Source organism: Epilithonimonas lactis (genome assembly GCF_900110605.1).
Taxonomy (GTDB): Bacteria; Bacteroidota; Bacteroidia; order Flavobacteriales; family Weeksellaceae; genus Epilithonimonas; species Epilithonimonas lactis.
This window is the reverse complement of sequence record NZ_FOFI01000005.1, coordinates 227,097-284,767: the sequence shown is the minus strand read 5'-3', so window position 1 is coordinate 284,767 and position 57,671 is coordinate 227,097. Positions and strand designations below refer to the sequence as shown.

The window sequence follows — 57,671 nt, the reverse complement described above, 5'->3', positions numbered from 1 at the left end:
GGTTTTTGTCCTTGCGGAACGTTTCCAAATAACTAGATCAAAACTCATATGTCAATTAAATTATTATTAATATTTTTTGTCAAGGTCTTATATTTAACGATCGCTCTGAACATAGCAGGTAAGGTTTCAGGGCTTGGCGATGGTGGGGCAATCGAAGCACAAATCTTCAATATTGCACAAAAGCTGAACTGAAGCACAGTTTTGGAACTTTGCAGTTTCAACCCACTATTGCAAAACCCTTGTTATGCGATATTTTTTTTATTTCTGTTGAACTATAACTCTTGTTCTATGGCCCTCATTATCAGAACCTAAAACAAAACTATATATATATTTATTTTTTGATTTTCCCAGTTTTTACTTTTTCTCCAACCATTATTAAATTTTTGGAATTCTTCTTTACTATTTTGTTTCATTTTTTTCGCAATAAATGAATTGTTAAGAGAGTACAAATCATTAATAAATGGTTTTTGATTTTTTATTTCCCAATTCGTATTCCAACTATACTCAATTAAACGAACAATGCTGTCTTTTTTTGTAAAATAATATGAAATTTCAGTATTGAGATTTAGTGTATCTCTTTGATAAATTATAGGTTGTGCGAAATCATATTTATCTATATCAGGGAAGTAATCTTTAGAAAGATAATTGTTTATAGGCTTTGTATACTTAACTCCACTATTTTTTTTCTCAATTTTTGGAATTTCAGACGTTTTGATTTTATTAGTCATAAAATTTGTTTCGTAAATTTTGACATCGATAGAGTTTATTCTATTTGGAACTTTATTCATTTGTTTACAAGCAAATGAATTTAATATTATAAAAATCACCAAAATTTGTTTCATTGACGTTGTTTTCATAAAATATCGCATAACGTTCTGGACTTTGCGATGGTGGGGCAATCGAAGCACAAATCTTCAATTTTGCATAAAAGCTGAACTGAAGCACAGTTTTGGAACTTTGCAGTTTCAACCCACTATTGCAAAACCCTTTTGTGCGATTGTGCTTTCACTTCATTTTAAAAAGCTGATTTTTCTAAAAATTCTATTTTTTGCTTTCTTATAAAATTACCTTTAGTATCGTAAATATACTCCTCATAATTTTTAATGAATTTGATTTCATTGCCTCCAAAATATTCTACATTATCATACTTCTTAAAAGCTAATAATACTTTTCTCTTATAATCTAAAATTCCGTATTGATTGTCTTTTTCTACAATTATCGAAGATGGTGTAACATGTATTATCTTGTTATTACTTAGTGGAATTATTTTTTCTCCTTTATGATTTATTACGCCATATTTTTCTCCTTGTTTTACAATAAAATTATGAACTTTATTTTTTTCAAAAACCCCAATCCAAATTACATCGTAATTGAAAGGTATTATTATTTTATTAAAACTATTAATAACTCCTGTCATTTTATGTTTTGTAGCAATAATTGATGAGGAGTTCAGAGGATTTATATCTTCATACATTATAGGAGTTATAATCTCATTTTTATCATTCACAATTCCAACAAATCCATTTTTGTACACTTCAATAACTCCATTACTTACAATTATTGAACTATAGTCATTGTCAAAATTGATTATAAACTGTCCTTTGCTGTTAAGTAATCCGTATTTTTCAGTTCCTTCAATATGTTCTTCAATTCTTCTTCCATCTGCTGTATATTTATGTTCTGCTTTTGATACAATATAATATCCGTTCGTATTGTAAGAAGCCGAACAAAATTGCGGCTTTACAACGTTAGTCCCGTCCTCAAGATAATATCCAAGTTGACCAACTTTTCTGTCGTTTACAGGAATTAATTCAGGGTCTTTTGTTTGTCCGAAAACAAAAATTTGTGTAGTTAATAATGTAAATAGTAATAATAATTTTTTCATTTGGTTTTTTATCGTTTCAAATTTGGATGAAAGTTTGGTTAGCATATTTCACAACGTTTCGGGGCTTTGCGATGGTGGGGCAATCGAAGCGCAAAACTTCAATTTTGTACAAAAGTTGAACCGAAGAACTACCGCTGAACTTTGCAGTTTCGCCCCACTATTGCAAAGCCCTTGTTAGCGGTTCGGGCTTTTAATCATGTGATTATCTTTTAATTTTGTTCAATTTTATACTGTCACCTTCATTTCTAAATTTATACAAATATCCGTTTTTGATAATAAATTCAGTTGTGTCTGTCTGCAGATAATATTCGTTTCCCTTTTTAATAAATTTTCCGTCTAAAAAACCTGTTGAAGAACCGGGATTATTACTTTCACTCATACTAAAAGTGTTTTCGAGTTTCCAGTGTGTAATATTATAGGTCGTATTTTGCAATCTAAAGTTCCAACTTTCTAGTCTTTCATTTTGATATCTGTCAACGCCTTTACCAAATAAATAGAACATTAATATTCCAGCAATGATTGAATTGACTAAAAAAAGAGAAACAAATTCTTTTTTGATAAAGTATAAAATCAAAGCAATAATCAAATTCAAGATAACAACAAACGGAACAAGTATTAAAATTCCAATTGAAACGCTTGGGTCAGGGTTCATTTGTTTAACCCACAACCAAATTATTGCAAAATCAATGATTGTCAGTAAAATTATTCTAATCCAAAATTTCATTCAATGTCTTGTAAGGTTGTTCTCGTTACGTTCTTTAAGTCTGACCGCTAACGTTTCGGGGATTGGCGATGGCGGGCAAACCGAAGCGGAAACTTTCAACTAAAATATAAATTTCTACCGAAGCACAAAACGTGAACTTTGTACTTTCAGCCCGCTATTGCCAAGCCCTTGTTGGTAGCAGTATTTTTATTCATTTAGTCACAGTCAACGTGAAGTCGGTGTTGGTTACAATTTACACATTGAAACAAATAGCCAACTAAACTTCCGTCTTTTGTTAAACTACTTTTTATAAAATCAGGGTCATAGCCATTATTTTCAATATCGTCATTTAATTCTTCCATTAGAGGCTCTATCGTCTTTGTGTCAGCATACCCAACAAAAGCACAAGGTTCGTTACAATGTGTTAGCCAAACTTCTTGTTGCCAACTTGTATAACTTGGCGTTCTTTCACTTGCTTGTAATAAAAGTTCTTTTTCAATATTCTCTGAATTTTCAATTCCTTCATAATCATTGAACTCTCCCTCGTATTTTTCCGATGCTTTTCCGTCTGCGATGCACCAAGGACAAATATATTCGGGTTCGTCAACGCTATAAAATGAACTTGTATATTTGATTTGTCTTTTTTCATTGCAGACAGAACAGGTTCCTTCTACATTTTCGAAAATGTCAAGTTCGAATGCGTTAGGACTGTATCTAAATTTCGGTAATTCCATTTTTTCTGTTTTTAAGGTCTGTTCGGTTAATATTGCCACCAACGTTTTGGGGCTTTGCGATGGTGGGGCAATCGAAGCACAAATCTTCAATTTTGCACAAATGTTGAACCGAAGCACAACTCTTGAACTTTGCAGTTTTGCCCCACTATCGCAAAACCCTTGTTATATGCCGTTTATTTCTTCACTTAATTGTTTAAATTTCTTTTTATTAACTTTCTTAATGTTGTCAAGAATTTTTGATTGTTTTTCAATTGATAATTCTTTTAGTTTTTGAACAAAAATTGGATAAACTGTAGTTTTGGCAAAAAACCAGAGAGCGTTTGTCATCGTGTCGATTTGTCGCCAATCTTTACCAAGATTTAAAGCTAAAACTTCCATTAAGAAATCTAAATCTTCAAGCCATTCCTTCTTTCCCTTTTTCCAAAATATACCACTTATAGAATATTCTCCACCTTTTTTTCTACCATCTTCAAATCTTCTTTTCCAATTTTCCTCCCAATATTCAGGAATAGCATCTTCTTTAGGTTTTGAGATAGTTTTGCCTAGTTTTTTTAAAACAGTTTCCCACTCTTCATCCTCTACAAACCAATTTTCTATAGCAGATAATGAAGTTCTTTTTTCAGTTGTAGTCCAATTTTTAGCTTCCTCTATAAAACCGTTCAATGTATCTTCATTATTCGGAATTGGAATATAAAATCTAAAAACTTGGTCAGATTTTCCTATTCTTTTTTGAAATTCAGGAAGTCGTTTGGCTAATATCTGCCCGACCAATTCTGGTGGGAACGCCCAAACTGCATTATACAAACTTTCATAAAGTCCAAAATCTTCTTTTAATCTTACAGTGTCAATTAGCTTATTTAGATAAGTCTCATCTTCATCGCCATTTAATGAATACATTAAATCACTAAATTTTACACAATCTTCTTCTGTTTTTAAATTCCAAACTTTTTCAAGTTCTGTATTCCAGTTTTCAAAATTTGTTTTCATTCGTCTATGTTATGGAAGTGTGTCTTTAAATGGCCTATAACGTTTCGGGGCTTTGCGATGGTGGGGTAATCGAAGCGCAAATCTTCAATTTTGCACAAAAGTTGAACCGCGGAACAACTGTTGAACTTTGTAGTTTCGCCCCACTATTGCAAAACCCTTGTTAGCCGTCGTATTTGTCAATCTCGGTATTAATATACTCAATTATTTTGTCTGCTTCTGATTTGAGCTGTCTTTGGAATTTTATTCTTATAGAGCTTTTACTGATATTGTCAAAGTATATCCAACCACCAATTTTTTGAATAATATATTTTGGTTGGCTTTCAAGGTTGTAAACTTTCTCGTAGGAAACAATATTAAGAATATTTTGATAGATTATTTTGAATAGAGCTTTGTTGAGTATTCCGTTTCTAATGAAACTTATGTTTTCTTGTTCATAATTATAATAGGTGTCAAAGTACAAATCGTTCAAGAATTGGTACTGATTGTCATAATGGTCTATAACCTGTTGAAAATTATCAAAATGTAAAGGATTTTTTGAATGTCGTGGCAATAGTTTAATTGGATTTTCTTTACTGTTTACTACAATGATTATATCTCCATCAATTGTTGTTGCAATTGTAAGTCCATTTAATGTTTCTTCCTTTTCGATTTCAGTCAAATTCCATAAGTCCAAATAATCACCAAAGTTCAATTTTATGTATTGCTCATCTGGTTGTGTTATCATTAATATTTCATTTATACTGCCAAAACCATAACTTTTTAGAAATTGTTTATAATCTAAAGGTAATGGTATTGGTGTCAACAGTTCAATATTTTGAATGTCGCTTTCTGTCAAAGGGTTTGTTTGTCCAATAGTGTACATAGTCTGGATAATATGACGGCTAACGTTTCGGGGCTTTGCGATGGTGGGGCAATCGAAGCAAAAAACTTCAATTTTGCACAAAGGTTGAACCGAAGAACAACCGTTGAACTTTGCAGTTTCGCCCCACTATTGCAAAACCCTTGTTATGTGCAGGCTTATCCCATATTTTGTTATTTAAATTATCTTGTCAAACAAATACTTTGGGATTTCCCACTTAATTGGCTTTATTTCTATGTTTGGGTCATAAGCTAAAACGTCTTTATATTCATTGCTTTCAAGTTTTTTAATTATTTGTTCCATAATTGGCTTTATTTCAAACCAATCTTCAGCATACAAACTTAAAGAGGAATATTTTTCAAGTCGCCAATAGATTAATAGAGCAATCGCTTTATCACAGAATTTGTGCTCAATTATTGTTGTATAGACGTTAAATTCTCTGTGCTTCAAAAATAATGCAATATTATATAATTCTATTGTGCTGTCGCAACGGTGAATTTGTGTTTGTAGATACTCTCCAAACCAACTATGCACTTCTTTTTCTTCCAAATAAGTAAATGGTTCTTCTCCATTGCTTGGTTGTAATACAATATTTGGAATTTTTTCTTCTTGTGAAATCTTTTCTGATGGGTCGTAACTGATATCGGTTTTTAGATAAAATCCTTTTTCAAAATTTGTTATTATCGTTTTGATTAGGTCAAAGTTTTCATTTGTTCCTTTTCTTGTTTTCCAACCAATGCGAATATGTTCAAAGGGATTGTTGTTCCAAAACAACATTAGTGCAGTTGCTTCACTACAAATTTTGCTTTCTACAATCCATTCTTGTATGTAGAAGTAGCATTTTATAGCCAATTTATGAAGTTCATACGGTGAATTTATTTTCTGAAATTCTTCAAAATCTAAATCAACATATTCGGTATCTGTTCTCATATCTTAATTTGTCAATGTCTGTTTGCGTGTTTTTTGTAGCTTGCACATAACGTTTCGGGGCTTTGCGATGGTGGGGCAATCGAAGCCACAAAACCTCAATTTTGTACAAAAGTTTAATCGAAGAACTACCGTTGAACTTTGCAGTTTCGCCCCACTATTGCAAAACCCCTGTTATCGGCTGGCAATTTCGGTCATTTTGTTAGCGCTAAGTTCTGTTCGTACGTTTTGTCAGCATCAAGTCCAAAAGCCGAAAATATTTCTCTTTTTGTATCAAGGTTGATTGGGTTTCGCAAATCATATTTGATGTCATATCTATGGTTACTATTCCAATATGGTTTATTAGATTTTTCTGCGATACATTCTTTAAGTTCTTCAATGTCCAAACCAAATCCGATTCCTTCTTTTCTAAATGGATTTTCGTTGTATCCACCATACAAACTCTTATCTTCTATTTTTAAATACTTATCAAACTTTGAAATATTCATTTCTTTGTAAATAAATCCGTACTGTAGATAGATGAGATTTTTTTCATCAGAACTAATGCTTTTGCTGTAAGAAATAAGCATATCATATTCTGACATTTCAAGTGATTTATGTCCAATTACAAATTTCTCTCCATAATAAAATTGATTATCCATAACCGCTTGTGATGGCAAAGCTAATGTCTTTGATAATTCATTCAAATCAACATCGAGATTATTGCTAATCTTGTGATAGAGTTTTACAATTAGCGCTTTTCCCATTAAGTGGGTTAGGCCATAGTTTTTATTTTCTTTTAGATTATCGGTTTTTGTTCGTTTAGAAACATCAATTAAAATTCTACCAAAAGCGTAGTTCCTTCTGTCAATTTTAAAGGCAAAAAAGTCGCCTTCCTGAAATTTACAGTGTTTGCGGTCTGCATTTTTAAAAGCTGTAATTTCCGCTAAATCTCCACTAGTTGTCTCAGAAATCCATTTTTCTAACCAAATTTTTAGGTAGTCAAGTTTTTTATCTTCAAAATTTTCTGAGTAATAAGTTGTTTGTGTTGTATAGTTCGAGATAGTCAGATAATCACTTGAGAATGAAAAATAAACACCTATTCCTTTAAAGGATTGTGTAGCAGTATAGTTGAGCTTTTTTGGTTTTCCTTTTTCTGTTTTTGGTAATAGAATGGTTCTGTGTTCAGCTGTTTTTTCATTAAGGTCACGTTCGGTATAGGCTTGTTCATTAACAGTAATTTCTTTACGGATAATGTCTCCATCAAAATATACATAACTGTCAAATAATTTCACAAGCTCCCAGTTATTTTCAACTGGTGTAAGTCCTAAATATTGTCGTTGTTCGTTTGATAGTTCAAAAATTATTTTCTCCATTTTGTGATTTGTATACTTTTGTAGTGTTGTTTTGTGCTTGCCGCTAACGTTTTGGGGCTTTGCGATGGTGGGGCAATCGAAGCAAAAATCTTCAATTTTGCACAAAAGTTGAACCGAAGAACTGCCGTTGAACTTTGCAGTTTCGCCCCACTATTGCAAAACCCTTGTTAGCTACAGTATTTTTAGAATTCTGTTGTTTGCTCACAAATATCAACGACTTTTGACTTATTTGTTCGCACATAAAAATTAGTTGTTATATAATTTTTAGATTTTTCGGAATAGTTAATTCTTGTTATATATTCAAAATCAGAAACTTTTATTGACTCAAAAACTGTAACGATATATTTTTGATTCTTTTTTAAAAATCTTTTATCGAATTTCAATTTTGGTTTTAATAGACCTTTTTCAGTCTCAGCATTTTCATAAGAAATCGGCAAATCTTCAAAATCAAACTTGAATTTTTGTATGTTTAGAATTTCGTTAGCTTTATTTACATCGCAATAGTAATAATCATATAAAGTAAATGCAATAGATTTTGTTAAGTCTTGTTTTTTGTATACTAAAATCTCAGAATTAATAAATGTGTTGAATGTCGGGATTTTACTCATTTTTATAATTTCAGTAATAGCAATTTGTTCATTTTGTCCAAACAAAAATGAATTGAATAATAAAACAAAAATCTGAAAAATTCTTTTTAACACGGCGTTTAATAATATTGTAGCTAACGTTTCGGGGCTTTGCGATGGTGGGGCAATCGAAGCACAAAACTTCAATTTTGCACAAAAGTTGAATCGAAGAACTACCGTTGAACTTTGCAGTTTCGCCCCACTATTGCAAAACCCTTGTTAGCGGTAGTTTTTAATTATTATGGTCTAATTCTGCAAAATCTCCACTAATTGATAATTCATTAATCTTGTGCAAAAGGTTAGAATATAATTCTGATACATTCACATTTTCTCCATCTTCAATTCTTTTGGAAATCATCGTCAGTGGAAAAATGGTTAATGCTAATGTTTTATATTGCAAACAAATATCTCTTCCATACTCATCTCTAACTACAGCCCAATGAAAGTCATTATTTTTGTGAGAAATATAATCTCCTAGAGCAATTCCTAAAGATTGAAGTTCATATATATTGTCAGCTTGAAATGTATTTTCGTTAATGATTTTTTGTATTAAAGGAATTGTTTTGTCGGTATTGTGATAGTTATCTATTTCGTCCTCACTAATGTTTAATATTTTTTTAATCCTTTCATTTATATCATCAATATCACTATATATTGGTTCAAAAATGTTTTGACTTTCAAGATTTGTTTCTTTTATAGTAGATATAAAACTGTTAATATCACTCAATACATTTTCAACATTCTCTTCATTATTTTGAGCATACTCAGCGTTAGTTGTAACACTAATTATAATAAGGTGGTTAAGATAGCCAACTTCAAAATAGAAAATTGTCAAGCCATCTTTTTGGTTTTGTTCAACATAACTATAATAACTTTTCTCATCGATAATATTTATTTCGATTTCCTTTTCTTTAGCTAATTCAATTACTCTTCTATACATTGCCTGCAAATCCGAGTTATCTTTAGGTTCAACCGTAATTACACTAACTCTGATTTCTGCAAAATCAATTTCAGGGTCGTATAAAATGACTGTTCCATCATTTTCTCTTTCTGCAAAATAGTTGCTCGATACTTTTATAGATTTTAGTCCGTCTCCAATTTCAAATAATTTCATTTTATTTAGGGTGTTTGGTTAAAATTACCGCTAACACTCAAATATACGAAAGTCTAACAATTCCACAAATTATTTTGATATTATCAACAAATAGGTGAAATCATTAGTTTTTTTATTATTTTTATACTTCGCATTATGAATAGATTTTTTCTCCTCCTCGCTTTAGGTCTGTTTATATCTATTGAAAATGCGAATAACAATATTTTAAGTGATGAATTTAGATTTATACAATTTCAGCTTCGGAAATCATAGAGACAAAAACGTCATTTGGATCCGTTTCGAAAAGAAGGATGTCTTGATCCAGGAACTTCGAAAAGCATTCCCATCTTCTAAGTGGAGCAATACCAACAAGGCTTGGCACTTGCCAGATCTCCCAACCTTGAGGGACGCACTCAAGCTGGATCGGGAAGAGTGGGGAAGCCAAATACGATCCGAGATAGAGCAGGTAAACCAAAAAGCATTCTCAGATTATGTGGATTGCTTAAAATTAAAGGCCTACAGCAAGAATACCATCCGGACCTATATCACAGAGTTTGCACATCTGCTACGAATTCTAAAAAAAATTTCAGTTGACGATCTTTCAGAAGATAGGTTGAAAGATTATTTCCTCTATTGTCTCGACAAAGAAAAAATCAAGGAAAACCATTTGAATAGCAGGATCAATGCTGTGAAATTCTATTTTGAGCAAGTGCGCAAAAAATCCAAAATGTTCTTTGACATCCCGCGCCCCAAAACCCCAAAACAGCTTCCGAAAATGCTGTCACAGGCAGAGATTAGAAAAATATTTGAGAACACCGAAAATCAGAAACATCTCCTGATGCTCAAGCTCTCCTATGGGATGGGATTGCGTGTAAGCGAGATTGTGAATCTAAAAGTCGAACATATCAATAGTGGGAATATGCTGGTTCTCATTGCAGGTGCCAAAGGTAAAAAAGACAGATATACCAATTTGCCCGAGTCTATCCTGACACTGCTCCGCAGTTATTACAAAGAATATCGCCCAAAAGATTTTCTCTTCGAAGGGCAATATGGCGGGGCCTACACGGTTAGAAGTGTTCAGAGCGTCTTCAAACAAGCAATGAGGAAGTCAAAGATCAACAAAAGCATTGGTGTGCACGGTTTGCGCCATTCCTATGCGACACATCTGATGGAAAGTGGAGCCGATATCCGTTTCCTGCAGGAACTTCTGGGGCACAATTCTATCAGAACGACACAGATTTATACACACATTACCGATATTTCTAAAACCAAGGTAAAAAGCCCGCTGGATTTTTTATAAGCTGAGAAGAAAAAGAATCCCAAAAATTCATTAACTTTACCTACCGAGACGATCAAATCTCACAATTCCGAATTTCCTACGAAGCTTCTCCAATACAGATCCATCACAACTCCAATAAAAGTCCAATAAAATATTACATCTGTATCGGATTATTGTTACTTTTACATTGCTCTAAAATCGAACGGTGGGTTAACAGTACCACCATAAACCATAACCTAAAAACACAAAAAAATGGCAAGATTGAAAAAGAATGGCAACTTGAGCGGTGCCGTAGGCAATCTGGTTTTCGTCAATGATGGCGATAGAGTTTACGTCCGCGAAAAAGGAAACAAACCAAAACAGACCAAAAATACTAAAGCAGAAGCCGAAAAGTTTGCTTTGGCTGGAGTGAAGGAAAAACTGTATAGAGATCTTCTGAAAGATAAAATAGGTCTGGTTTCCCATCAATACCAAGCAGTAAAGCACAAGACAAGATTGCTCAAAACGATTTCAAGCAAAGTCACCGAAAGCGGAACGATGCTCCTTAGTTTCCAGGATCCCGAAGCGATGATTGGCTTCAACTTCAACCCGAAAGTAGAGTGGCAGCGCTACACCAACTTCTATCCAAAATATAATGAAATTGTAGATCAAACAATGAGCATTAGCCTTCCTGCTTTAGCTTGGGGAGATCAGGTAAGAGCACCGAAAAATGCCACCACCGCAAAACTTAATTTTTACGCCGTGTCAACCAATCTGAATTTTAAAATGGTGGATGTCGAAGTGCTTTCGTCCTTATCGCTATTGCTGAGAGAAAAAGAAAATGTGCCAGCACAAGATTGGTCTTTTAGCGTCCCACAAAATACAAAATGGCTTTTCATCATCGCAACATTGGATTTTGAGTCCACCAAAACACAACTCGAAAAGACGGAAAAAAATGTCGGAACCTACCTGTGGGCACAAACGGTCAATCCCTGATATCTAAAAAATCCTTCTTTTTAAGTTTGAGAAAAGCAATATTATCATTGCAAAAACCTTCCACTTCAAAATATTTCTTACCAATGGAACGATATCTGCTTGAGGATGGACTGGGTTATCATCAAAATGATTTCGGTCACAATGAAGAATTTAACTTCAAAGTAACTAAGACCACCTCCGATCTATCACGTAATATCAAATTAACAAAAAAAATTACTATGTATCGATTAATTTCTTTATCTTGGTAAGGTTGTAATATTTGATTAAAAATCATTTATCAATTATCAATCATCACCAATATTCTATGACCGTTCAGCCTTATTCTCTATTTTCCGATTTCGATATTTATCTTTTCCGCTCAGGAAAACACACCAGACTCTACGAGAAGTTTGGCTCTCACAAAGTTGAAGTGGACGGCGTTTCAGGCGTTTATTTTTCAGTTTGGGCACCAACGGCAACAGAGGTTTCCGTGATCGGGAATTTCAACCAATGGAATTCATTTTCCCATCAATTGGCAGGACGCTGGGACCAATCTGGGATTTGGGAAGGTTTTATTCCAGGTCTCGATTTTGGTGAAGTTTATAAATATGGCATCCGAACCAATACTGGAATTTTGCTAGAAAAAGCAGATCCGTATGCACTTTGTTTTGAAAAAGCTTTGCAAGCCAGCTCTGTCGTTTGCACCACTTGGTATGAATGGCAGGATGAAGATTGGATGAAAGATCGCGCAAAGCATAACAGTTTGGAATCGCCAATGTCTGTGTACGAGGTCCATCTTGGTTCTTGGATGCGCGATCCTGGCAATCCAGAACGCTATCTTAGTTATGGCGAAATCGCGGACAAATTAGTTCCATATCTCAAGGCGATGAATTTCACTCACGTAGAGTTGATGCCCGTGATGGAATATCCTTATGACCCAAGTTGGGGCTATCAGATCACTGGATTTTACGCCGCAACGAACAGATTTGGTTCGCCACAGCAATTGATGTACCTCATTTCCGAACTTCATAAAAATAACATTGGCGTTTTCCTGGATTGGGTGCCTTCGCATTTTCCAGGAGATGCCAATGGTTTACACTTTTTCGACGGCTCATTTTTGTATGAACACGAAGACCCGAGAAAAGGTTTCCACCCGGATTGGAAGTCCTACATTTTCAATTATGGAAGACCGGAAGTCAAATCATTTTTAATTTCAAATGCTATCTTTTGGCTTGATAGATATCACGCGGATGGACTTCGGGTAGATGCGGTGACATCGATGCTTCATCTGGATTACTCCAGAAACGAAGGCGAATGGGAACCGAATATCTACGGAACGAATGTCAATCTGGAAGCGAAACAATTCCTTCAGGATTTTAATGTCGCTGTGTATGGTGAATTTCCCGATGTACAGACAATCGCCGAGGAAAGTTCAGATTTTCCAAGGCTCACAAAACCTGTCCACGAAGACGGTATTGGTTTCGGAATGAAGTGGATGATGGGCTGGATGCACGATACGCTGGATTATTTCAAGGAAGATCCAATCGCAAGAAAATATCATCACAACAAGATTACTTTCACAAGTGTCTATATGTATAATGAAAATTATATGATGCCACTTTCTCACGATGAAGTAGTTCACGGTAAAAGTAGTTTGATCTATAAAATGCCAGGTGATGAGTGGCAAAAGTTTGCTAATCTGCGTGCGATGTATGTTTATATGTTCACAAATCCAGGCGCAAAATTATTGTTCATGGGCAATGAGATTGCCCAAACCAACGAATGGAATTTTACAACCTCCCTCGATTGGCATTTGCTGGAATATCCGGTTCACAAAGACCTTCAGAATTTTGTAAAAGACCTCAATTTGCTTTACAGATCAAATCCTGCATTGTACGAGCAACAATTCTCACCAAACGGATACGAATGGATCAATGCTGATGACAAAGATAACTCGATTTTTATTTTCCTTAGAAAAAGTAAAGAAAATAAAGAAGTTCTAATGACGGTTCTCAATCTTACACCCAACAGTTTTGACTACAGAATTGGCGTAGAAAAAGACACAAAATGGGAAGTGATTCTCAATTCCGATGATACAAAATATAGCGGAAGCGGAGTAGAAGCGGTCATTTCTCAAGAACTGGATGAAGGCTGGGATAATCGGGAAAATTCAATCATTTTGAGATTGCCGCCATTGTCTGGTGTGGTTTTGAAACAGAACAAGGTCATCAAACAAAAATCAAAAGACAAAGGTCTTATTAAAAAGAAAAAATAAATATGAAGATATTTCACCTCTCGATGGAATGTTATCCTGTTGCAAAAGTCGGTGGACTGGCAGATGTGGTAGGAGCTCTACCAAAATATCAAAACCAAATGGGATTGGATGCCAGCGTGATCATGCCTTGGTACAACAAACCATTTTTCTATAACCATGACTTTGAAGTGGTCTTTGATGGCTTTATCCATCAGTCATTCAATATGTACCAGGTCCAAGTTTTCAAAGAGAAAAGCAATGTTCTCGGTTTTGACCTTTATTTGGTCAAGATTCCAGGACTTTTGGACCGTGAAAGTGTTTATGGTTATTGGGACGAGAGTCAGCAGTTCATTGCCTTCCAGCACGGTGTTTTGCATTGGCTGAGTGCGATGCAGATCCGTCCGGATGTCTTCCATTGCCACGATTATCACACAGGTTTGGTTCCTTTTATGATCGACAATTGCTATGAATTTAGCTATTTGAAAGGCGTTAAGACCATCGGAACGATTCATAATGGCGAATATCAGGGAAGTATGGATTGGAAGATGTCCAGCTTCTTACCTCATTTCGACGGTTGGAAATCTGGGATTTTGGACTGGAACGGAAGGATCAATCCAATGGCAGCGATGATCAAGAGTTGTAATGCCTTCAATGCTGTTTCCGGCGGTTATTTGCAGGAGTTGTTCTATAGTTTCCAAGGCCTTGAACCATTGATGGATCAAGAAAGACAAAAAGCATTCGGGATCATTAACGGAATTGATATGGAAGTTTGGGATCCTGAGAAAGATGAAATGCTGAAATTCAATTATAATAAAGATTACGCAGAAGAAGGAAAGTGGGAAAACAAAAGGGTGATCTGTGCAGAGTACGGCCTTAATCCTAATCTTCCACTCTTCGGATTCATCGGCCGTTTTGCAGGTGAAAAAGGAGCAGACCTTTTGCCAGAGATCGTAGAACGAAGCATCCAGGAAACCAATGGTGCTTTGAATATCATAGTCTTAGGTTCCGGAAATCAGGATATTGAAAACAAACTGAAAGAATTGCAATATAAATTCAATGTCAACTTCGCAATCGATTTGGGTTACAAAGAATATTTATCTCATCAGATCTACGCGTCGGCAGATTTTTTGTTGATGCCAAGCAGAGTAGAGCCTTGTGGACTTAACCAAATGTACTCGATGCGATACGGAACTGTTCCTATTGTAAGATATACCGGCGGTCTGCGAGATACAGTTCAGGATATATCCAGTGGCGGAAGTGGGCTTAATTTTACAAATGCCGGTGCAGAAGATGCCGTGCACGCCATCAAACGGGCTTTGCATATCTACAGCCAAAAGAATCTGATGAAGGGATTGATCTATAATAATATGTCATTTGATTTCTCTTGGGAAAAGTCGGCTAAAAATTATGAAAATCTTTATAATTATTAGTGATTTCGATTCACATTGGCTTAATATTGGCAAAGAATGATTAACTTTAATCGATAACAAAATCATAAAATAACCAAAACTCATTTATGAAAGAAAGTGTAATCTCCATTGTCTTAGGAGGCGGAAGAGGAAGCCGATTATTTCCATTGACCAATACAAGATCAAAACCAGCAGTTCCAATTGCAGGAAAGTACCGTTTGGTAGATATCCCAATTTCAAATTGCCTTAATTCTGGACTTAACAGAATTTTAGTTTTGACCCAGTTCAATTCTGCATCACTCAATTCTCACATCAAAAATTCTTATCACTTCGATATCTTCAGCAAAGGTTTTGTAGATATTCTAGCTGCTGAGCAAAATGTTGAGAACGAAAATTGGTATCAGGGAACAGCCGATGCGGTTCGTCAAACAATGAAGCATTTGGAAAAATATGAATATGAATATATCTTGATTCTTTCCGGAGACCAGCTTTATCAGATGGATTTCCAACAAATGATAGATTTTCATAAAGAGCAAGGTGGCGATATCACCATTGCAACCATTCCTGTGAATGCAAAAGATGCTACTGGATTTGGAATTATGAAAGCCGATGAAGAGGGAAATATCACTTCTTTCACAGAAAAACCAGGTTACGAGGTCTTGAATGATTGGAAATCCGAGGTGAGCGACGAAAGCAAATCAAAAGGCAAGGAATATCTTGCATCGATGGGAATCTACGTCTTTACAAAAAATGTGTTGAGAAAACTGTTTGATGAGCACGAAGGTGACGATTTCGGTAAAGATTTCATTCCGGCGGCCATTGGAAACTACAGTGTTTTGAGCTATCAATACGATGGCTATTGGACAGACATTGGTACTATCGAATCTTTTTATGAAGCAAACCTGGATCTTGCTCAGGACCTTCCACAATTCAATCTGTTTAGTTCCAATCCGATCTATACAAGAGCTAGGATGCTTCCGCCGTCGAAGATTAATGGTTCTTACGTGAGTAAGACGATTATTGGAGATGGTTGTATCATTATGGCAGACAAAGTGGAGAATTGCATCATTGGCAATAGAACTAGGATCGATCGCGGTTCTACGATTGTCAATTCTTATGTGATGGGAGCAGATTACTATCAGACTGCTCAGCAAGTGGTACAAAATGAAGCAGATGGCATCACAAGTATGGGCATTGGGAAATATTGTTATATAGACAAAGCAATTTTGGACAAGAACTGCTACATCGGAAACAACGTAAGGATCATTGGTGGAAAACATCATCCAGACGGAGACTACGATACACACTCGATCAAAGAAGGAATCGTAGTGATCAAGAAAAATGCAGTAATCCCAGATGGAACCAATATTATGTAATATTAATATCTTTTTATAAAACCCTTCGCCTAGAAGGGTTTTTGTTTTTTAATTTTGGCAAATAATTTGTCTTACAAGATTTCAAATAAGTTTAATGAAGAATCTATTTTTATTTATCGGTGTTTTCGTGTTCTCTGCACTTTCTGCGCAGTTTGATAATATCAACGCTGGAGAGAGCATCAGTTTTAGGATTCATTATGGATTCATCACTGCCGGTAACGCTACTTTATCTACAACCAAAACTTCATATAAAGGTCAGCCTGCATTCTACGTGAGAGGTGTGGGAAAAACCAGCGGTGCTGCTAAGGCCTTTTTCAAAGTAGAAGATGTTTACGAAAGTTATATCAGTGAAAAGAAGGAGCCTTTGTTCTATGTGAGGAATGTTTCGGAAGGCAGCTACACGCAGCATCTTCAAAGCACGTTCAACACAAACAACAATACTTTGGTCCTGGTCGATAAGAAACACACGGACAGACCGGCGAAAACGGTAAAAGTTCCAAACGATGTTCAGGACATTTTATCTTGTTTCTATTATTTGAGAAGCGTTGACAATTTAAAAGTCGGAAGTGTACTGAAAATGAGTGTCTGGATCGATGACGAATTGTTCCCATTTCAATTGAAAGTGGTCGGAACGGAGAAGATCTCAACAAAATTTGGTAAAGTCAATTGTCTTAAAATTATTCCTTCCGTTGTAAGTGGAAGGGTTTTTAAGGATAAAGAAGGCGTGACGATGTGGGTCACCAATGATCAGAATAAAGTGCCAGTATTGATAAAAGCAGAACTCGCCGTAGGATCGCTCAAGGCAAGTATAGACAGTTATGCCAATGTCAAGTATCCGATAAAATTTGAAAAATAATATATTGAAAATCACTCTTTTAGGAGTGATTTTTTGTTTTGCATAAAAATTTTTTTGTCAATTGAAATTGTGGAATCGAAAAGAAATTTAACTTTGAAATAAACAAATTCAAAACAAATACAAATGCAAAAACTGACAGTAACTTCGGAAATCAATAAACCTTTGAATGAAGTATGGGATTTCTTCAACAATCCAGAACATATCGTGAATTGGAACTTTGCACACGAGAGCTGGGAATGTCCATCCGCAAAAAACGATTTGAAAGTTGGTGGAAAATTGGAAGTGAGAATGCAAGCCAAAGACGGAAGTTTCGGTTTCGATCTGGTTGGGATTTATGATGAGGTTGTAGAAAACGAACGTCTCAAATACCATTTCGAAGACCATAGAAATATCGAAGTTATCTTTGAAAAACTATCTGATAACAAAACCAAAATCACAGAAAACTTCGACCCAGAAAATATGAATCCGCTGGACTTCCAAAAAGATGGCTGGCAAGCGATTTTGGATAATTTCAAAAAATATTCGGAAAGCAGATAATATTTCAGGACATCAATTATCAATTATCATTTATCATTTATCATTCATCAATTATAAATTATGAACAACGATATTTTTCCCTGCATCTGGACCAACCAAAACGGCAGTCAGATTGCAAAGTTCTACACCTCGATTTTTAGAAATTCTAACATCACACAGGAAACGTCTATGGTCATCAACATAGAAATCGAAGGTCAGAAATTGATGTTTCTGGACGCTGGCCCAATGTTCAAACCCAATCTCACAGTATCGTTGATGATGATGTGCGATTCCAAAGATGAGGTGGAAGATTACTATCAAAAATTGTCTGAGAACGGAAAAGTAATGATGGAATTAGATTCTTATCCGTGGAGCGAAAAGTACGCTTGGGTGGAAGACCAGTTCGGAATCTCGTGGCAACTGTATTACGGCGCGGAAAAAGCGAAACAGAAATTCTCGCCCGTGATGATGTTCACAGGAAAGAACAACGGAAAATGCAGAGAAGCTTTGAACTATTACACCTCAATTTTCCCAAATTCCCAAATCGAAGGCATAATGGAATATCCCGCTGGACAAGGCGAACCAGAAGGAAACATCGGGCATTCGCAGTTTATCACTGATGGCTACACGATGATGGCGATGGACAGCTCGCATCAACATCAATTCAATTTTTCGGAAGGAACATCGATGGTGGTGATGACGGACAGTCAAGAAGAAACCGATTTTTATTGGAACAAACTAACGGCAGATGGCGAAGAAAGTATGTGCGGATGGCTGAAGGACAAATATGGCTTCAGTTGGCAAATCACACCGAAAAAATTGATTGAACTCACCAACACAGATAATCCCGAGAAAAACAAAAAAGCTTTTGACGCAATGCTGAAAATGAAAAAAATTAATATCCAAGATATTGAAGACGCTTTTAATTCTTAAAATCAAAAAGTTATGGAAACATTTAAGTATCAAACAGAAATCGATGCTCCAGCGGAGAAAGTCTGGGACATCCTTTGGAACGAAGACACATATTCCAAATGGACCCATTTTTTCAGTCCAGATTCCCAGATGGTGACCGATTGGAAAGTGGGCGGTAGAACTTATTTTACGGATGCCAGCAAGAAGAATGGAATGGTAAGCACGATTGATAAAATTGAAGAAAACAAATATTTGATTTTCAAACATTTGGGAGAAATAACCGATGGCGTGGAAGACACCGAAAGTGAAAAAGTGAAAGTTTGGAGCGGAAGCAAAGAAGCTTATTACCTCGAAGAAAACAATGGCAAAACAACTTTGAAAGTGGAAGTGGATTCCGATGAAAACTACAAAGAAATGTTCGATAACGGATTCACGAAAGGTCTGCAAATCATCAAAGAATTATCGGAAAAATAAAAACGATGGACACACCAAAATCAAAAAGATTAGACATCATCATTCCCGCTTTCCGAGGTCATTCTCAGAATTTCCTGCTCGTTTTGGATGGGATTTCTGACGACGATGCCAAAAAGAGAATCGAAGGCAGGACCAATCACATCATTTGGATGGTTGGGAATTTTCTGGATATGCGTTACGCTTTGGGAAATGTGCTAGGATTAGATTTGAAAAACCCGCACAACGATTTGTTTTTCCAAGGAAAAGCGCTCGATGAAAACCTTGATTATCCCACTTTGAAAGAATTGAAAGAAAACTTTCATCAAATTTCACCATTGATTTACAACAAACTTTTGGAGATTTCTGATGAGGATTTAGAAAAAGCTTTTCCGATGGGAATGAACATCGATTTCTTTCCAGAGAATGTTCTCAATTTCATCGGAATGTGCATTGGAAGAGAAGATTATCTCTGCGGACAGATTGGTTTGATGCGCAGGATTCTCGGTTATGAAGGAATGAAATACGATTTCGATAAAGACTTGAAATATTAATCAACTATCATTTATAATTAATCATTTATTAAAAAACTATGGCAACAGTCAATCCTTATCTCACATTCCACGGACAATGTGAAGAAGCTTTTAAATTCTATGAATCTGCATTCGGCACCAAAGTCCCATTTTGGGGAAGATTTGGCGATATGCCACCAACAGAAGGAATGCCACCGTTGGCGGACGAATTCAAAAACCAGATCATGCACGTCTCGCTCCCGATTTCCAAAGAGACAACTTTGATGGGAAGCGACTCTCTGCCAGGCATGGGCGAATATAAAAACGGAAATGATTTTTCGATTTCCATCAACACAGATTCAAGAGAAGAAGCGCAGAATCTTTTTAGCAAACTCTCCGAAGGTGGAAAAGTGACGATGGAACTTCAGGACACGTTTTGGGGCGCTTATTTCGGAATGTGGCAAGACAAATTCGGAATCCAATGGATGGTGAATTATGACGACCCAGCGATAGTGCAGACGCATTAATTACTAGATTTTCCTTGCATATCTGGCAGATGTAGCAGATTCTACAAAGTAATTTGCAAAAGGCTGATTGCGACAGATTTCAATTCTTAATCAATTATCATTAATAAAAATTAACTTATGCCAAAATTAAATCCTTACCTCAATTTTGATGGAACAGCAGAAGAAGCTTTCAAATTTTACCAATCCGTTTTTGGTGGAGAATTTGTCGGCGGAGTGATGAAAATGGGCAATGCGCCTGGAACTGAGAATCTCTCGGAAGACGAGAAAAACCGAGTGATGCACATCGCATTGCCAATCGGCAAAGACCTTTTGATGGCGTCGGACATCGTTCCATCTATGGAACAAAGCTTAAACCAAGGCAACGGAAATTATATTTCAATTTTCCCGGAAAGCAGAGAAGAAGCGGACAGAATCTTCAACACATTATCTGCTGACGGCGAAGTGGAAATGCCGATGGAAGACCAATTCTGGGGCGACTATTTCGGTAGTTTCAAAGATAAGTTCGGGGTTTACTGGATGGTGAATTTCAGTAAAGATTCTGGATACGAAGGATGATCACTATTGATTTAAAATATGGAAAGCTTTGTCATTTTGCAAAGCTTTTTTTATTGTTCTAATATGAAATGTTCTACTGCTAAAAGACTTAATGATAATTATTTAGATCAATTCGGTGAAGCTATAATATTGATTTACATTAACAACAGGTAACAAAATTCTGCTCAAAACGCCCATCCAATGGCACAAATTCTGATAAGTACGTCATATCAAATTACAAACTATGGCTCTAAAATTACAATTGGCACATTGCGATGCTTGCAACGGATATTATTCTTCAACAGTATTAAACCCTAAAAATATCAACCATCCCGACATCGTCGATCACTACTTCTACCACGGCGAACCATGGTTTACGCTGGATCAGAAAACATTTGAAGAGTCAGTACAACGTCGAGAAGGTGGTATCGAAACAATCGATTTGCATGAGCATATCAAAGATGACCAACGATATTGCACCTGTTCAAAAAAAGCCAACCACAAAAGAGAGCATCTCTATTATTTAGCACCAAATACCAATCGTAATCAAAAAGTACTGAATGATTACGTAGATCAAGACATCTATTTTTACGATTTGTACATCACCTATAATAATTTTCATCAGGACATCCCAACACGTCAGGCGATCTAGCATCGATATTTGCATCATTTGATTCCAAATTATCATGTTCGCCTCTTCGGTATGATAATTTCAAGGTTTGCTGTTAATTAAAACAAAGAACAAGATGGAAAGTAAATTTATGCAAGTTTTAGGATGGGTTGCAACAGTGACAGCCATGGCCATGTACTTTTCCTATATTCCACAAATCTCTCATAACCTGAATGGTGATAAGGGCGATTGGCTTCAACCGTTGGTTGCTGGGATCAACTGTAGCCTATGGGTAACGTATGGTTTCATGAAAAAACCTAAAAGAGACTGGCCAATCGTGGTTGCCAATTCTCCCGGGATATTTTTTGGTCTTTTCGCTTTCGCTACAGCAATTTAGCACATTCTGGGAATTATTTATTTTATCAGATTATTAAACTAATTTGGTGTAGTGGCTCAATTTGTGCAAGTAAGCTTAATACCAAAATCAATACAAAATGTACAATAAAATATTAGCAGGTCTGGGCGGCGCGATTGCCCTGAACCTTTTGCACGAGATCGTGAGGCACAATTTTGACAATGTCCCAGAAGTGAACAAAGTAGGAGAGGAGGCGCTTAACAAATCCTTGGAGACTGTGGATATGAAGATCACTGACAAAGACCAGCTCTATGCGGCCACACTCGCCGGCGATGTGATAAGCAACGGTATTTATTATGCTGCTACGGCAACCAGTAGTTTCAACTTGGTTTCCGGTGTCGCAGCAGGTGTAGGTGCGGTGTTGTTGCCTGAGAAAATGGGATTGGATGATTCGCCAGTCGCAGAAACTACACAAAAAAAGGTCATGACGGTAGGTTACTATCTCTTTGGCGCGGTGGTCACGAAGTTGATCTACGATAAAATAAAGTAATAAAAAAATCTCTGGAAATTTCAGAGATTTTTTCTTATTCGAAATAAGTCTTTTTTTTAATCTGTTAGAAAAGTAGATTTGACTTTGCTTTATTCTCCTGTTTTAACTTTAATGTATTCCGACGTGGCGCCGTCCATCATCGTTTGATTGGTAAGCACTAATTTGTCATCTTGTACGACATAGGTTTCTTCCTTTCTGTAAGGCTGGTAAACGATCATTTTCTTATCATTTCCAAGCGCATCTTTTTTCGTCTGTATCGTATAGGTGTGTTCGGAAACCAATTGGTCATTTTCATAATATTTCAGTCGCTTACTAGTAAATTCGAGAATGACGGTTTTTCCGGAAGATTCTGGCGTTACAAGAGAACCTTCGAGTCCGCTGTAAGAGCTTTTCCAATTCCATCTGCCGGCTAGATTTTCTGTTGCTGCTTCTGTATCATTATCTCTAGTGCAAGATAGAATGGTTGATGTAGCAATTAAAGCAAGTAAGATCTTTTTCATTTTTACTTATTTTTGGTGAAGCTAGAATTATAAATTTAAAACTAAATGTCGATCATAAAAATACTAAGAAATAAGATTCGACAATATTAAGTTTTAATAAATTCTTTAAAATTAATTCTTTAATCTTTTTAGTTGGAATTCATAATTACTACTATTAATGCCTAATCCACAAAAAACCTCGTCCCAAAAATTGAAACGAGGTTTTATTAATTTTAAAAACAGAAACTTAAACTTTTAAGATCTCCGCTTCTTTTGTTTTGTAAGCGTCATCTGACTTTTTTACATAAGCATCTGTCAGGTCCTGGATATCTTTCTCAGCACCTTTGATCAGGTCCTCTGCGATTCCATCAAGTCTTTTCAGTTCTTTGTTACCTTCCTGTCTTGCGTTTCTGATGGTAACTTTCGTTTGATCCGTTTCACCTTTAGCTTGTTTTGCCAATTCACGTCTTCTTTCCTCGGTCAAAGGCGGAACGTTGATGATGATCACATCGCCATTGTTAGAAGGTGCAAATCCAAGGTTCGAGTTCACGATTCCTTTTGCGATCGCACCAATTGCCGTTCTGTCCCAAGGTTGGATAGAAAGCGTCATCGCATCCACTACAGACACGTTTGCCACTTGGCTTAGAGGCGTTGGCGCTCCGTAATATTCAACCATCACGTCCTGAACCATAGATGTAGAAGCACGTCCGGCTCTGATCTTTTGGAACGCATGATCCAAATGCTTGATTGCAGCATCCATCTCTTGCTTTGCGGAGGCTACAATGAGTTCTAATTCTTCCATTGTATATTTAAAATTTGATAATTGACACATATATTATTTAATCAATGATATTTGATAAGCGATAAATGATTTGTTAGGGCAGCTATTTCCGCCTTCCACTCCCGCTTTTTTTTGAAAAATCCCAACTCCAAGATCCCCAGCTTATTTTTCAAAAAAAGAGCTCCGTTCAAGTCGGGCTGCAAAAAGATTCAACATTCCAAAATAAAACAAGGTTTTAAATCATTTATCAACCATCGTTTATCATCTATGATTTACACATTCACCAGCGTTCCGATGTTTTCACCATCTACCAGTTTTTCCAAATTACCTTCCTTGTTCATATCAAAAACAATGATTGGTAATTTATTCTCGTGACTTAGTGTGAAAGCGGTCATATCCATTACTTTCAGGTTTTTTTCAAACACTTCGTCGAATGACAGGCTATTGAATTTCACTGCGTCTGCATTTTTCTCAGGATCGCTGTCGTAGATTCCGTCCACTCTTGTTCCTTTTAGGATCACATCAGCATCAATTTCTATTGCTCTAAGTGTCGCCGCAGTATCAGTCGTGAAATATGGATTTCCTGTTCCAGCACCGAAGATGACCACTCTTCCTTTCTCAAGGTGACGAACAGCTTTTCTTTTGATAAATGGCTCAGCTACTTTGTCCATTTCGATAGCAGATTGCAATCTTGTGATAATCCCTGCATCTTCCAAAGCACCTTGCAATGCCATTCCGTTGATGACCGTCGCCAACATTCCCATGTAATCACCTTGGACTCTGTCCATTCCGGTTGCAGCACCTGCCAATCCTCTGAAAATGTTTCCACCACCGATCACGATTGCGACCTCACAACCTTTTTCCACAACTTTTTTGATCTCGACTGCATATTCTTTCAGTCTGTCGTTGTCGATTCCGTATTGGCGTTCTCCCATTAGTGCTTCACCACTCAGTTTCAGAAGGATTCTTTTGTATTTCATTTATATTTTTATTTTTTTGTCTGGGTCTATTGAAACATGGATTATCAATATTTCAAATTTATTTTAAATTTTGACTGTGCAAATATAATGAAAGGAAAAGAATTACGTTAATGAAAAAGATAGTCGTTCAAAAATTTTGATACGCATCAAAATAGATTATTTTTGCAAAGCTAAAATACAGTGTGAAGAAGTTTTACAATCTCTTTTTTATCGTAGTTTCCAGTGTGGTTTTCTCTCAAACGGGAACCACGGTTTATCAGTTCCTGAATATTCCGATCTCGCCTAGACAAGCGGTTTTGGGAGATGCAGTTTCGGTCCGTGATAGTGATGTCAACTTTACAGCGGCCAATCCAGCCTTGATGAATATCGAGATGGACAATATGATCTCTGTGAATTATGCCTCCTATCTTGCCGATACAAAAATTGGAAGCATCAGCTACGTCCGCGATCTGGAATATGGCCATTTGATGTCCTTCAATGCGAGGTATATGGATTATGGTTCGATGCCAAGAACAGATGAAAATTCTATCATCAACGGGAATTTTTCTGCAATGGATGCTTCTGTAGGACTTGGCTACGCTTATCAATTCGAAGATAACTGGACGATCGGAGCCAACGTGAATTATATCACTTCAAAAATCGATACCTACTCATCTTCTGCTATCACGGCCAATGCAGGTGTCACCTATTATTTTGATAAGAGCAATGAAACTTTAGCTTTGGTCTTTAGGAATTTTGGTTATCAGATCCAGCCTTACAACGGCGTGCGGGAAAGATTGCCATTCCGGGTAGATCTAGGTTACACCAAGATTTTGGATGAATTTCCTGCTGCGCTTACCATCACAGCGCACGACCTTCAGCAACCCAACATTTCAGCCACTACTGACATCAATGGTCAGCCAACCAAATTTGGACGAAAAGTGTTGGATCACCTTTCGTTTGGTGCCGAGCTTTTCCCAGGACAGGCTTTCAATATCAGATTTGGGTATAATGTGAAAAGAGGAGGAGAATTGGCGGTTCTTGATCAAAGAAGTTTTACAGGTTTGTCCGCAGGTTTCAGTTTAAAGATTTCATCTTTCCGTTTCGATTATTCTCACATGCGCTATCACAATGCTTCCAATGTAAATATGTTGGGGCTTACTTTGGACCTCGTTCAGCTTGGTGGAAATAGGAGATAGCATTAGACTCAAGAAAAAAGTATCAAGATCTAAGATTCGAAACTTAATTTCTTAATCTTTCAATTTCATAATGTCAAAATCTCAGAATTTTTTAATTTTGTGCTATGACAAAAAAACCGGTTATCGCAATCGACGGATTTTCATCCACAGGGAAAAGTTCCATTTCTAAAATCATTGCAAAAACGCTTGGCCTGATCCATATGGATACGGGTGCGCTCTATAGAGGTATCACTTATTTTGCACTTCAAAACTGTATCAACGAAGACAGGTCCATTAATATAGATAAGTTGATCTCATCACTTCCTGATATTGATCTTCAGTTTCAGAATGTTGATGGTGAACTGCAGTTGTTCCTTAATGGTAACAACATCGATAGGGAAATCAGGTTTCCTCAAGTTTCTGACAATGTGAGCCCAGTGGCAAAGGAAGCCGAAGTCCGAAACTTCTTGTTAAAAACACAGCGCGACATTGCTGAGAAAGGTGGTGTAATCATGGATGGTAGAGATATCGGAACGGTTGTCCTGCCAGATGCGGATTACAAATTTTTCATGACAGCAAGTCAGGATGAGCGTGCCAGAAGACGTTTCCTGGAATTGGAACTTGCCGGAGAAAAAACAGACATCGAAACTGTAAAACAAAATTTGATGTCACGCGATAAAATTGATAGCGAAAGGGAAGTTTCTCCGCTGAAACAGGCAGATGACGCAATCCTAATTGATAATACGACTATCAATAAAGAAGAGACAATAGAGTTGATTTTATCCTATATCAAAAAGTTTTAACAAAATTTTAAGAATACGATTTCCTTCTTTGGCATTTTAGTTGTAAATTTATTATCATCAATAAATTAACTTAAAAATAATAACAATGTCAAAAAAATCAAACTCAGCAGCAGTTTTAGCTGCATTACTAGCAGGAGCAGCAACAGGTGTAATTTTAGGATTGCTTTATGCTCCAGAAGAAGGTAAGGAAACCAGAAAAAAAATCAAGGACAAAGCAAACGACTTAAAAGATAAAGCTGTTGACGAATACGGAAGAACATCTGAAGTTGTAAAAGACAAATATTCTGAAGTTTCTCACAACGTGAAAGACAAGTACAACTCTTTGTCTTCAACTTTCAAAGAAACAGCTCAAAATGTAGCTTCTACTGTAAAAGACAGCTATGACAAATATAAAGATCAGATCGTTTCCAAAACATCTGACGTTGTAAAAGACGTTGAAACTGAATTGGACGGCTTGAAATAAGCCTGATATCTCAGCATTCTCGAAAAGGAATTTAGAAACTAAATTCCTTTTTTTGTAAATAAAAGTGTAATTTTATATTTAACAAGATACATATGATTGATATTATAAAAGATTATACGACCAAGCGTCTGGATCTGATCAAACTCCAATTCACGGAGAAATCCTCTCTTTCAGCAGGTATTATCGCATTCATTTCTATAGTGGTGATCGCGTTTTCGTTCTTTATCATTCTTTTTAATTTTGGAATCGCTTTCCTTATTGGTCAATCATTGGGTAATACAGGTTATGGATTTTTGATTGTCGCGGGATTCTATTTCGTCTTGATGATCGCTGTTTTTTTCCTAAAGAAATTAATTGTGAAATCTATCGCAAACCAGGTAATTGATTTTCTAAAAAAATAATTTATGGCAACAAAATATACTAATCTTGATGAACTGAGAAGTGAAAAAAGACTTCTGAAACAGGAAATTGGCGAGTTGGAGGACATTCTGACCTTCAAAAGTAAAAAAGATAGCCTAAGTGCAATGACCGGCGGATTGACCGACAAATTTCTGAAAGAGACAGAGAACGAAGAAGGTGAAAAATCGCTCTCACTCGACACTCAAAATATCATGAGGGAAATCTCTTCTGGAATGAAGGAAACTGCATCCCGGAAAAATGTTCTAAATTTGGCAAATGATAGCGTAAAATCCGGATTGCTGGAAACAACCATCAAAATGGGAACCGTGGCGCTAGTAAGTAATTTTGCAAAAAAAAGTGTAATGAATAAGAATTGGAAAAGAAAAGCAGTTGGTTTGGCATTGGTGTATCTTGCACCTTACGCCTTGAGATTCATCAGAAAAAAATTAGATGAATATCAGAAAAACCAGACAGCCTCGAGCTTGGAAAAATTGATCTAGAATTTATTTTTTAGAAAATATCTCTCCTAAGATGATCCCGGCGGACATAGAAACATTCAGACTCTCTGTTGACTGTGATCTTCCGAATCTTGGGATGGTGATCATAGTGGAAATAAGATCTTCCGTGGAAGGTCTTAATCCATTTCCTTCATTTCCAAAGACCAAAGAAAACCTCTCTGGAAAATCTGTTTCGTAAATGTTTTCGCCATTCATGTCTGTTCCGAAGATCGGATATTGATATTCTTTAAGATATTCTTCCAAATCTGTGTAGAACACATTCACTCTCAAAAAAGAACCCATTGTCGCCTGAATTACCTTTGGATTATAAACATCTACGGTATCATTGCTACAGATGATCTGTTCTATCCCAAACCAATCAGCCAATCGGATAATCGTCCCTAGATTTCCAGGATCTTGAATCCCATCCAAGATCAATTGAATTTTTACGTCCTTTAAAATTTTGCTTTCCGGAATTTTGCAAACAGCCACAGAATCTTTCGGATGCTGAAGGAAACTTATCTTTTTGAGGTCTGTAGGCAAGATTTTCTCAATATTGACCGTTTTGAAAGTAATATTTTCCGGATCTGTGGAATAAAGGTTTTCAATCTCGTAGTCAGAATTGGGTAGTTCTTTTATAATTTTATTACCCTCAACTAAAAACAAATTGTATTTTTGCCTGTATTTCTTTTTGTCCAGAGATTGTATAGTCTTTATAGTATGAGCCGTAAGCATATCAACAAATATTTTCAAAAATATCATATATTTTGTTACTCCGCAATTTTAAGTGTGATTTTGTACGCATGTAATGTCACCAAAAAAGTTCCTGACGGAGAATTTCTTCTCACAAAAAACAAATTCGAGTACACAGATGGCAAAGTCCTTGGCGATGAACTGCCTGATCTTGTGGCGCAAAAGCCAAATAAAAACACACTACTATTCCTACCACTAGGTTTGGTATTCTACAATGCAGCCAATCCGAAGTATGATACGATCCTGAAAGAATATATGACCTATCCGAGTGAGATGAGAAATCAGAAACTCCGAGATTCTCTTGCGGTCAAATACAACCATCCGGAATATGTCGGCAAGAATCTCTTTTGGAACAGATTCTTCCATACTGTTGGTACCCCGCCAGTAATCCTGAGTGATGCCAAAACAAAACAGAGTGCGAAAAGTATCAACAATAGATTGATCAACCGAGGCTACTGGGATGCTGAAGTGAAAACCAATGTAGAGAAAGATTCCGCAGCGAAAAAAGCGGAAGTCGAATATGTCATCACTCACAAAGATCCCACCTACATCAAAGAATATTATTACAATATTCCTGATCCAAATATCAGAGCTTTGTATGAGTACAAACTGGATAAAAGTCTTGTCCGAAAAGGTCAGATCCTGGATGAAGGTGTTCTGGAAAAAGAAATAACCCGGATCAACGAACTTATGAAGAATGAAGGTTATTATAAATTCAATAATGACAATCAGGATATATATTTTGTTGCAGATTCTTTGAAAAGTAGAAAGGATGTTCCTGTGGTCATGTCTATTCATAAAGATTCTGTGGATACGCCTTATCGAAAAGCAACAATTGGAAATATCAAAGTTTCTGTTGCTAGAAATATAAATAATACCGAAAAACTTCCACTTAAAGATAGTCTCAGAGGGATTTCCATTAATAGAAAAGACAGTGCTTACACGTTGAACTCTCTTTGGTTACCTATCACGATCAAAAAAGGCGAAGTCTATAAACAGGCCAATCTGGATCTTACCAGAAGAAACCTGATCGCGATGAACAACTTCACAGTCTTGAAAGCTACCGATGAACTTAGAAAAGAAGGTACCGCTGCGGAGAGAGACAGTATCATAGATGTAGAATATGTCTTGAAGCCGTTGCCGAAGTACGAGTTCAATATAGCCACAGATATCCATTATTCTCAAATCCTGAATTTTGGATTCTCACCATCTGTCGATCTCACAACTAGGAATGTGTTTGGTGGTGCAGAAAACTTGGTGACCAGTTTTTCCGGAATTATTGGAACCACGAAAGATCCAAAAAATCCAAATGCTTTCTTCAATGCTTACGAACTTTCTGCCCAGACGTCTCTCCAATTTCCGAGATTGTTGGTCCCGATCCGAAGATATTATAAGTTGGTTCCAAAAAGATATTCGCCAACGACGAGTATTAATCTTGGCGCGTCTGTTCAGAATAATATCGGACTAGGAAGGATCAACTTCAACACTGGACTTTCGTACAACGCCAATGTAAATGACGGCCTTGTGCAACACAGATTGACCTTGTTCAATACACAATTGAGTTTAACACAGAACAAAGACAGATATTACGACTATTTCCCGGCCGATAATGAATATCGACAAAATATCTTCGATCTCTATAAAATTGATCATCCGGAGATCACTCCAGAAAACAATTATTCCTATGATCAGATCTCTGCGATCATTTTAGGCGATACACCTTTCATTACCAATCTTCTTGCAGCCGACAGTGGTTTGCTGTACAATTACATGCAATCTATCTACAATAAGGAGCGCCAGACGCAGGATGTGATTATTTCTTCTTTGATCTATAATTTCACTTATAATGAGATCGGGAAAAAAGACTACAAAAATCCATTTTCATTTACTGGAAAGGTGGAGATTGCAGGTAATTTCCTGAATCTGATCACCAAAAAAGAAGAGAACTATTTGCTCTATGGAAACACGAAAACCATTTTCAAGATCCCATTCTCTCAGTTCATTAAGTTTGATTTTGATTTCCGAAAATATTTTACATTTTTCAATGACCGTGCGAAACCTCATACGCTAGCATTCCGACAGTTCGTTGGCGTTGGGATTCCTTATGGTAATTCTAGTGAGATGCCGTTTGTAAGGTCTTATTTCAATGGTGGCGCTTATGATATTAGAGCTTGGGTCGCCTTTGGTGGATTGGGACCAGCAGATTCCCAATTGGACGAGAGAGTGCGTTCTTATGCGATGGATAATGTGAAACTGACAACCAGTGTAGAATATCGTCTCCCGCTTACAGATACTTTTGAAGCGGCACTTTTCACAGATGCTGGTAATATTTGGGGTCTGAAGGATAATGGTTTTGGCGATCAGTTCAAGTTCAAAAAATTCATCAGCCAAATGGGTGTTGGTAGTGGACTTGGTATTAGAATGAATATTGCGTACGTGAATCTGAGATTGGATATGGCTTATAAAATACACGATCCAAATCAGCCAGAAGGCGAAAGATGGGTGATTGACAAAATTCAACCATTGAAGCCAACCATCAACTTCGCAATCGGATATCCATTCTAAATTTATTTTCAAAAATGCGTTTTCTCAAATTTATCATCATAATCATTCTCTGCTTATTCGGAGTCTATTCTATTTCAATGAATTTTGTGGATGAGAGCAAAAGTTTTGTCCATCATTCTGAGATCAATTATCCTGTGGACAAAGTTTTTCCTCAATTCAACAACCTTCAGAACTTCACAACCTGGAATGATTTCTTCAATGAAAAACAAGACATCAGCTACAGCTTCTTTACGCCTTATGATGGTTTGGGAAGTTCGATGAAATTCTCTGACAAAAAGAACAATGACTTCGGTGATATGTTCATTCGATACTCTAATGTCAACAGAACCTTGCGTTATCAACTCTTTGAAGGCGAAAGTGAAAATCCTTATTTGATCGATGTTAAATTCATTCCGGCTGGCAACAAGACCAAATTGGTTTGGAATATCCACACACCAAAAAGAAGTTATCTGGAAAGGTCATTGAACTTGGTTGCGGAAGATTTCTTTGTTGAGAATATTGATAAAAGCATGAAGAATCTTTTCTCACTTTTGGGTAACAAAGTAGATAAGGATCAGCAATTGGCATCGGTGAAATACGACAGCATCATGGTGGAAAACCGAGAAGGCGGAATTCTTTTGGGCGTGAATGTCAGTACAAGAAACACAAAGGAGATCATCTTCAAAAATGTTTTGATGAATCACAACAAAGTGCTCAATTTCGTAAAATCAGACCTTGCAAAAAAAGACGATGAGATCGGTTTGCCGGTTCTTCTGACGAATCCAGCTAATCTAAAAGATAAAGAGATCTCCTATTTCTATGGAATTCCTTTGTCGAAAAGAGTTTCCGTGAGCGATAATAATTTTAATTTCCAGACTTTGAACGCTTCAAAAGTTTACGTCATCTACTTCCAGGGAAATTATAACAACCGCTTGAAAAACATCCAGGAACTACTGAAAAAGGCGAAAAAAGACACGCTACGAAATGGACAGCTGATGGAAGAGTTCCTCGAAGAACCTACTGACGTTCAGGATGTAAAACTGAAATTATCACTTCCGGTTTACCGCTAGCAAATCTGATAAATATCACGTATATTTACGGGAATAAATTGATACACTAGATGCTAATCCACAAAAAATTAGTAAATTTGGTGGCAATTATTTAATAATAAAAATTAACAGATAATCTGTAATAATGGATAAATTTTCATTTCTAAATGCCGTACATGCTCAATTGATTGATGACATGTATGCGCAATACCAAAAATACCCGGATTCTCTTGAGCCTTCTTGGAAATCTTTTTTTCAAGGTTTTGATTTCGCTTTAGAAAACTATGGCGATGATGATTCGGCTTCTGCAGCGCCTTCTGGTTCTGCTCCTGTTCAATATGCTCAGCAAGCTGTCACCAATAATGCGGTTTCAGAAGATATTTCGAAAGAATTCAAGGTGGTCAACCTGATCGAAGCTTACAGGTCAAGAGGACACCTTTTTACAAAAACGAATCCTGTAAGAGAAAGAAGACATTACTTTCCAACGCTTGATATAGAAAACTTCGGATTGTCGAAAGAGGATCTGAATAAGAAATTCAATTCTGCTACCCAAACGGGAATGCCTGGTCCTGCAACTCTGCAAGAGATCATCACACACCTTCAGAACATCTATTGTGATTCTATCGGTGTAGAATACATGCATATCCAAAATGTGGAGGAGAAGAAGTGGATCATGGAATGGGTGAATGTGAACGAAAACCATCCGACACTCTCTGCCCAGGAAAAGACAGAGATCCTTTTCAAATTGAACCAAGCGGTGGCGTTTGAAAATTATCTTCACACGAAATTCGTAGGTCAAAAACGTTTCTCTCTAGAAGGAGGTGAATCTTTGATCCCAGCTTTGGATCAGTTGATCACAAGGTCTTCTCAGCTTGGCGTTGATGAGGTTGTTCTAGGAATGGCCCACAGAGGACGTTTGAATGTTTTGACCAATGTTTTCCAAAAATCATACAAGCAAATATTCTCTGAGTTCGAAGGAAAAGAATTTGAAGAAGATGTATTCTCCGGTGATGTTAAATATCACTTGGGATCATCCAAAAAAATAACAACAGCAAACGGAGAAGAAGTTAGAATTAATTTAACGCCGAATCCATCTCACTTGGAAACTGTAGCTGCGCTTGTAGAAGGAATCTGCAGAGCCAAAGTTGATAATGTTTACAAAGACGATTACTCCAAAGTTTTACCGATCGTGATCCACGGAGACGGTGCGATTGCGGGTCAAGGTATCGTTTATGAGATCGCTCAGATGATGAATCTGGAAGGTTACAAAACAGGCGGAACAGTTCACATTGTTGTGAACAACCAGGTTTCTTTCACCACCAATTTCTTGGATGCTAGATCGTCTGTTTATTGTACAGATATTGCAAAAGTGACAGATTCTCCAGTAATGCACATCAATGCTGATGATGTAGAAGCTGTAGTTCACGCGATCAGATTTGCAGCGGATTTCCGTGCGAAATTTGGTAAGGATGTTTATATCGACCTTCTTGGTTATAGAAAATACGGACATAACGAAGGTGATGAGCCGAGATTTACTCAGCCAAATCTTTATAAACTGATCTCAAAACATAAGAATCCAAGAGAGATCTACAAAGACCTTTTGATCAAGGAAAATGTAGTTTCTGATGAAGTTTTGAGCAAGATGGAGAAGGAATTCAAAGCTTTGTTAGATGAGAATTTTGATGCTTCCAAAGAGATTGAAAGAAATACGATGGACGTCTTCATGAAAGATGACTGGATAGATTTCCCGATCGGTGGAAAAGGTTGCGTTTCAAATGCTAATATTGACACGACTTACGACCTTGAAAAACTGAAGGAACTTGCAGTTAAGATCTCTACACTTCCTGCAGACAAAAAATTCATCAATAAAATTACCCGTCTTTTCGAAAACAGAGTGAAGATGGTTGAGAATAATTCTTTGGATTGGGCAGCAGGAGAGTTGTTGGCTTACGCAACACTTCTTACAGAAGGTTACAATGTAAGACTTTCCGGAGAAGATGTGGAAAGAGGAACGTTCTCTCACCGTCACGCCGTAGTAAAAACTGAAGATACAGAAGAAGAATACATCCCATTGAGACACATCAATGAACAAAGATTTGATGTTTACAACTCACACCTTTCAGAATATGGTGTTCTAGGATTTGACTATGGTTATGCCATGGCTGCTCCTAAAACATTGACGATTTGGGAAGCTCAGTTTGGTGATTTTACAAATGGTGCTCAGATCATCGTTGACCAATATTTGGTTGCTGCTGAAGAAAAATGGAAGATCCAGGACGGTTTGGTCATGATGTTGCCTCACGGATCCGAGGGTCAAGGTGCAGAACACTCTTCTGCCAGACTAGAGAGATTCCTGACGCTTGCTGCAAATGAGAATATCATCGTAGCGAACATAACTTCTCCAGCCAACTATTTCCATTTGCTGAGAAGACAGATGAAATTCGGATTCAGAAAACCATTGGTGATCATGACGCCAAAATCATTGTTGAGACATCCAAAAGTAGTTTCTCCATTGGAAGACCTTGCAACAGGAAGTTTCCAACCAATTTTGGACGATCCAACGGCAGATCCAGCAAAAGTGGAAAGATTGGTACTTTGTACTGGTAAATTATATTACGACCTATTGGCTAAGAAAGAAGAATTGAATGATGATAAAGTAGCTTTGGTAAGACTTGAGCAAGTTTATCCTTTAAATTTTGAAAAAATTCAAGCCATCTTCGATAAATATAATAATAAGAAAGACTTGATCTGGGCTCAGGAAGAACCTGAAAATATGGGAGCTTGGAGTTTCATCCTAAGAAACTTCCGTCATACCAATATCCAATTGATCTCTCCAGTTGCGAGCGGAACGCCAGCGCCAGGAAGTCACAAGATGTTTGAGAAAAACCAGACTAAGATCATCAATTCTGTTTTTCAGTGTAACGATGAGCCTGTAAAAAGACCAGTTACAGCTTAATAAAATTAATAAACTATAAAGAATAACAATCCTCACAGATTGTTCTGTAATTAAAAACAAAAAAGAGTATGTCAATATTAGAAATGAAAGTTCCTTCACCGGGAGAATCTATCACAGAAGTAGAAATTGCGACTTGGTTAGTACAAGACGGTGATTACGTAGAAAAAGATCAGCCAATTGCAGAAGTAGATTCTGATAAGGCAACTTTGGAACTTCCTGCTGAGCAAAGTGGTATCATCACTTTGAAAGCTGAAGAAGGTGAAGTGGTTCAGGTTGGCCAAGTGGTTTGCCTTATTGATATGGATGCTGCAAAACCAGACGGTGGCGCTGCGCCAGCTGCAGAGAAAACAAAAGAAGAGCCTAAAGCGGAAGAGAAAAAAGAAGAACCAGCACCAGCTCCAAAAGCTGAGGCTCCAAAAACTGAAACTTACGCTGCTCAAACGCCTTCTCCAGCTGCTAAGAAGATCCTTGACGAAAAAGGAATTGCTCCAAGTCAGGTAAGTGGTTCTGGCAGAGATGGCAGAATTACAAAAGATGACGCTGTAACTGCTTCGGTTCCTGCAATGGGAAGTGCAAGTGGTGGAAACAGAGGAACATCGACTACAAAACTTTCAGTTCTTAGAAGAAAGATCGCTGCAAGATTGGTTTCAGTGAAAAATGAAACTGCAATGTTGACGACTTTCAACGAAGTTGATATGTCTGAGATCTTCAGAATCAGAAAACAATATAAAGAAGAATTCGCGGCAAAACACGGGATTGGTCTTGGATTTATGTCTTTCTTCACGAAAGCGGTGACGAGAGCATTGAAATTGTATCCAGATGTGAACGCTTCTATCGACGGTGATTTCAAAACCAACTATGATTTCGCAGATATTTCTATCGCGGTTTCAGGACCAAAAGGTTTGATGGTGCCAGTGCTTAGAAATGCAGAAAACATGTCTCTTAGAGGTGTTGAAGCTAACATCAAAGACCTTGCTTTAAAAGTAAGAGATGGAAAAATCACTGTTGACGAGATGACTGGCGGAACTTTCACTATCACTAATGGTGGAACTTTCGGATCGATGTTATCTACGCCAATTATCAACCCGCCACAATCTGCGATCTTGGGAATGCACAACATCATCCAAAGACCAGTTGCGGTTGACGGACAAGTTGTGATCAGACCAATGATGTACGTTGCAATGTCTTATGACCACAGGATCATCGACGGAAAAGAATCCGTAGGTTTCTTGGTTGCAGTAAAAGAAGCAATCGACAATCCAGTAGAATTCCTAATGGATGGCGACGAAAGAAAAGCTTTGGAATTGTAATTGATTTCAATATTATAAAAAAAAGAGAGCAAGTTTTTTGCTCTCTTTTTTTTATATTTAATCATAAAATTAAATTATGATGGATTGCTTTCAGTTACCACTTTACAAAAAATCACAGGAAATCTACGAAACTTTGAAAGTCATTTCTGATTTGTTTCCAGAGGACAATAATCATCTACAAACCGTCAAGCACCATTTGTTGGGCGAAAGCATGATAATTCAAGCAAAGATTTGTGGCGCAGAAGCGGTGAAGTTGTATGACATAAAAATGGAGAATGCCGCAATCATTAGGAAAGCGGCGCGCGATATAATGGTTGGTGGTAACAATTTGGAACACTTTGGTTTTTCCGATGCAAAATATTATCATCTTGTCAGAAAATTAGTTGACGAATTTAGACTTTTGTTTATCGATTGGGTTGGAACTTTTAATCAGAAACATTACATCGTTGATGATTGGGGATTGTTCAATCCACCTGGAATTTCGCCTGATTACATTCAAAGAGATGACGAATTGAACTTTTTGGATGAGGATGATGACGATTATTAATATTACCGGAATGCCGATGGATACGTGAAGATGCCTTTTTGTAATGAATCACCAGCTCATCGTAATACTTCAAGGCTTTATCGTAATGCTTCACTGCTTCATTGTAATGAATCAATGACTTAACGTAATGAATCAATGACTTAACGTAATTAATCAATGAAGTGATGTAATAATTCGATGATTGAACGAAGTAACTCAAAGAGGCTTTGTACCGAATCAAAGACTTATAGAAATATAATTACATTCCTTTGATGAGTTTTACGTCTTTGCGCCTCAAAAATATTTTCTATAATTTCAAAGAAATCTTTGCGCTCTTTGCGTTTAAATCTTCTCCAAAACCAACCAACAATTATTTAAAAACCATTTCCAAAATTCACAATTAATCCTTACTTTTGAGCAATGGAAAATTTCATCGTATCCGCACGCAAGTACCGTCCGCAAGAGTTTGACACTGTTGTTGGGCAATCGCACGTTACTGATACTTTGGAACACGCCATCGACGAAAGTCAATTGGCTCAGGCTCTGCTTTTCTGCGGACCAAGAGGTGTTGGTAAAACAACATGCGCCAGAATTCTAGCAAGAAAGATCAATGAAAAATCTGGAGCTGCAGATGATGATGGCTTCGCATTCAATATTTATGAATTAGATGCCGCTTCCAACAACTCGGTTGATGATATTCGTGAATTGATTGACCAAGTTAGATTTGCACCTCAAGTCGGAAAGTACAAAGTTTATATTATCGATGAGGTTCATATGTTGTCTCAGGCTGCTTTCAACGCGTTCCTGAAAACTTTGGAAGAACCACCAGCTCACGCGATTTTCATCTTAGCAACGACTGAGAAACACAAGATCATTCCTACAATTCTTTCCAGATGTCAGATCTATGATTTCAAAAGAATTACCATTGAGGATATTCAGGAGCATTTGAGGAAAATTGCTGAGAAGGAAAATATCACTTACGAGGATGATGCGCTTTACCTGATTGCTCAGAAAGCTGATGGTGCTTTGAGAGATGCTTTATCTATTTTTGATAGATTAAGTACTTTTTCTCAGAAAAACATTACACTCGAAAAAGCAGCAGAAGTTCTCAATATTCTGGACTACGACCAATATCTGAAAATCGCTGATTTAGCGAAGGAAAATGATATTCCAGGTGTTTTGACTGCATTCGACGAAATTGTAAAAAAAGGTTTCGACCCACATATTTTCATTGCCGGATTGGGAAATCATTTCCGAGATCTAATGATGGCTCAGAATCCAAAAACTTTGAATCTGATTGAAGTTGGAGAAAAAACTAAATCCAAATTTGCTGAGCAATCTCAAAAATGGAAAGCTCAGGAATTGATAGACGGCATTGAGATTTGTAATTTCGCCGACATCAATTATAAAAATTCCAAAAATCCACGTTTGACTGTTGAGATTGCCTTGATGCAATTGTCAAGTCTCACGGCAGGTTTGGAAGCTAAAAAAAAAAGTTCTTAATATTAGCGCCACTTCTTGAAGCTAATTTAATTTCCGAAAAAAAACCAGTTTCTGCTGAGCCAAAACCTCAGACAGAAAGCAAGCCAGAACCTGTAAAATCAGTTTTTGAAGAACCTAAAAAGGTCATTCAGAAAGCATCTGAACCGATTGCCAGAAGTTCTTCCAATTCCAAATTCAGCATCAAAGCGGCTTTGGAACAAAAGGAGGAAATCAAGAAAGATGAGTTTGCTGAGATCAAGGATGAAAATCTGCCTTCCAACCATTTCTCACAGACCGATGTGGATAGAGAATGGGATATTTTCCTTAAAAATCTTGCCAGAACCAATACTTTCGTCTACAACGCCATCAGCAGTTTCAAGTTAGAAAAAACCGATGAACATCAGATCACGGTCAAATATTCTTCCGAATTTGCAAAGTCGGAATTCGACAGATTGAGCATTGAATTCTTCAACCATTTCAAACACAAAGTCAGCAACTTCAAAATTGAAATCGAATATCAGACAGATTTGACCATCAAAAAAGAAGTTTTGACCAAGCGTAAGATCTTCGAAAAATTTGTTGAGATTAATCCGCTTCTGAAAGATCTGGACGATTTGATGCGTTTCGATTTGACTTAATTATTTTAAGTTTATATACAATTAACTTTTCGATGTAACAAAACCACAGTCTAGTTTGTCATCATAGTATTCGAAAACAAATGAAGTTCGAAAACTTATAAAATGAAAAAACTAAATCTGATTATCCTTCTTTTTTTATCGCTAAGCATTTTCGCACAAAGTGTAAATTCAAATGTTGATGAAATTATCAATCGTGAAATGAAGGAAAGAAGAATTCCTGGATTGCAATTAGCGGTTGTTCAAAGTGGAAAAATTGTTTTGAGTAGATGTTACGGCATTGCAAATATCCAAGATAATATCCCAGTCAGAAACACGACCATTTTTCCAATTAATTCTAATACAAAAATTTTCACTGGTGTTTCTGTAATGCAATTGGTAGAACAAGGTAAAATAAAACTCAATGCGCCTATCAAAAAATATCTGAATGATTTACCTTTAGAATGGCAAAATATAACGGTTGACCAATTGCTGACGCATATTTCAGGATTGCCCGAAATCCTACAACTTCTTGATTCTCTCACCGGTAACATAGGTCCTTTAAAAACCGAACAAGCCATTTGGGAAAAACTGAAAACACTTCCTTTAGAATTTAAAACAGGCGAGCAATTCAGTTACAATCAGACCAATTACTATCTGTTAGGAAAGATTATCGAAAAAGTCAGTAAACAATCATTTGCTACTAATTTCGAGCAGAAACAGTTTGAAATTGTTGGGATGAAACACACATTGTTTGGAGATTCAAGAGATTTGATTCCGCAATTTGCGCCTACTTATCGTTACAGAAATTTTTTTGATGGTAAAAAAACTGATGAGAAACTGGTAAATAGTTATACAGAATTTCCAGATTTTACAAGAACCGGAGCGGGAGTCAATAGTACAGCTGAAGATATGGCAAACTGGATAATTGCTTTGCAAAATGGTCAGTTATTTCAAAAATCTTCAACATTAGATTTGATGTGGTCACCAAGCAAATTCAACAATGGAAATCCGACCAATTGGACACGAGGTTGGGGAATTGCAAAATTTAGAAAAAACCACAAAGCAATAGGAATGTCTGGTGGAAATCGGTCCGCATTGTTGATCTATCCGGATGATAAATTGGCAATCATTGTTTTGACCAACTTAGGCGGAAGTGCTCCTGAAGATTTTCTAGAAGAGATTGCAGGATGTTATAATGCGGATATTTTAGAAGCTGATCCTTTAACATTTTTGAGGAAAAATCTGCGGAAGATTGGATTTGATAAGGCTATTGATTTCACAAAAAACACGAAAAAGAAAAACCCCGAATTTGAGCCTCAAGAAGTAGAATTGAATAATTGGGCCTACCGAATGATGGCATATGATCAGCAAACCGAGGCTTTGGAAATCTTCAAACTTAATGTTTATCTATTTCCTAAAAGCTGGAATGCCTATGACAGTTATGGAGAAGTATTGTTAAAAATAGGAGATAAAAAAAAGTCAATAGAAATGTATAAAAAATCGATTGAACTAAATCCTAAGAACGCAAACGGAAAAGAAATGCTTTCTAAAATTGAGAAAGAAATTTCAAAGTAAAATAATTAAATTAGAAAAATGAAAAAATTACTTTCCATCATCATCATATTAATTGTCGGATTTTCAGCATTTGCCCAAAAAACTTTAACTGAAAAACAAATTTACTCAGCAATGGATGCTCAGGCAGAATTGTTTTTGAAAGAATCAAAAGCGAATTCTTTCTCCATCGGAATCGTAAAAGAAGGAAAAACTTACACCAGACATTACGGCGAAATTGACAAAGGGAAAAGCAATAAAGCCAATAATTCGACATTATTTGAAATCGCTTCCGTTACCAAATTATTTACCGGAACATTGGTGGCGAAAGCTGTTCTGGATGGGAAAATCAGTTTGGATGACGACATCAGAAAATACATTACCGGCTCTTATCCGAATCTTCAGTTTAATGAAACGCCGGTTACGATTAAAGATTTGGTTTCATTGAAATCCGGTTTTAATAAAGATTTGCCCGACAGAAGTGAAGTGATGAAAGTAAGGAATGACAGCACCGCTTTCAAAGTTGAAAAACTGGAAAAAGCTTACACGAAAGAGCAGTTTTTCAAAGATTTGAAATCAATCAAAGTAGAGACTTTACCAGGAACTGTCTATAATTATAACAATGGAACTTTACAACTGACAGCGCATATTCTTGAAAATGTTTATGGAAAAAGCTATGAGATTTTATTGAAGGAAAATATCTTAATTCCATTAAAATTATATCACACAAAACTTCACATCAATCAAAATGAATCTATCGCTAATGGTTATGACGGAAAAGGCGTTCTGATGCCATTTTTGCCATACTCACTTTGGGGCGCACAAGGATATTTGAAGTCTAATCTAACGGATTTGACTACATTTTTGAAATTTGAATTGGATAAAAATAATTCATTTGTTCAGGAATCGCAACGGGATTTGCTTAATAATAAAAATTATTGGAACGCTTATTTTTGGGATGAAGTGACCGTCAATCACAACGGTCGAAATGCCAGAAAACACGGTGGTGCTTTTGGAACGCAGAATTTGTTTTGGATTTTCCCGGATTATAACATCGGTATTTCTGTGATCACCAATCAAGGTGGCGAAAATACTTATGGGAATTTGTACAATGCTGTCCAAAATCTAATTGACGATTTGAAACCGTTTGGACAAAAATTAATCGGAAGAGAAATCGAGAAAAAATCCTTTGAAAATATAGATTCCGGAATTGCTTATTACAAAGAATTAAAGAAAAATAAACCCGATTCTTACAACTTTTCTGATGAATCTGAATTGAACAATCTGGGCTACAAATTGATGAGAAGTGGAGCAGTAGAATCAGCCATCAAACTATTCCAACTTTATGTTTCCGAATTTCCAAACTCTGGAAATCCTTACGACAGTTTAGCCGAAGCGTATTTTAATAATAAAGAGTATGCGCTTTCTAAACAAAATTATCAGAAATCTTTGGAGCTAAATCCGGATAATTCTAACGCCAAAGAAATGCTAGTGAAAATTGAAAATGAAACAAAATCAAAGTAGATTCAATTTTATTTTACTACAACATTTATCAGTTAATGAAAATTAATTGCCCAATAATAGTTCTCATTTCCCATTAATTTATATATTTGTTCAAGATTTCGCTGACAACAGTAGAAATCAATTAACCCAATCAAGCTAAAAAAGCCTTCCAGTAAGGCATTTACAAATGGAATCAATCCAATTTCCATATCTTTCAACTTTTGCATCTGCCGAGTATTTTGGTGGATCATTTAGCTTTTTTGGATCTTATTATAGAAATTTTAGAACCTATTACCGATTTTATTGGTTTAGCTAAAAAATTTCTTTCTCAAAAATCTACGGAAACATTCAGCTGTCCGTATCTCATTTAAAATTTTTAAACGTCATTTTTTTGGAAAAGAATTATAAATAAACATTTATAACAGATATACTATTGCATTAATTTAAAATATATAAAATTAAAAATATGAACTTAAACGAATTGACAAATGATTGGGTAAACGACTTCGCAAACCCAATGATCATCGCAGGACCTTGTAGCGCAGAAAGTGAATCTCAAATGCTTGGGACCGCAAAAAGACTGAAAGAAAGTGGTGCGCAGATCTCCGCTTTCCGTGCTGGGATCTGGAAACCGAGAACAAAACCAAACGGTTTCGAAGGTGTAGGCGTAATCGGTCTCAACTGGCTGAAAAAAGTAAAAGAAGAATACGGTTTCAAAACAGCAACTGAGGTGGCAAACGCGCATCACGTTTTCGCAGCGTTGGAAGCAGATGTGGACATCCTTTGGATCGGCGCACGTTCCACAGTGAATCCATTTACAGTTCAAGAGATCGCTCAGGCGTTGAGAGGAACGAACAAACCGATTTTGGTGAAGAATCCAGTGAATCCAGATCTTGCACTTTGGATCGGCGCTTTGGAAAGATTGTTAGGTCAAGGGATTGAAAATGTTGGTGCGATCCACAGAGGTTTCTCCACTTACCAAAAAACGAAATACAGAAATATTCCGAACTGGCAGATCGCTTTGGATTTCAAAAATCAGTTCCCGAATATCCCATTATTCATCGATCCATCTCACATTTGTGGGAACAGAACAGGTTTGGCTGGCGTAGCGCAGGAAGCTTTCAATGTAGGTTACCAAGGTGCTATCATAGAAAGTCACGAAGATCCAGACAATGCGTGGAGCGATGCTTCTCAGCAGATCACGCCAGAAGTGTTGGCAGAGATGATCAGCAATCTTCAGATTCGTAACTCCGATATCTCAGGCTACGAGGACGAGATGGGAAAACACAGAACACTCATCAGCGATATGGATTTCCAGTTGATCGAGTTGCTTTCCCAAAGAATGAAGATCTCCGAAAAGATCGGAACTTTAAAAAAAGAGAACAACATTGCGATCTTCCAGCCAGAACGTTGGAAAGTCATTACAGAATATGCCAATCAAAAGGCGAGTGAAACAGGAATGTCCCAGGATTTCATCGAGAAAGTCTTCAAAGCGATCCACGAAGAAAGCATCGAGGTTCAGAACGGCATTATGGTCAACAAATAATTGTTGATTTGAGGCTCTCGAAGACTTGGCATTGTCAGTCTGAGGTTCTCGAAGACCAGAATTATTTGGGCAGCTTTTCCGCCTTCCACTCCCAATCTTTTTTGCAAGATGTTTTCAGTTCAAATTGAACATGAGGACAAGCAAAAAAGGATTTCCGTTCAAGTCGGGCTGCAGATTCAACGTAGAACACGTTTTGTCAAATCAAATACAAATAACCCTTTCAGATTTCAAACTCTGAAAGGGTTTTTATTTGTCAACACGATAAAAGCTTTAACTTTGTGAAATATTAAAATCTATTTTTTGAAAGGAATCATCATCAAATCTACGGGAAGCTGGTATCAGGTTTTGGAAGCAGAATCTAAAACTATCTACGAAGCCAGGATCCGAGGCAAATTCAAACTGATAAAAACCAGACTTACAAATCCACTTGCAGTAGGAGATGAGGTCGAATTTTCTCTGGAGCAAGATGATGTGGCCTGGATCACCAAAATTTTTCCGAGAAAAAACTATCTCATCAGAAAATCAGTAAACCTTTCCAAAGAAGCTCATATCATTGCATCCAATGTTGATATTGCCTGTTTCATTTACACTTTAAAGTTCCCTGAAACTTCGTTAGGATTTTTGGACCGTTTTCTTGCTTGCTGCGAGGCTTATAACATCAAGCCCTTGATATTATTCAACAAAATGGATACTTTGAATGACGAGGAAAAGGAAATTGTAGAAAACATCGAGGCAATGTACCAAAACATCGGTTATGATACGTTAAACATCTCATCCTACACAAAACTGAATCTCAATTTCTTAATTGATAAGATTAAAGATAAAACATCTGTATTTTTCGGACATTCCGGTTGTGGGAAATCAACTTTGGTCAATGCAATGCAACCTGATCTTCATATCAGAACTGGAGAAATTTCGGAATCTCAACTCAAAGGGAAACATACCACAACTTTCGCTCAGATGCATTTCTGGGATTTTGGAGGTTCGGTGATTGATACGCCAGGCGTTCGGGAATTTGCAATGATAGACGTTCAGAAAGAAGAGATCCAGCATTACTTTCCTGAGATCTTCCAAGCGGGTAGGAGTTGCAAGTATCACAACTGTATGCATATCAACGAACCGAAATGTGCCGTTCTGCAAGGATTGGAAACCGGCGAATTAGAAGAGACCCGATACATTACCTATCTCAAACTGATGGAAGAAGCAGAAGAGATGAATCAAAACTAAAAATAAAAAGTCCTGTAATAATTAATTTACAGGACTTTTATTTTATTTAAAATTGAAACTTTAAAATTTCCAACCAACAGTTACAAAGAAATTATTTCGTGTATTCTTCACTTTAGAAACAGCGTAAGCCTCACTGTTGACATCAAAACCACCGTTGAAATATCCTGAGTTGTAATCTATATTTCCTTGTAAGAATGGACTGCTATACTCAGAAGTGATACTTTGATATGATGCATCGATGTAGAAGGCCTGAAAGTCGTATCCCAAACCTGCACCGATTGTATTGCGTTTCCCAACTAAAAGGTTAGAATAAGATTGGTTAGATGTTGAACCATTGTCATTATAACTTAATAAAGATAAATTATCAAAATTATTTCCTTGGTATGCATAACCACCTCTCAACCTGAATGCACTGATTCTGTACTCTGCACCAACTCTTACTTCAGAAGAATTCTTGTAAGAATCACTGAAGAAATCGTTCAATTCTCTTTCTGCATCGCCATATTCTTTATACTTAGGTTTAGTGATACCTTGGATAAAATCGACATTAAGAGCGAAATTTTTACTAGGAACGAATGCAGCACTCAAAGTCGCTTTCATTGGCGTTACCAAATTTCTGTCTTCACCAAAGACGTCTGCCTGATTACTGTTATAATAGTATTGATTATAAACTCTGTCGATACTCCACCAGGTCGGGGATTCCAACGCTGCACCAACTCGGAATTGATTGCTTAATTTTGCAATCACACCTACATTGGCAGAGAATCCATCAGAATGTTCTTCAAAACCGGTGTACTGCTTGCTGTAGGCGAGAGAAGTATTGTCATAATCAGAGTAAAATCCTGCTGTATCATTTTGTGTCAGGAAAGAATTATGAAAATTAAGCCCTGCTCCTAAATAAATTCGATTGTCATAATTGGCTCCAACTGCAAAGTTCAATTTGGACTGATCACCATATCGGTCATACGCATGGCCTCGAAAAGTGTAGTTGATCGGTGTACCAGGTGTGGATAGATTGTCCACAATTTTGATATTACCATTGGCAGGTGACTCAGAATAATTATCCAAAGACCTTGTAGAATAGTTGACTCCTACATTTACAAATTTCCACTTGGAAGCTGTATCACCTAAATTGATTGTCAATACGCCACCAGAATTACTGATATCCGTATTATTGGTTTTATAATTAAGAGAATTACCAGCCAGAGTTGTTGCATTCTTGTTGCTATTCACACCAAGCGTTAAATTCAAATCGTTCGTGATGAAAACCCCTATCCCAGCTGGATTCACATTCGCAGAAGAGATGTCACCACCCAACGCGCCTACAGATCCTGCCATCGAATTATATTTTGCCGTTCCGTTGATCGGATTAGCTGAGTAGACATCTACCGTATTTGTGAGTACTGAAATGTCCTGAGCTTTCAGATAAACAAAAGAAATGGGAATGCTTAGTAGTAATAAAGTCTTTTTTAGCATTTTTGTATGAAATGTTTTTTTTTAATTAATGATTATCTTCTTCCGCCGCCGCCGCCGGATCTCATTCCGCCACCGCCAGATGAACCACCAGATCTCATTCCGCCACCAGAGTTGAAACCTCCAGAACTTCCAGATCTACTAGGTGAGAATGATTCATTTCGGAAACCACCATTGTTGGGAGAAGTTCTCACATTACCATTATTAGGATAAGTCTGGGTTCTGATTCCTCCGTTATTTGGATAATTATTTCTAACATTTCCATTGTTTGGATATGTTCTCATACCGCCATTATTTGTTCTAATACCATTTGGGTTTCTCATTCCATTATTACCAGTTCGGATGGCACTATTTCTAGTTCCAACATCATTTCTGATATTTCCAGCTGTTCTGATTCTGCTATTATTGATACCTTGGAAACGGTTGTCATTTCTACCGCCGACTCTATTTTGAGAGATCATGCCGCCAAGTCTACCTGACCTGTTATAGTTGATTGGATGATAGTATCCGCCACCATAGTAACCGCCGCCCCAGCCACCATAGCCATAGCCCCAGAATGGGTCATAGAATCCGCCGCCCCAGCCCCAAGGCGAGTAGAAGGAGTTACCCCATCCAAATCCCATTCCCCAACCCCAAGAGTTGAAAGGACTGTTCCAGCCGTACATTCCGTAGCCAGGATATCCCCAGCCGCCACCAAAACCTCCCCATCCAAAGCCCATTCCCCAGCCACCATAGCCCCAGTTGTTGAAGCTTGTGTAATTGGTTTCAGAACCTGTAAAAGTTCCCCAGTCAGAAGAACTGCTCGCTAGATTATAACGATTGTCCTGATCCTGAATGTTTTGTTGGTTGTTATCATAGATGCTTGGATAGGTATCTTGATAATTGTAGTAGTTGTCAACTTGATTGTTACCGTAAGAATATGTTCCCGCTGGTAAAGAATCTCTATTTGGGTCGTAGTAAACACCGTCAGTTTCAGAATAACCACCTGTGTAGATTACACAAGAGGTCAAAAGAGAACTGCTGGCAATCAAGATCAAAGCTTTGGATCTGATCAGATTTAAAAAGCGATTATTGTTGATATTTTTCATTTTATGAGAAGTATTAAGTTTGCTATATTTGTATTCTTAAAAGAAACCAAATTTTGTACCAGTAATTATTTACAAAGTAGCGTAAAATTAGGCTTTTTATTTAGATTAGGAAAAGTTAAAAAAGTTAAAAAAAGTTTTAAAAAAATATGGCAAAATTAACATCAAGAGCAGAAGATTATAGCAAATGGTATAACGAATTGGTTGTTAAAGCTGATCTGGCAGAGAATTCTAGCGTGAGAGGATGTATGGTTATCAAACCTTACGGATATGCAATCTGGGAGAAAATGCGAGATGAGATGGACAAAAAGTTCAAAGAAACCGGACATCAAAATGCTTACTTCCCGCTGTTTGTTCCCAAGAGCTTATTCGAAGCTGAAGAGAAGAATGCAGAAGGTTTTGCCAAAGAATGTGCTGTCGTTACACACTACAGATTAAAAACAGACCCAAACAATCCAGCTAAATTGATTGTTGATCCAGACGCTAAATTGGAAGAGGAACTGATTGTACGTCCAACGTCTGAGGCGATCATTTGGAGTACTTATAAAAACTGGATCCAGTCTTACAGAGATCTTCCAATCTTGATCAACCAATGGGCGAATGTTGTGCGATGGGAAATGAGAACAAGATTGTTCCTTAGAACTGCAGAATTCCTTTGGCAGGAAGGCCACACCGCACACGCTACAAGAGATGAAGCATTAGAGGAAACTGAGAAGATGTTGGAAGTATATGCAAAATTTGCCGAAGACTTTATGGCAATCCCGGTTTTCCGAGGCATCAAAACACCTTCTGAGAGATTTGCCGGAGCGGATGAAACCTATTGTATCGAAGCTTTGATGCAAGATGGGAAAGCTCTACAAGCAGGAACTTCGCACTTCTTGGGCCAAAGTTTCCCGAAAGCTTTTGATGTGAAATTCACCAACAAAGAAGGAAAACAAGAATATCCTTGGGCTTCATCTTGGGGAACTTCTACAAGATTGATGGGCGCATTGATCATGACGCATTCTGATGATCTTGGTTTGGTCTTGCCTCCAACTTTGGCGCCAATTCAGGTTGTCATTGTTCCAATTTTTAAAGGAGAAGAGCAATTGGCGGAGATCAGTGAAGTGGCTTTGGAAATTCAAAGTAAATTGAGAGCGAAAGGAATTTCGGTTAAATTTGATAATGACACGCAGAACAAACCAGGCTGGAAATTCGCTGAATATGAATTGAAAGGTGTTCCTTTGAGAATTGCGCTTGGACAGAGAGATCTTGAAAACAAAACCGTAGAGTTGGCAAGAAGAGACAATTTGACAAAAGAAACAGTTTCTATCGAAGGTCTTGATGCTTACATCGAAGACTTATTGAAAACAATTCAAAGTGATATCTATAATAAAGCTTTAAAGTTCAAAGAAGAAAATATCACGAAAGTTGATTCTTACGAAGAGTTCAAAAAAGTCCTTGCGGAAAAAGGTGGATTCATCTTGGCGCATTGGGACGGAACTGCAGAGGAGGAAGAGCAGATCAAGCAGGAAACCAAAGCGACCATCCGATGTATTCCTTTGAACAATGAGCAGGAAGATGGGGTTTCATTGATATCAGGGAAACCATCCAAGCAGAGAGTTGTATTCGCAAAGGCTTATTAATCCTATATTTCTATAAATTAAAATCCGGAGAATTTCTTCGGATTTTTTGTTTTAAAATTAATTCGAAATTCAAAAGTTAAATCATAATTAGTTAAAGTTTTATTAAAATTTTTATCAATGAAAATTTGTGGATTAATATTTGGTAACATTACAAAACATCAAACTTTAAAAAATAAACTATTATGTCAATTAACTTAATCGACCTGATCAAAGGTCAACTAGGACCAGCTACGGTCTCTCAAACTGCAACTCAACTTGGAGAAAGTGAATCTGGAATTTCAAAAGCGATCTCAGCTTTATTACCTGCTGTGGTTGGAGGTTTTGCAAACAGCAATACACAATGCGAACTTTTGGGAACGGTAAAAGAAGCTGCCTCATCTGGCGTCCTATCCAACTTATTAGGAAATCTAAACGGAAGCGATTCTGTGATTTCTAAAATCCTAAGCTTGATCTTTGGAGATGGCGATAAATTGGCTGCTATTACAAATGCAGTGTCATCTTACGCTGGCATCAAAACAGAATCAACAAATTCTTTATTGAATCTCGTGACTGGTGCTACAGCCGGAACGCTTGGGAAATATGCAATCGATAATAATCTTGACGCATCTTCTTTTGGAAATCTACTAAGTGACCAAAAAGGGATGTTGTCTTCATTATTGCCTGCAGGATTCAGTTTTGCATCTTTAGGATTAGGCAACTGGTTTGGATCTGTAGATGCAGAACCTATCAATGTTGTTCCTGAACCATTACAAACACCTTTGGCAGATGTAAATCCAGTGACACCAGTTACAGAAAGACCAATTGTACCTGAAACGCCGAAAGCTGTTGTGACAGACACGCCAAAAGTAGATGTTACGAGAAGTGGAAGTACACATGAAATCGTTTCTGACAATTCTGGTGGTGGAAGTATCTGGAAATGGTTATTGCCATTGCTGTTATTGCTATTGCTAGGTTGGTTCTTCTGGAAACAATGTGATAAAAAAGTAGAACCAGTTCCTGTGACAACAGTTGATTCTACTGCTGTAGTATCAGATTCTACCGCTCCAGTTGGTGATTCTGTGGTTACCAAAAGAGAAACTTTGGTAGTTACTTTGCCTAGCGGAAAAACATTGCAAGCTTACAAAGGCGGAATCGAAGATCAAATCGTAGCTTTCTTGAAATCCGACGAGTATAAAAATTCTACGGAAGCACAACTAAAAGACAGATGGTTCAATTTTGATAATCTTAATTTTGAATTTGGGACTACGAAATTAACTCCTGAATCTCAAGTTCAGTTAGACAACTTAAAAGCGATCTTGGCTGAATTTCCAGATGCTAAAATCAAAATCGGAGCTTATACGGATAACAAAGGCGACGCTGCTACAAACTTGAAATTATCTGGTGACAGAGCTGCTGCTGTAAAATCTGCATTAAGCACTGCACAAGTGATCGAAGCAGAAGGTTACGGATCCAAATTTGCTAAAGTTTCTGCAGACGCAACTGATAAAGAAAGAGAAGCTGATAGAAAAACTTCTATTAGATTTACAAAATAAAATTAATATCAAATTAAATAGGAACTGCCAAGCAATTGGCAGTTTTTTTATTGTTAACTTGCGAGTTAAGTACAGTATAACTATTTTTGTTAGTCTAATCTAACAATGAAAATCATTGAATCCATCAAATCATAATACAGGCTGGAGAACCGAGAAAAGTTCGAATTCACTCAATGAGGTTTTTTCCAGCGTCAACATTCCCAAAGATGGGAGTTTCAAAAAGAAATTATTGGCCTACATGGGACCAGGATTATTGGTCGCAGTTGGTTATATGGATCCGGGAAACTGGGCCACAGATATTGCCGGTGGAGCGCAGTTTGGATACACGTTGCTCTCGGTCATTTTAATTTCAAACTTATTTGCCATTTTGTTGCAACATCTTTCCGTAAAGTTAGGTGTCGTAGCGGAGCGTGATCTGGCTCAGGCTTGTAAGGACCATTTCCATCCGGCGGTCAATTTTGTGCTTTGGATCTTCTGTGAGATCGCCATTGCCGCTTGTGATCTTGCCGAAGTGATTGGGTCGGCTATTGCATTGAATTTATTATTTGGAATTCCGTTGAGTGTGGGTGTTGTGATAACCATCGTCGATGTGTTCCTGATCTTGTTCCTGCAAGCAAAAGGTTTTAGATATATTGAAAGTATCGTTGGCGGATTGATATTTATTATTTTCATCGCTTTCTTTTACGAGATATTTCTGAGTAAACCGGATATTTTCCCATTGTTGGAAGGCTTGATCCCGAAGAAAGAGATCATTACAAATCCATCGATGCTTTACATTGCGATAGGAATTCTGGGCGCCACAGTGATGCCTCATAATCTTTATCTACACAGCAGTATTGTACAAACGAGGAATTATCCAAGAACTACGGAAGGGAAAAAAGAAGCTTTGAAGTTTGCGAGCATTGATAGTAGTCTTTCGTTGATGCTGGCTTTCGTCATCAATGCGGCAATTCTTATCATTGCTGCGGCAACTTTTCATACGTCGGGGAACAAAGATGTGGCTGATATCAACGATGCTTATATGCTTTTGACACCGCTTTTGGGAACGACTTTGGCGAGTATTTTCTTTGGAATTGCTTTGTTGGCCTCCGGACAGAATTCTACTTTAACAGGAACTTTGGCCGGACAAATTGTGATGGAAGGTTTCCTTAATATTAGGTTAAAACCTTGGGTCAGAAGATTGATCACGAGGACAATCGCGATCATTCCAGCTTTGGTCATTTCTATTATTTATGGTGAGAAAGGAACGGCTGAACTTTTGGTTTTCAGTCAGGTGATCTTGTCGATGCAGTTGAGTTTTGCGGTGGTTCCATTGGTAATGTTTACAAACAGCAAAGCGAAGATGGGAGAATTTGCAAATAAAATGTGGCTCAAAATCCTGGCGTTTGTCATCAGTGCTATTATTATCGTTCTGAACCTTTATCTTTTGAAAGAGACTTTCTTCCCTCAATAATTAGAAATTAATAAATAAAAAAAAACCGTCTCAAATAAGTGAGACGGTTTTTTTTATGTTCTAAAGTTGTATCGAGGACCACCTTTCGTTCTTGCGAAGCGCGCCCCGACCTGAGTGGAGCTCTTTTTTGCAGCTGGAAAAGCTAAGGCAAAAAAAGCGGGAATGGAGGGCGGATAAAGGCGCCAAATAATTTTAACCTAATTTCTTAGAATCTGCAACGAATTGTGCCAATCCAGAATCTGTCAATGGGTGATTCAATAGGTTGAGGATCGATGGTAGAGGAGAAGTGATCACATCTGCCCCGATCTTCGCACAGTTGATGATGTGCATAGGACTTCTGATAGATGCTGCCAAAATCTCTGTATCAAACATGTAATTGTCAAAGATCAAACGAATCTCCTCGATCAAGTTAAGACCATCCACAGAGATATCATCCAATCTTCCCAAGAAAGGAGAAACATAGGTTGCGCCTGCTTTCGCTGCCAAAAGTGCTTGTCCTGCTGAGAAGATCAAGGTGCAATTGGTTTTGATGCCTTTGTCTGAAAAATACTTCAAAGCTTTGATCCCGTCTTTGATCATCGGGATCTTCACAACGATTCTTTCGTGAAGTGCAGCTAGCTCATCACCTTCCTTAATCATTTCTTCGTAAGTCGTGGAAAGAACTTCGGCAGAAACATCACCATCCGAGATATTGCAGATGTCAACATAGTGTTTGTTGATCGCTTCCTTGCCAGAGATGCCTTCTTTTGCCATTAGAGAAGGGTTGGTTGTAACGCCATCCAAAATTCCAAGATCTTGTGCTTCTTTGATCTGTTCCAGGTTGGCTGTGTCGATAAAAAATTTCATATGTAAAAATTTATTTGTTTAATATTTATGAAAGTTGCTCACAAATATACATTTTAGTTTGCTTAATAAAAATGATAAAAAAAAGAAGCCCGAAGGCTCCTTTATGATTATTTCATTGTAGTTTCTTTCGCTTTGAATTCGTTGTACTTTGCAGTGTTTTGCGTTGTCATGTACATACCTTTCAGCAGGCCTACAACTTCTTTGTTGTTTGGATCTGCCTGATACATTTGCTCTGCGTAAGGCAAGGCTTTTTGGAATCTTGCTCTTCTCTGCTCAAGAACTTTGTTGGCGGCGTCGATCTTACCATCTTTTCTCAATGCTTTGTATTCCTCAATAGATTTTGCATCATCTTCACCAATGATCGTGAAAACTAAATTGTTGAGCGCATTAGGATATTTAGGGTCAAGTTCTACCAATTTTTTGTAGGTCGCCTCAGCATCAGCTTGTTTTGAAGGGTCTTTACTTTGCATTACGCCAAGATTATAAAGACTTTCTTTGTCTGCTGGGTTTTTAGCGATCTTCGCTTTCAAATTGTTTACAAACTCGTCTGTTTTACCAGATTTGAAATAAGAGTTGCTTTGAACTTGAGAAAGAGATTGGTTGTTTGGGAATTTTTTCAATCCTTCATCCGAAAGTGCTGCAGCCTCATCATATTTCTTTTGTTCGAATAATAATGATGAAGTTATTTCATAAAGTTCTTCTAGCTTGCTAGGTGTAGTTTCTGATTTGAAATCTGAGTAACCAGCACCACCGGGTGTCTTTTTATAAAGGTCATATGCAACCTGATCAAGATTCTCCTTATTTCCAGTTTTGGAATTCTTCGCTGTGTAAACTGTTTCAACGCCAGTATATCCGGATTTAATAAGAGAACTTAGAATGTCGGCAGCTTTATCTTTGTGATCAGCTGTCTGTGCGTAGGCTACACCAGCGTAGTAAAGATAATTCTTGTCATCCTGTCCCGCAGCTTTGAAGAGATAATAAGTTTCTGCAAACTTCTCTCCTGCAACGTCATATTTTTTGTCGTTATAATTTTTCGTTGCAACCTCGTTGGCTTTTTGCAAAAGTGGATTGATCGCCTCTCTCAACTTATCGCCTAAAGCAGGCGTATATTTATCTTGTTTCAAAGATAGTCCAGCACCCAATTTGTCTGCTGCATCTTTCCCTACAAAATAAACTTTGTTCTTTTCAGCATCTTTCCCTGTATAGATCTGCTCTTTACCAAGATTTGCAATTTTGGCTAAGTATTCTGCACCTTCCGTGTTTTTTCCTGCTTTCAGCAAAGAGAAACCTTTGGCATAATAATATTGCTCAAGAAGAGAAGGCTCCAATAGATAGGTCTTATCTCCAAAAATACCTTCTGCTTTGGATATCTCAGAATTTGCAGTTGCAAGATCTCCTGAATCAACTGCTTTTACAGCGTTAGCGATTTCTTTTTTCTGCGCATTGATGAACGCTACAGACAAAACAGCTAAACTTAAAATTAATCTTTTCATATGTTACTTTTGATTGTTTGATTGTCATATGTGATCGCGAGCGATTCCATATTATTTTTAACTTTTATTTTTATTCGTTGTCTTCTGATTCTTCAGCGTTGTTCGCGGCTTCCTCGTCTTCGATTTTCTTCAATTCCTCTTCATCGCCGATGTTGATCTGATTATTACCAGTTTGAGGTTTCACTTTGAATTCCGGATTGTTGCTGTCGTTTTCTGCAACTTCTCCATCTTCTTCTTCCACAACTTCACTGTCCATTTCTACTTTTGCAATCGCTGCAATTTCGTCTTTGGTTTTCAGATTAATGACTTTCACACCTTGGGTATTTCTACCCATCACGCGCATTTCGTTCATATTCATTCGGATGGCAACCCCAGATTTGTTGATGATCATCAATCCATCTTCGTCTGTCACACTTTGAATGGCGATCAGATTTCCAGTTTTCTCAGTAATGTTCAAAGTAATTACACCTTTTCCACCTCTGTTTGTGATTCTGTAATCTTCAACTGCTGTTCTTTTTCCATAACCTCTCTCTGATACAACCAAAACTGTATCATTTTCTAAGTCATTAACAACAATCATTCCGATAACTTCGTCACTGTCTTCAAGGGAAATACCTCTTACACCGATCGATCCTCTGCCGACTGCTCTCGCTTTTTCTTCAGGGAAACGAATACATTTTCCATTTTTGGTAGCGATCATGATTTGGGAATTTCCGTCTGTCAATCTTGCACCTAGTAGAGCATCATTATCACGGATCTCGATAGCATTTACACCATTTGTTCTTGGTCTGGAGTAAGCTTCCAACGATGTTTTCTTGATGGTACCGTTCTTGGTGATCATCACAACATTCATTTGGTTGATATATTCCTGATTCTTAAGGTCTTTTGTTCTGATGTAAGCCTTGATCTTATCGTCTTGTTCAATATTAATTAAATTCTGAACCGCTCTTCCTTTCGCTGTTTTAGAACCTTCCGGAACTTCGAAGACCCTTAGCCAGAAACATTTTCCTTTTTCTGTGAAGAATAATAGATATTCGTGGTTGGTGGCTGTAACGATATATTCCAAGAAATCCTCATCTCTTGTCGTTGCCGCTCTGTTTCCAACGCCACCTCTGGATTGTACTTTGTATTCGGAAAGAAGTGTTCTTTTGATGTAACCAGCGTGAGAGATGGTCAAAACAACTTTCTCATCCGGGATCATATCTTCGATAGAGAATTCTCCACCAGTATAATCAATCTCTGAACGTCTTTCGTCGCCGTATTTTTCTTTGATCTCCTGAAGTTCTTCTTTGATGATCTCGTAACGTCTTGGCTCATTCGTCAAAATGTCTTCCAAGTCTTTTATTAAGGCCATGATTTCGTCGTACTCAGCACGGATCTTGTCCAATTCCATTCCCGTAAGACGAGCCAAACGAAGATCTAGAATTGCCTGCGCCTGAATCTCGGAAAGTTCGAATTCCTCGATCAATCCTTCCTTCGCAGCCTGTGGATTTGCACTGTGACGGATAATGGCAATCGCTCTGTCTAAAGAATCCTGAGTGCCAATTACTTTCATAAAGCCTTCAAGGATGTGGGCTCTTTCCTGCGCTTTTCTAAGTTCGTACTTTGTTCTTCTTACGATAACTTCGTGACGGTGATCTACGAAATGTAGGATCATATCTTTCACATTCAGTTGTACAGGACGTCCTTTTACCAAGGCGATATTGTTAACTGAAAAAGAAGTTTGTAATGAAGTGTATTTATATAATAGATTTAGGACAACATTTGGAATCGCATCGTTCTTAAGTTCGTAAACGATACGCATACCATTTCTGTCAGACTCATCACGGATCTCATAGATTCCTGGAAGTTTGTCATCTTTTACCAACTCAGCAGTTCTGGCAATCATCTCTGCTTTGTTGACCTGATAAGGAATTTCTGTTACGATGATCGCATTTCTGTTCCCGATCTCTTCGAAGTTGATCTTCGCTCTCAAGACGATACGGCCTCTTCCTGTATGGAAAGCATCACGCACGCCATCATAACCGTAGATGATTCCACCTGTTGGGAAATCTGGCGCAATGATGTGCTTCATCAGCTCATCGATGGTAATTTCTTTATCATCAATGTAAGCGCAGATCGCATCAATACTTTCGGATAGGTTGTGAGGCGCCATATTCGTCGCCATCCCAACTGCAATTCCGGAAGCTCCGTTCACCAAAAGACTTGGGATCCTTGTAGGAAGAACAGTTGGTTCTGTCAAACTGTCATCAAAGTTATTTTGGAAATCTACGGTTTCTTTATCAAGATCGGCAAGGATCTCATCAGATATTTTTTTAAGTCTTGCTTCGGTGTAACGCATTGCTGCTGGTGGATCGCCGTCCATAGAACCAAAGTTACCCTGTCCGTCAACCATTTGATAACGCAAACTCCAAGGCTGAGCCATTCTTACCATTGCATCGTAAACAGAGCTGTCTCCGTGCGGGTGATATTTACCTAGAACGTCTCCAACAATTCTCGCAGATTTCAAATGTTTTCTGTTAGAAAAGACATTAAGACCGTACATACCGTAAAGAACTCTTCTGTGAACGGGTTTCAGTCCGTCTCTCACATCTGGCAAAGCTCTTGATACGATTACTGACATCGAATAATCGATGTAAGAGGTTCTCATCTCGTCAACAATGTTGATCGGTATTAACCTTTCTCCTTCCTTATGCATAAATATTTTTTAATTTATTGTAAATCAGAATATTAAAATACATTCTGACCCTTTAAGTTTTTCTGTTTTTTATAACGGGCTAATTTACAAAAAAAATACGATTTTTGCATTCTGAATTTATCAACATTAATCATAAAAAAATATTAAAAATGAGCATCCTAAGTATTACATTTCATACAATCGAAAATAAAATTGAAGAATGGGACATCTATGTGGAAAGTGATCTGCATGACATGGTGGAAAATCTTTTGGATGTGGAACAGTACATTCTTTCCGAGGTTCAATCCGATATGGTGAGCGAGGGAAAAAATACGAATCTGTTTTTGGTTTTTGATAATGATGAGATGAGAGATCAATTTATGGAAAGCGAAATGTTGAATTTGGAAGAGAGGATCAATATGAGATTTGGAGAACAAGTGATGATCTTCCCAACATTCCTCAATCCTAAGAAAAAGAGATTTTAGTTCAATTATAAAATCTGAAAATATGCGCTCGCAGATTGTGATGATTTTGCAGATTCTGATTTTAGATCTGCTTGATTTGCAAAATTTGCGAGATTTTTACTTTAAAGTTCTATTTT

The 57,671-nt window shown here is 37.2% G+C and carries 55 protein-coding genes (1 of these 55 only partly in view); 35 read left to right on the top strand and 20 right to left on the bottom strand.

Features of this window, described 5'->3' with window-relative positions:
- The 11 genes from BMW39_RS17090 to BMW39_RS19105 all read right to left on the bottom strand — a co-directional run.
- Positions 1-48, bottom strand: the start of a protein-coding gene (locus BMW39_RS17090) for a hypothetical protein (RefSeq protein WP_034978126.1). The gene continues 351 nt to the left of window position 1, outside the view; 48 of the gene's 399 nt are visible here — the first part of the coding sequence; its start codon is at positions 46-48; its stop codon lies off the left edge, out of view.
- 260 nt (positions 49-308) lie between these two features.
- Positions 309-842: a hypothetical protein gene (locus BMW39_RS17085; RefSeq protein ID WP_131474356.1), complete on the bottom strand. Its 534-nt coding sequence runs from the start codon at positions 840-842 to the stop codon at positions 309-311.
- Positions 843-1,015: 173 nt separating this feature from the next.
- Positions 1,016-1,885 carry a WG repeat-containing protein gene (locus BMW39_RS17080; protein WP_034978132.1) on the bottom strand — a complete coding sequence of 290 codons (870 nt, stop codon included), beginning with the start codon at positions 1,883-1,885 and terminating at the stop codon, positions 1,016-1,018.
- A 202-nt stretch (positions 1,886-2,087) separates the two neighbouring features.
- Positions 2,088-2,609, bottom strand: coding sequence for a hypothetical protein (locus tag BMW39_RS17075; RefSeq protein ID WP_131474357.1), 522 nt, complete (start codon positions 2,607-2,609; stop codon positions 2,088-2,090).
- A gap of 194 nt (positions 2,610-2,803) precedes the next feature.
- A complete protein-coding gene (locus BMW39_RS17070; protein WP_034978633.1) occupies positions 2,804-3,322 on the bottom strand; it encodes a CbrC family protein in 519 nt (172 codons plus the stop codon).
- A 162-nt stretch (positions 3,323-3,484) separates the two neighbouring features.
- Positions 3,485-4,309, bottom strand: coding sequence for a hypothetical protein (locus BMW39_RS17065; RefSeq protein WP_034978138.1), 825 nt, complete (start codon positions 4,307-4,309; stop codon positions 3,485-3,487).
- Between the two features lie 160 nt (positions 4,310-4,469).
- Positions 4,470-5,171: an SMI1/KNR4 family protein gene (locus BMW39_RS17060; RefSeq protein ID WP_034978140.1), complete on the bottom strand. Its 702-nt coding sequence runs from the start codon at positions 5,169-5,171 to the stop codon at positions 4,470-4,472.
- Between the two features lie 174 nt (positions 5,172-5,345).
- On the bottom strand, positions 5,346-6,098 hold the full coding sequence (locus tag BMW39_RS17055; protein WP_051880029.1) for a hypothetical protein: 753 nt from the start codon (positions 6,096-6,098) through the stop codon (positions 5,346-5,348).
- Positions 6,099-6,289: 191 nt separating this feature from the next.
- Positions 6,290-7,450, bottom strand: a complete 1,161-nt coding sequence (locus BMW39_RS17050; protein WP_034978142.1) for an immunity 26/phosphotriesterase HocA family protein — start codon at positions 7,448-7,450, stop codon at positions 6,290-6,292.
- A gap of 182 nt (positions 7,451-7,632) precedes the next feature.
- Positions 7,633-8,223 carry a hypothetical protein gene (locus tag BMW39_RS17045; RefSeq protein ID WP_074719370.1) on the bottom strand — a complete coding sequence of 197 codons (591 nt, stop codon included), beginning with the start codon at positions 8,221-8,223 and terminating at the stop codon, positions 7,633-7,635.
- 85 nt (positions 8,224-8,308) lie between these two features.
- The gene (locus BMW39_RS19105) at positions 8,309-9,190 is read right to left on the bottom strand and encodes a DUF3806 domain-containing protein (protein WP_051880030.1); all 882 of its coding nucleotides are present in this window, start codon (positions 9,188-9,190) and stop codon (positions 8,309-8,311) included.
- Positions 9,191-9,401: 211 nt separating this feature from the next.
- Here BMW39_RS19105 and BMW39_RS17035 point away from each other — a divergent pair, with 211 nt between their 5' ends.
- The 15 genes from BMW39_RS17035 (at position 9,402) to BMW39_RS16965 (ending at position 22,263) form a co-directional block, all read left to right on the top strand.
- Complete coding sequence (locus BMW39_RS17035) at positions 9,402-10,469, top strand: tyrosine-type recombinase/integrase (protein ID WP_034978146.1); 1,068 nt, start codon at positions 9,402-9,404, stop codon at positions 10,467-10,469.
- Positions 10,470-10,700: 231 nt separating this feature from the next.
- A complete protein-coding gene (locus BMW39_RS17030) occupies positions 10,701-11,423 on the top strand; it encodes a hypothetical protein (RefSeq protein ID WP_034978148.1) in 723 nt (240 codons plus the stop codon).
- 304 nt (positions 11,424-11,727) lie between these two features.
- The gene (gene glgB / locus BMW39_RS17025) at positions 11,728-13,677 is read left to right on the top strand and encodes a 1,4-alpha-glucan branching protein GlgB (RefSeq protein WP_051880031.1); all 1,950 of its coding nucleotides are present in this window, start codon (positions 11,728-11,730) and stop codon (positions 13,675-13,677) included.
- Positions 13,678-13,679: 2 nt separating this feature from the next.
- Positions 13,680-15,086, top strand: coding sequence for a glycogen synthase (locus BMW39_RS17020; RefSeq protein ID WP_034978151.1), 1,407 nt, complete (start codon positions 13,680-13,682; stop codon positions 15,084-15,086).
- A gap of 86 nt (positions 15,087-15,172) precedes the next feature.
- Entirely contained in the window at positions 15,173-16,441 is a 1,269-nt protein-coding gene (locus BMW39_RS17015; RefSeq protein ID WP_034978153.1) for a glucose-1-phosphate adenylyltransferase, read from the top strand.
- Between the two features lie 94 nt (positions 16,442-16,535).
- The gene (locus tag BMW39_RS17010) at positions 16,536-17,297 is read left to right on the top strand and encodes a DUF3108 domain-containing protein (protein ID WP_034978155.1); all 762 of its coding nucleotides are present in this window, start codon (positions 16,536-16,538) and stop codon (positions 17,295-17,297) included.
- A 123-nt stretch (positions 17,298-17,420) separates the two neighbouring features.
- Positions 17,421-17,834: an SRPBCC domain-containing protein gene (locus BMW39_RS17005; protein ID WP_034978157.1), complete on the top strand. Its 414-nt coding sequence runs from the start codon at positions 17,421-17,423 to the stop codon at positions 17,832-17,834.
- Positions 17,835-17,894: 60 nt separating this feature from the next.
- Positions 17,895-18,746 (top strand): VOC family protein, encoded by an 852-nt coding sequence (locus BMW39_RS17000; RefSeq protein ID WP_034978159.1) that lies wholly within the window; start codon positions 17,895-17,897, stop codon positions 18,744-18,746.
- A gap of 12 nt (positions 18,747-18,758) precedes the next feature.
- The gene (locus BMW39_RS16995; protein WP_034978161.1) at positions 18,759-19,199 is read left to right on the top strand and encodes an SRPBCC family protein; all 441 of its coding nucleotides are present in this window, start codon (positions 18,759-18,761) and stop codon (positions 19,197-19,199) included.
- A gap of 5 nt (positions 19,200-19,204) precedes the next feature.
- On the top strand, positions 19,205-19,729 hold the full coding sequence (locus BMW39_RS16990; protein ID WP_034978163.1) for a hypothetical protein: 525 nt from the start codon (positions 19,205-19,207) through the stop codon (positions 19,727-19,729).
- 38 nt (positions 19,730-19,767) lie between these two features.
- On the top strand, positions 19,768-20,214 hold the full coding sequence (locus tag BMW39_RS16985; protein ID WP_034978164.1) for a VOC family protein: 447 nt from the start codon (positions 19,768-19,770) through the stop codon (positions 20,212-20,214).
- A gap of 117 nt (positions 20,215-20,331) precedes the next feature.
- Positions 20,332-20,769 (top strand): VOC family protein, encoded by a 438-nt coding sequence (locus BMW39_RS16980; RefSeq protein ID WP_034978166.1) that lies wholly within the window; start codon positions 20,332-20,334, stop codon positions 20,767-20,769.
- A gap of 223 nt (positions 20,770-20,992) precedes the next feature.
- Positions 20,993-21,400 carry a hypothetical protein gene (locus BMW39_RS16975; RefSeq protein WP_034978168.1) on the top strand — a complete coding sequence of 136 codons (408 nt, stop codon included), beginning with the start codon at positions 20,993-20,995 and terminating at the stop codon, positions 21,398-21,400.
- Positions 21,401-21,494: 94 nt separating this feature from the next.
- Positions 21,495-21,755 carry a SemiSWEET family transporter gene (locus tag BMW39_RS16970; RefSeq protein ID WP_034978170.1) on the top strand — a complete coding sequence of 87 codons (261 nt, stop codon included), beginning with the start codon at positions 21,495-21,497 and terminating at the stop codon, positions 21,753-21,755.
- Positions 21,756-21,852: 97 nt separating this feature from the next.
- Positions 21,853-22,263 carry a hypothetical protein gene (locus tag BMW39_RS16965; protein WP_034978172.1) on the top strand — a complete coding sequence of 137 codons (411 nt, stop codon included), beginning with the start codon at positions 21,853-21,855 and terminating at the stop codon, positions 22,261-22,263.
- Positions 22,264-22,352: 89 nt separating this feature from the next.
- Here BMW39_RS16965 and BMW39_RS16960 read toward each other — a convergent pair whose 3' ends face one another.
- From BMW39_RS16960 to pyrH, 3 genes are all read right to left on the bottom strand, one after another.
- The gene (locus BMW39_RS16960; RefSeq protein ID WP_034978175.1) at positions 22,353-22,763 is read right to left on the bottom strand and encodes a hypothetical protein; all 411 of its coding nucleotides are present in this window, start codon (positions 22,761-22,763) and stop codon (positions 22,353-22,355) included.
- A gap of 226 nt (positions 22,764-22,989) precedes the next feature.
- Positions 22,990-23,544 (bottom strand): ribosome recycling factor, encoded by a 555-nt coding sequence (gene frr, locus BMW39_RS16955; protein ID WP_034968049.1) that lies wholly within the window; start codon positions 23,542-23,544, stop codon positions 22,990-22,992.
- 251 nt (positions 23,545-23,795) lie between these two features.
- On the bottom strand, positions 23,796-24,503 hold the full coding sequence (gene pyrH, locus BMW39_RS16950) for a UMP kinase (RefSeq protein ID WP_034978177.1): 708 nt from the start codon (positions 24,501-24,503) through the stop codon (positions 23,796-23,798).
- Between the two features lie 182 nt (positions 24,504-24,685).
- Here pyrH and porQ point away from each other — a divergent pair, with 182 nt between their 5' ends.
- The 5 genes from porQ to BMW39_RS16925 all read left to right on the top strand — a co-directional run bounded on the left by porQ (position 24,686) and on the right by BMW39_RS16925 (position 27,825).
- On the top strand, positions 24,686-25,681 hold the full coding sequence (porQ, locus tag BMW39_RS16945) for a type IX secretion system protein PorQ (RefSeq protein ID WP_034978180.1): 996 nt from the start codon (positions 24,686-24,688) through the stop codon (positions 25,679-25,681).
- 104 nt (positions 25,682-25,785) lie between these two features.
- Entirely contained in the window at positions 25,786-26,463 is a 678-nt protein-coding gene (gene cmk / locus BMW39_RS16940; protein WP_034978183.1) for a (d)CMP kinase, read from the top strand.
- 85 nt (positions 26,464-26,548) lie between these two features.
- A complete protein-coding gene (locus BMW39_RS16935) occupies positions 26,549-26,926 on the top strand; it encodes a YtxH domain-containing protein (RefSeq protein WP_034978186.1) in 378 nt (125 codons plus the stop codon).
- Positions 26,927-27,018: 92 nt separating this feature from the next.
- On the top strand, positions 27,019-27,327 hold the full coding sequence (locus BMW39_RS16930) for a hypothetical protein (RefSeq protein WP_034978189.1): 309 nt from the start codon (positions 27,019-27,021) through the stop codon (positions 27,325-27,327).
- Between the two features lie 3 nt (positions 27,328-27,330).
- Positions 27,331-27,825, top strand: a complete 495-nt coding sequence (locus BMW39_RS16925; RefSeq protein WP_034978191.1) for a hypothetical protein — start codon at positions 27,331-27,333, stop codon at positions 27,823-27,825.
- A 3-nt stretch (positions 27,826-27,828) separates the two neighbouring features.
- Here BMW39_RS16925 and BMW39_RS16920 read toward each other — a convergent pair whose 3' ends face one another.
- The gene (locus BMW39_RS16920) at positions 27,829-28,557 is read right to left on the bottom strand and encodes a TrmH family RNA methyltransferase (protein ID WP_034978194.1); all 729 of its coding nucleotides are present in this window, start codon (positions 28,555-28,557) and stop codon (positions 27,829-27,831) included.
- Between BMW39_RS16920 and tamL the strand changes: the two genes are divergently transcribed.
- The 11 genes from tamL (at position 28,543) to rsgA (ending at position 44,886) form a co-directional block, all read left to right on the top strand.
- Complete coding sequence (gene tamL, locus BMW39_RS16915; RefSeq protein WP_083391952.1) at positions 28,543-31,140, top strand: translocation and assembly module lipoprotein TamL; 2,598 nt, start codon at positions 28,543-28,545, stop codon at positions 31,138-31,140. The genes BMW39_RS16920 and tamL overlap by 15 nt on opposite strands.
- A 14-nt stretch (positions 31,141-31,154) precedes the next feature.
- Positions 31,155-32,189 (top strand): SRPBCC family protein, encoded by a 1,035-nt coding sequence (locus BMW39_RS16910; protein WP_034978197.1) that lies wholly within the window; start codon positions 31,155-31,157, stop codon positions 32,187-32,189.
- 124 nt (positions 32,190-32,313) lie between these two features.
- Positions 32,314-35,124, top strand: a complete 2,811-nt coding sequence (locus BMW39_RS16905) for a 2-oxoglutarate dehydrogenase E1 component (RefSeq protein WP_034978200.1) — start codon at positions 32,314-32,316, stop codon at positions 35,122-35,124.
- A 68-nt stretch (positions 35,125-35,192) separates the two neighbouring features.
- Positions 35,193-36,434 carry a 2-oxoglutarate dehydrogenase complex dihydrolipoyllysine-residue succinyltransferase gene (gene odhB / locus BMW39_RS16900; RefSeq protein WP_034978203.1) on the top strand — a complete coding sequence of 414 codons (1,242 nt, stop codon included), beginning with the start codon at positions 35,193-35,195 and terminating at the stop codon, positions 36,432-36,434.
- A 76-nt stretch (positions 36,435-36,510) separates the two neighbouring features.
- A complete protein-coding gene (locus tag BMW39_RS16895; protein ID WP_034978206.1) occupies positions 36,511-36,981 on the top strand; it encodes a hypothetical protein in 471 nt (156 codons plus the stop codon).
- A gap of 399 nt (positions 36,982-37,380) precedes the next feature.
- Positions 37,381-38,463 carry a DNA polymerase III subunit gamma/tau gene (dnaX, locus tag BMW39_RS16890; RefSeq protein ID WP_034978209.1) on the top strand — a complete coding sequence of 361 codons (1,083 nt, stop codon included), beginning with the start codon at positions 37,381-37,383 and terminating at the stop codon, positions 38,461-38,463.
- A 191-nt stretch (positions 38,464-38,654) separates the two neighbouring features.
- Positions 38,655-39,080 (top strand): hypothetical protein, encoded by a 426-nt coding sequence (locus BMW39_RS16885; protein WP_051880032.1) that lies wholly within the window; start codon positions 38,655-38,657, stop codon positions 39,078-39,080.
- A 102-nt stretch (positions 39,081-39,182) separates the two neighbouring features.
- Positions 39,183-40,634, top strand: coding sequence for a serine hydrolase (locus BMW39_RS16880; protein WP_034978211.1), 1,452 nt, complete (start codon positions 39,183-39,185; stop codon positions 40,632-40,634).
- Positions 40,635-40,652: 18 nt separating this feature from the next.
- Positions 40,653-42,134, top strand: a complete 1,482-nt coding sequence (locus BMW39_RS16875) for a serine hydrolase (protein ID WP_034978213.1) — start codon at positions 40,653-40,655, stop codon at positions 42,132-42,134.
- Positions 42,135-42,579: 445 nt separating this feature from the next.
- Positions 42,580-43,659, top strand: a complete 1,080-nt coding sequence (locus BMW39_RS16865) for a chorismate mutase (RefSeq protein ID WP_034978215.1) — start codon at positions 42,580-42,582, stop codon at positions 43,657-43,659.
- A gap of 300 nt (positions 43,660-43,959) precedes the next feature.
- Positions 43,960-44,886 carry a ribosome small subunit-dependent GTPase A gene (rsgA, locus tag BMW39_RS16860; protein WP_034978217.1) on the top strand — a complete coding sequence of 309 codons (927 nt, stop codon included), beginning with the start codon at positions 43,960-43,962 and terminating at the stop codon, positions 44,884-44,886.
- A 60-nt stretch (positions 44,887-44,946) separates the two neighbouring features.
- Here rsgA and BMW39_RS16855 read toward each other — a convergent pair whose 3' ends face one another.
- Together BMW39_RS16855 and BMW39_RS19360 are read right to left on the bottom strand one after the other, a co-directional pair.
- A complete protein-coding gene (locus BMW39_RS16855) occupies positions 44,947-46,362 on the bottom strand; it encodes an OmpP1/FadL family transporter (RefSeq protein WP_034978220.1) in 1,416 nt (471 codons plus the stop codon).
- A gap of 32 nt (positions 46,363-46,394) precedes the next feature.
- Positions 46,395-47,447, bottom strand: coding sequence for a hypothetical protein (locus tag BMW39_RS19360; RefSeq protein ID WP_034978222.1), 1,053 nt, complete (start codon positions 47,445-47,447; stop codon positions 46,395-46,397).
- A gap of 146 nt (positions 47,448-47,593) precedes the next feature.
- Between BMW39_RS19360 and proS the strand changes: the two genes are divergently transcribed.
- The 3 genes from proS to BMW39_RS16835 all read left to right on the top strand — a co-directional run bounded on the left by proS (position 47,594) and on the right by BMW39_RS16835 (position 52,054).
- Complete coding sequence (gene proS, locus BMW39_RS16845; protein WP_034978224.1) at positions 47,594-49,069, top strand: proline--tRNA ligase; 1,476 nt, start codon at positions 47,594-47,596, stop codon at positions 49,067-49,069.
- 182 nt (positions 49,070-49,251) lie between these two features.
- On the top strand, positions 49,252-50,601 hold the full coding sequence (locus BMW39_RS16840; protein WP_034978226.1) for an OmpA family protein: 1,350 nt from the start codon (positions 49,252-49,254) through the stop codon (positions 50,599-50,601).
- A 115-nt stretch (positions 50,602-50,716) separates the two neighbouring features.
- Positions 50,717-52,054: an Nramp family divalent metal transporter gene (locus BMW39_RS16835; protein WP_034978229.1), complete on the top strand. Its 1,338-nt coding sequence runs from the start codon at positions 50,717-50,719 to the stop codon at positions 52,052-52,054.
- 192 nt (positions 52,055-52,246) lie between these two features.
- Here BMW39_RS16835 and fsa read toward each other — a convergent pair whose 3' ends face one another.
- From fsa to gyrA, 3 genes are all read right to left on the bottom strand, one after another.
- Complete coding sequence (gene fsa, locus BMW39_RS16830; protein WP_034978232.1) at positions 52,247-52,900, bottom strand: fructose-6-phosphate aldolase; 654 nt, start codon at positions 52,898-52,900, stop codon at positions 52,247-52,249.
- Between the two features lie 107 nt (positions 52,901-53,007).
- A complete protein-coding gene (locus tag BMW39_RS16825; RefSeq protein WP_034978234.1) occupies positions 53,008-54,393 on the bottom strand; it encodes a tetratricopeptide repeat protein in 1,386 nt (461 codons plus the stop codon).
- 70 nt (positions 54,394-54,463) lie between these two features.
- Complete coding sequence (gene gyrA / locus BMW39_RS16820) at positions 54,464-57,091, bottom strand: DNA gyrase subunit A (protein ID WP_034978236.1); 2,628 nt, start codon at positions 57,089-57,091, stop codon at positions 54,464-54,466.
- Positions 57,092-57,240: 149 nt separating this feature from the next.
- Between gyrA and BMW39_RS16815 the strand changes: the two genes are divergently transcribed.
- Positions 57,241-57,555: a DUF4286 family protein gene (locus BMW39_RS16815; protein WP_034978237.1), complete on the top strand. Its 315-nt coding sequence runs from the start codon at positions 57,241-57,243 to the stop codon at positions 57,553-57,555.
- Positions 57,556-57,671 lie beyond the last annotated feature (116 nt).

What these genes read in the sequence shown, in the direction of transcription:
- BMW39_RS16970 (WP_034978170.1), top strand. Translation starts at nt 21,495, where the DNA reads ATGGAAAGTAAATTTATGCAAGTTTTAGGATGGGTTGCAACAGTGACA.
- BMW39_RS16895 (WP_034978206.1), top strand. Translation starts at nt 36,511, where the DNA reads ATGATGGATTGCTTTCAGTTACCACTTTACAAAAAATCACAGGAAATC.
- BMW39_RS17050 (WP_034978142.1), bottom strand. Translation starts at nt 7,450, where the DNA reads ATGGAGAAAATAATTTTTGAACTATCAAACGAACAACGACAATATTTA.
- fsa (WP_034978232.1), bottom strand. Translation starts at nt 52,900, where the DNA reads ATGAAATTTTTTATCGACACAGCCAACCTGGAACAGATCAAAGAAGCA.
- glgB (WP_051880031.1), top strand. Translation starts at nt 11,728, where the DNA reads ATGACCGTTCAGCCTTATTCTCTATTTTCCGATTTCGATATTTATCTT.
- BMW39_RS16925 (WP_034978191.1), top strand. Translation starts at nt 27,331, where the DNA reads ATGGCAACAAAATATACTAATCTTGATGAACTGAGAAGTGAAAAAAGA.
- BMW39_RS16880 (WP_034978211.1), top strand. Translation starts at nt 39,183, where the DNA reads ATGAAAAAACTAAATCTGATTATCCTTCTTTTTTTATCGCTAAGCATT.
- BMW39_RS16975 (WP_034978168.1), top strand. Translation starts at nt 20,993, where the DNA reads ATGGCTCTAAAATTACAATTGGCACATTGCGATGCTTGCAACGGATAT.
- BMW39_RS16995 (WP_034978161.1), top strand. Translation starts at nt 18,759, where the DNA reads ATGGAAACATTTAAGTATCAAACAGAAATCGATGCTCCAGCGGAGAAA.
- gyrA (WP_034978236.1), bottom strand. Translation starts at nt 57,091, where the DNA reads ATGCATAAGGAAGGAGAAAGGTTAATACCGATCAACATTGTTGACGAG.
- tamL (WP_083391952.1), top strand. Translation starts at nt 28,543, where the DNA reads ATGAGCCGTAAGCATATCAACAAATATTTTCAAAAATATCATATATTT.
- BMW39_RS17070 (WP_034978633.1), bottom strand. Translation starts at nt 3,322, where the DNA reads ATGGAATTACCGAAATTTAGATACAGTCCTAACGCATTCGAACTTGAC.
- BMW39_RS17010 (WP_034978155.1), top strand. Translation starts at nt 16,536, where the DNA reads ATGAAGAATCTATTTTTATTTATCGGTGTTTTCGTGTTCTCTGCACTT.
- cmk (WP_034978183.1), top strand. Translation starts at nt 25,786, where the DNA reads ATGACAAAAAAACCGGTTATCGCAATCGACGGATTTTCATCCACAGGG.
- BMW39_RS16815 (WP_034978237.1), top strand. Translation starts at nt 57,241, where the DNA reads ATGAGCATCCTAAGTATTACATTTCATACAATCGAAAATAAAATTGAA.
- BMW39_RS16855 (WP_034978220.1), bottom strand. Translation starts at nt 46,362, where the DNA reads ATGCTAAAAAAGACTTTATTACTACTAAGCATTCCCATTTCTTTTGTT.
- BMW39_RS17030 (WP_034978148.1), top strand. Translation starts at nt 10,701, where the DNA reads ATGGCAAGATTGAAAAAGAATGGCAACTTGAGCGGTGCCGTAGGCAAT.
- BMW39_RS17060 (WP_034978140.1), bottom strand. Translation starts at nt 5,171, where the DNA reads ATGTACACTATTGGACAAACAAACCCTTTGACAGAAAGCGACATTCAA.
- BMW39_RS16920 (WP_034978194.1), bottom strand. Translation starts at nt 28,557, where the DNA reads ATGCTTACGGCTCATACTATAAAGACTATACAATCTCTGGACAAAAAG.
- BMW39_RS16910 (WP_034978197.1), top strand. Translation starts at nt 31,155, where the DNA reads ATGCGTTTTCTCAAATTTATCATCATAATCATTCTCTGCTTATTCGGA.
- dnaX (WP_034978209.1), top strand. Translation starts at nt 37,381, where the DNA reads ATGGAAAATTTCATCGTATCCGCACGCAAGTACCGTCCGCAAGAGTTT.
- BMW39_RS17005 (WP_034978157.1), top strand. Translation starts at nt 17,421, where the DNA reads ATGCAAAAACTGACAGTAACTTCGGAAATCAATAAACCTTTGAATGAA.
- BMW39_RS17085 (WP_131474356.1), bottom strand. Translation starts at nt 842, where the DNA reads ATGAAACAAATTTTGGTGATTTTTATAATATTAAATTCATTTGCTTGT.
- BMW39_RS17015 (WP_034978153.1), top strand. Translation starts at nt 15,173, where the DNA reads ATGAAAGAAAGTGTAATCTCCATTGTCTTAGGAGGCGGAAGAGGAAGC.
- proS (WP_034978224.1), top strand. Translation starts at nt 47,594, where the DNA reads ATGGCAAAATTAACATCAAGAGCAGAAGATTATAGCAAATGGTATAAC.
- BMW39_RS16980 (WP_034978166.1), top strand. Translation starts at nt 20,332, where the DNA reads ATGCCAAAATTAAATCCTTACCTCAATTTTGATGGAACAGCAGAAGAA.
- BMW39_RS16935 (WP_034978186.1), top strand. Translation starts at nt 26,549, where the DNA reads ATGTCAAAAAAATCAAACTCAGCAGCAGTTTTAGCTGCATTACTAGCA.
- pyrH (WP_034978177.1), bottom strand. Translation starts at nt 24,503, where the DNA reads ATGAAATACAAAAGAATCCTTCTGAAACTGAGTGGTGAAGCACTAATG.
- BMW39_RS16930 (WP_034978189.1), top strand. Translation starts at nt 27,019, where the DNA reads ATGATTGATATTATAAAAGATTATACGACCAAGCGTCTGGATCTGATC.
- BMW39_RS16865 (WP_034978215.1), top strand. Translation starts at nt 42,580, where the DNA reads ATGAACTTAAACGAATTGACAAATGATTGGGTAAACGACTTCGCAAAC.
- BMW39_RS19360 (WP_034978222.1), bottom strand. Translation starts at nt 47,447, where the DNA reads ATGAAAAATATCAACAATAATCGCTTTTTAAATCTGATCAGATCCAAA.
- frr (WP_034968049.1), bottom strand. Translation starts at nt 23,544, where the DNA reads ATGGAAGAATTAGAACTCATTGTAGCCTCCGCAAAGCAAGAGATGGAT.
- BMW39_RS16905 (WP_034978200.1), top strand. Translation starts at nt 32,314, where the DNA reads ATGGATAAATTTTCATTTCTAAATGCCGTACATGCTCAATTGATTGAT.
- BMW39_RS16965 (WP_034978172.1), top strand. Translation starts at nt 21,853, where the DNA reads ATGTACAATAAAATATTAGCAGGTCTGGGCGGCGCGATTGCCCTGAAC.
- BMW39_RS16825 (WP_034978234.1), bottom strand. Translation starts at nt 54,393, where the DNA reads ATGAAAAGATTAATTTTAAGTTTAGCTGTTTTGTCTGTAGCGTTCATC.
- BMW39_RS17075 (WP_131474357.1), bottom strand. Translation starts at nt 2,609, where the DNA reads ATGAAATTTTGGATTAGAATAATTTTACTGACAATCATTGATTTTGCA.
- BMW39_RS16875 (WP_034978213.1), top strand. Translation starts at nt 40,653, where the DNA reads ATGAAAAAATTACTTTCCATCATCATCATATTAATTGTCGGATTTTCA.
- BMW39_RS17055 (WP_051880029.1), bottom strand. Translation starts at nt 6,098, where the DNA reads ATGAGAACAGATACCGAATATGTTGATTTAGATTTTGAAGAATTTCAG.
- BMW39_RS16990 (WP_034978163.1), top strand. Translation starts at nt 19,205, where the DNA reads ATGGACACACCAAAATCAAAAAGATTAGACATCATCATTCCCGCTTTC.
- BMW39_RS17020 (WP_034978151.1), top strand. Translation starts at nt 13,680, where the DNA reads ATGAAGATATTTCACCTCTCGATGGAATGTTATCCTGTTGCAAAAGTC.
- BMW39_RS16985 (WP_034978164.1), top strand. Translation starts at nt 19,768, where the DNA reads ATGGCAACAGTCAATCCTTATCTCACATTCCACGGACAATGTGAAGAA.
- BMW39_RS17080 (WP_034978132.1), bottom strand. Translation starts at nt 1,885, where the DNA reads ATGAAAAAATTATTATTACTATTTACATTATTAACTACACAAATTTTT.
- odhB (WP_034978203.1), top strand. Translation starts at nt 35,193, where the DNA reads ATGTCAATATTAGAAATGAAAGTTCCTTCACCGGGAGAATCTATCACA.
- BMW39_RS16840 (WP_034978226.1), top strand. Translation starts at nt 49,252, where the DNA reads ATGTCAATTAACTTAATCGACCTGATCAAAGGTCAACTAGGACCAGCT.
- BMW39_RS19105 (WP_051880030.1), bottom strand. Translation starts at nt 9,190, where the DNA reads ATGAAATTATTTGAAATTGGAGACGGACTAAAATCTATAAAAGTATCG.
- BMW39_RS17065 (WP_034978138.1), bottom strand. Translation starts at nt 4,309, where the DNA reads ATGAAAACAAATTTTGAAAACTGGAATACAGAACTTGAAAAAGTTTGG.
- BMW39_RS16960 (WP_034978175.1), bottom strand. Translation starts at nt 22,763, where the DNA reads ATGAAAAAGATCTTACTTGCTTTAATTGCTACATCAACCATTCTATCT.
- BMW39_RS17035 (WP_034978146.1), top strand. Translation starts at nt 9,402, where the DNA reads ATGAATTTAGATTTATACAATTTCAGCTTCGGAAATCATAGAGACAAA.
- BMW39_RS17000 (WP_034978159.1), top strand. Translation starts at nt 17,895, where the DNA reads ATGAACAACGATATTTTTCCCTGCATCTGGACCAACCAAAACGGCAGT.